We start from the raw sequence: 57671 nt of genomic DNA, 5'->3' as shown, positions 1-57671 counted from the left end.
GGCATTGGGCCATCACGTAATGGACGAAGGAAATATTTCTGTTTCTCCTATTCATGATTTATCGTGCAATGAAGTAGGGTTGAAGAATTTAACAGAAGTGACTGAAGCGGCTGAAAAGCTTGCCACGACAGTTTCGGCTATTGTAAAAGACAAGAAGTTTCCACTGGTGCTTGGTGGAGATCATAGTATCGCGATAGGGACACTTGCAGGGTTAGCAGAACACTATAAAAACCTCGGCGTTATTTGGTACGATGCGCATGCAGATATGAATACAAGCGAAACATCCCCGTCGGGAAATATCCACGGTATGCCACTCGCAGTTAGTATGGGATTAGGGCATGAGCAATTGGTGAATGTGCATAGCGAAGGAGCAAAAATCAATCCACAAAACGTGGTAATTATCGGAGCACGCTCAGTAGATCCTGGTGAAAGACAATTGATTAAAGAAAAAGGCGTGAAAATATTTACTATGCATGAAATCGACCGTTATGGAATGTCAGCGGTGATACAACAAACACTTGAATATTTTGCATCAAGACGAGTAGACGGTGTTCATTTGTCATTGGATTTGGACGGCTTGGATCCGTTATATACACCGGGAGTAGGGACGCCTGTGCCAGGAGGGATCACGTACCGCGAAAGTCATTTAGCTATGGAATTACTAGAGGATGCAAATGTCATTACATCCGCGGAATTTGTTGAGGTAAATCCTGTACTGGACGAGTATAATAAGACGGCTGATGTAGCAGTCGGATTGATGGGATCATTATTCGGTGAAAAATTACTATAATTTATTCAAGTGATTAAAGCCGGCAGGTTTTGATCACTTTTTTCTATTGTAGAAATGACTATCACTGATAGTGTAAATAATGATAAAGTAGAGATGAGCATCCTAAATGAAAAAAGTGAAACTAAATGAAGTTTCTAACGTATATAGAGGGACAGCCGCATAAGAGCGGAGAGTGAAGCCTATTGGACGAATTAATTAACAAACGAGTAAAAGAAGTGTTACACGGTAATCAGGAAGCTTTTGAGGAAATCGTCATCCATTTTCAGCACCGCTTATATCAAGTGTGCTACCGAATGTTAAACAACGCGGCAGAGGCAGAAGATATTGCGCAAGAAGCTTTTGTGCGCGCTTATGTAAACTTGGAAACCTATGACCAAAAGCGGAAGTTTTCTACTTGGCTGTACCGTATTGCGACCAATTTGTGTATTGATCGCATTCGTAAGAAGAAACCCGATTACTACTTGGATGCTACAATTCCAGGAACGGAAGGCTTGGATATGTATTCACAACTTGCAGCAGTGCAAAAATTACCGGAAGAAGAAGTAGAAAAGATGGAAATGAAAGATCGTATTCAATATGAAGTAAACAGGCTGCCCGATAAATACCGCACGATTATTATTTTACGATATATGGAAGACCTACAGTTGCAGGAGATTGCTGACATTTTGGAGATGCCACTTGGTACAGTGAAAACACGAGTACATCGAGGGCGAGAAGCACTTCGGCAACAAATGGGGAGTATGTAGGAGGTTAGATTCATGGAAAAATGTCCTAAACATGTTGTCCATTTTATACATGCGTTTCTAGATGGTGAAATCACCAATGAGGATGAACAAGTTATGAATGAACATTTGAAAATATGTGAAGAGTGCAGAGAAACGTTTGAGGAACTAAGGCAAACTGTTACTCTAATGAAGGGTGTAGGTATAGTGGAAGCGCCCCCTGGATTCGTCAATGGCGTGACTGCAAGATTGCCGAAACAGACCATTAAAAAAGGTCCAAGTAAGTGGTTTCGTCAACACCCGTTTATGGTGGCGGCCGCGATGTTTTTATTGCTGATGAGTGCATCATTCTTCTCGAGTTTTGAAAATGAGCAGCAGTTTTCATTTACGAAACAGCCTAATTTAGTGGTTGAAGGGGAAACGGTTGTGGTACCGGCAGGAGAAACGGTTGTTGGAGATCTTGTTGTAAAGAATGGAGACCTTCGAATTGAGGGAGAAGTCGATGGTAATGTCACAGTCATTAGGGGTTCTAAGTATATGGCTTCAACTGCCGTTATAACGGGATCAAGTGAAGAAATCAATGAGATCTTTGATTGGTTATGGTATAAGATGAAGTCTATGGCAAAAGAAGTTATCCCGGCATCGAAGGATCCGAAGCTTGAAAATGAATGATGAAATAGATTTTTAAAGTGATGCGGCTTGAGAGCTTACGCATCACTTTTTTGGTTTTCATTTAGAAGTACGATACCTTTTAGTTGACCATGTTAGTTGGTAATTATGTTATACTAAATATATAAGAACTTTCTTAAAAGGTAGGGGAAGCACATGCCGGGTTTGGAGCAAGCAACAACGTTAGCATCAATAGAAATACTAAAAAATATTGTGGATGTGCTTCTTGTTTGGTTCGTACTCTATAAATTAATTACCATTATTAAAGGAACAAAAGCTGTCCAATTACTAAAAGGTATATTTGTGATTTTAATTGTTCGCTATATTACAGAATGGCTTGGTTTGAAAACGCTTCAATGGATGATGGAAGAAGTACTTCGTTTTGGTTTTTTGGCCGCGATCATTATATTCCAACCTGAACTTCGCCGGGCATTAGAGCAATTGGGACGAGGCAGACTCTTTGCGCGGACTGCTATGCAGGAAGAAGAAGAACGTGACCGTTTGATTGAAGCATTCGTCAAATCCGTTAGTTATATGGCAAAGCGACGTATTGGTGCGCTCATTACGATTGAGAAGGAAACAGGTCTTAGTGAATATATCGAAACAGGCATCCCGATGAATTCACATATTACTTCCGAACTTCTTATCAATATATTCATTCCAAACACCCCACTGCATGACGGTGCAGTCATTGTGACAAAAAACCGTATTGCTGCCGCGGGTTGTTATTTACCCTTGTCGGAAAGTCCGTTTATTTCCAAAGAGCTTGGTACACGACATCGTGCTGCGCTTGGAATCAGTGAGGTCACAGATTCGGTAACCATCATTGTATCAGAAGAAACGGGTGCCATAAGTCTGTCTGTAGATGGGGAAATCAATCGGAAATTGGATATCGAGGAATTCGAAAAATTATTACGTATTTCTTGGTTTGGTAACACCACAGGACAAACGGATACTTCTCTATGGAAGTGGGGGAAGAGGAAAAATGGATAAATTCATGGATAGTCCTTGGTTTCTGCGACTGACTGCCTTGTTTTTAGCGATTATGTTGTTTTTTTCAGTAAAAGCGGAGAATCAATCCAGTCGCAATACAATAGGTGATGTGTTTGATCTTATGCAAGATGTTCCCGTGGAAGTATATTACGATACGGAAAATTTAGTAGTAACCGGAGTACCTGACGTGGTCAATATGACAATTGAAGGACCCGCTCAAATTGTACAGACTACTAAATTGTTAAAGGATTTTACATTGAAATTAGATTTACAAAACTTGACACTTGGTGAACATAGCGTACGTATACAAGCAGAAAATTTATCAGATAAACTGGATGTTCGACTTGATCCTGCAACGGTTACTATAAATATTGAGGAAAAGGTAACTCAATCATTTCGTGTCGATCCAGAGATGAATACGAGATTGCTAGCGGAAGGTTATGAAGTGAAAAGCATGGGTGTCCGTCCCTCTTCGATTAATGTTACAGGTGCGAAGAGTGTTGTGGATGCGATTAGTTTCGTAAAAGCTTCTATTACCAATGACGGCAGCCTAGATAAGTCTTTTGAGCAAAAATCACGTGTTCGCGTATTGGATCGTGACTTGAATAAGCTATCCCTTGTGTTGGATCCCGAGGAAGTCACGGTCAAAGTAGATATTCAAGAATATAGTCGTGAAATTCCGTTGAAATTGCAACGAAAAGGACAATCCCCAAGTGGAATAATTATTGAAAGTACAACACCCGATGTTCAATTCATTCGCATATACGGTCCTAAAAATATAGTGGATGCAATTAAAGAAATTCCGGTAGAACTAGATATAGATAAAATAGATAAATCCGGAAAAGTGGAAGTAGATGTGAAAAGCCCTGAAGGAATTACGAAAGTGACACCTGCTAAATTGAAAATTCAGGTGAAGGTTTCAGGCGATACTTCCGATGTATCGAAAAAGACGGATGATAATAAAGGATCATAAGACTTGTAACAAACGTGATCTACTAAGATGAGATCGAAAGGAAGAATACAACATGACACAGTATTTTGGAACAGATGGCGTCAGAGGTGTAGCGAACGAAGAACTGACACCTGAATTAGCATTTAAATTAGGCAGAATCGGTGGATATTTATTTACTAAAGATGTAGAAGGAAAAGCAGAAGTACTAGTAGGAAGAGATACACGTATTTCAGGTTTAATGCTTGAAAATGCCTTAATAGCAGGTCTATTGTCTGTTGGTGTAGAAGTTATGAAATTAGGCGTAATTAGTACCCCGGGCGTAGCCTATTTAACACGTGTTATGAGCGCACAAGCAGGCGTTATGATTTCAGCATCGCATAATCCGGTTGAAGATAATGGAATTAAATTCTTTGGAGAAACCGGCTTTAAATTAACGGATGCACAGGAAGAGGAATTCGAACAGTTACTAAATGCAGAAGAAGATACATTACCTCGTCCAGTTGGTGGAAATGTAGGAACTATAACGGAATACTTTGAAGGTGGACAAAAGTATATTCAGTATCTGAAACAAATTGTCGACGAGGATTTTGAAAATATCCACGTGGCACTTGATTGCGCACATGGTGCGACTTCGGTCTTGGCAACCCATGTATTTGCGGATTTGGACGCAGACTTGACTACAATGGGTGCTTCTCCAAATGGTTTGAATATCAATGATGGCGTTGGATCTACACACCCTGAAGCACTTGCAGCACTTGTAGTAGAAAAAAGTGCAGATATCGGACTAGCATTCGATGGTGATGGTGATCGTCTTATTGCAGTGGATGAAAAAGGAAATATTGTCGACGGTGACCAAATTATGTTTATTGTAGCCCGATATTTACATAGCAAAGGCAGATTAAAATCAGATACTATCGTCTCTACTGTGATGAGCAACCTCGGTTTCTATAAAGCACTAGAGGAATTTGGCATGAAGAGTGTCCAAACCGCTGTAGGCGATCGGTATGTCGTAGAAGAGATGCGTAAAAATCATTATAATCTTGGCGGTGAGCAATCAGGCCACATTATCTTCATGGATTACAATACAACGGGTGATGGCTTACTGACAGCATTGCAACTTGTGAACATCATGCAGCAAACAGGTAAAAAACTTTCTGAATTAGCTAGCGAAATGAAAGTGTATCCACAGAAACTTGTTAATATCCGTGTAATGGATAAATATGCGGTAATGGATAATATGCGTATTGTCGGAGTTATTAACGAGGTGGAGAAAGAGATGAACGGACAGGGGAGAGTACTTGTACGTCCTTCGGGGACAGAGCCTCTCGTTCGCGTTATGGTCGAATCTGAAACAGAAGCACTGTGTGCAGAATATGCGGATCGGATATCACAAGTAGTAAAAGAAGAAATGGGTCTAGAGTAAATATACGTTTCGGGCTGGTAATAGGAAATTCTATATTACCGGCTCTCTTTTTATAGAAGTAGAATACCGGGGAATCAGATGTACAGGACGAAATGGGAATGCTTCCGCTGAACGGAGAGGAAAACAGTGAGTCAAAAAAAATATCAGAAAATGCTTGCACAACGTACAGAGAATATCTTTGAAGAGTGGAAAGCGCGTGGTAGCTTAACGGAAAGGGAGTTATATTACTTTCTTCATAAACTGAAGGGAACATCCGGTACAATCGGATTGCAACAGTTGTCTCTCTTTTGTGCGTCACAATTGGAGATTCTGACGTCTTCCAACGATCAGAAAATACCTGTTACTTCATTAGAAAATTTGAAGAATCGTATTCGATCGCATTTTGATACTACTATCGCCGTGAAAAAAGAAGAATTTCAACTACCTGATCGCTACGTAAACCGTCTTGATCAAGAAACGTTTGTGTTAATTATTGATCAAGATTTAGAGTTCGTATCCAATTTAAAAGAGTTGCTTGAGAAGCTTGGGGCTCAAGTAATTATTTCATTAAATGGAAAGCGTGGCATTGAACAATTTTACTCTATGAGGCCTAGTATTGTAATCATAGATGCAAAGTTGCCTGACATGACAGGCTTTGAAGTATTGGATCAAATTGCAGAACCTGCAAGGCAAAAAAACACGACATTAGCCATATCGAGTGAAGAAGTAACGAAAGAAATTCTGATTGAAACGTATCGCAGAGGTGCTATGGATTTGATATCTAAACCTTTTGATATGGATATCTTTTTCCCTTATTTGTTCAATCGACAATTGCGTCAGCATGCGGTTAGTAGCAGTATGATTACAGATAGCTTGACAGGTGTTGGTAATCGACGCTACTTCGACGAGACTATCAATACGTTGGCTAAAAAAGCCGATCAATCTGAAGCGGCTTTCTCGCTGGTCATAATAGACTTGGATCACTTTAAGCAAGTAAATGATCTGTATGGGCATCCAGCGGGTGATGAAGTTCTACGGATGTTTGGCAAAATCATCAAAGAGGAAAAACGCGAGGGCGATTATGTATGCCGCTATGGCGGGGAAGAGTTCGCTTTATTATTTTGTAATAGTAAAGCAGAGGATACTGTGCACGCTGTTGAGCGGATTCGAGCCAAATTCAATAACACTATATTCACATCCGGTGATGAGACATTCCACGTAACTTTTTCAGCGGGCAGTGCGACGTATGAGGGAAATACTGCAAACATGATATCCGCTGCAGATCAAGCTCTTTATGAGGCGAAGCGTTCAGGGAGAAACCAAACGGTGATTTACGACCAGAGAAAACGGGTAGTAAAACGGAAATTGATCGTCATTATCGTTGATGATGATTCATTCATCAGGCAAATCCTTCAGCAAACCTTGCTGGAGTTAAAATCTCCGGATATCGATATTACCGTTAAGACATATGCTGATGGCCCTTCGTTTCTGGAGGATGACTGGTACAGCCCGGATGCATATTTCATCGTGTTACTGGATGGTGTCATGCCAAAAATGGACGGTCTAGAAGTGTTGAGCCGATTAAAGAGTGACCATTCCAAAACAAATGTCACGGTTTCTATGATGACAGCTAGAAAAAGTGCAAATGATATTAAAGCAGCGCTTTGGCTCGGAGCGGATGATTATATTATTAAACCATTTCAACCGTCGGAAGTGCTCGGAAGAATTGACAAATTAGCGAATCGTTTATTTGATAAAAGAGAATAGAAGAAGGTGCCCATTTTGACACATGTAGGAAAAAAAGTGTTAGTTGTAGACGATGAAGAGATATTACGTATGTTGCTAACGGACACTTTGGAATTTGAAGGATTTCAAGTAGAAGAAGCAGAAGACGGGCTAGAAGCTTTGGGGAAAATTCAAAGCACTCTATATGACGCCATTCTCTTGGATTATATGATGCCACGTATGACAGGTTTAGAATTATTAGAGCGTCTACAATCGCTAGAACTGACAACGCCTATTATAATGCTCACTGCAAAGGCGCAGCAAGCTGATCAGGACGTTGCTTTAGCAAAAGGGGCTTCTTACTTCGTACCCAAACCCTTTAGCCCAAATGAACTGGCTGATTTAGTCAAATCATTATTTTAATTCCACTCCATCCATACAAAATAGAAGAACGTCTTCTCCGTAAAGGAAAAGACGTTTTTTTAGTCGTTCTCTGGGTACAAAATTAGACCATCAGATCGCTCCATAGTCTCCATGATAATGGAGGATAAATCGCTGAGAGGATAAGGCTTCGTCAAGTATTTACCGACGTGGAACTTTTCCATCAGCACAGACTCTTTTTCTAATGAAGAAGATATCACAATTGGGATCGATTTAGTTGTAGTGTGTTCTTTCATTTGGCTAATTAAATCCCAACCACTTTCACCTTCTTCTAATTTTAAATCGACGACGACTGCGGCTGGTTGCATGATTTCTATACATACAAATGCCTTGCTAATTTTGGAATGGTGAATGACTGAGAACCCATTGCTTGCTAGTTCTTCTCCCAATAACAATGAAATATTTACATCGTCTTCTACAATGACAACTAAAGGTTTGTCATAGTCAATTTTCTCTTTAGGTAACTGCTGTTTCAAGGGAAGGGAAAAGAAAATGGTTGTCCCTATATTTTCTTCAGAATGTACCCAAATCTGTCCATTATGATCTTGTATAATCTCCCTGCAAATAGATAGACCGAGACCTGTACCGCCAATTTTTCTGCTGTAACTATTATCAAATCTGTAAAATTTCTCAAAAAGATGTTCAATAGTATCTGATGGAATGCCAATGCCTTCATCCGCTATAGAAACGATAACGGCATCCTGTTGATTTAGCAGAGAAATATCCACATTTCCGCCGTCAGGTGAAAATTTAATGGCATTGCCAATTAAATTCATGAATACTTGTAGAATACGATCATAGTCCCCTCTGACCATTGATGAATAGGTGAGATCGTGCATCTTAATCGTATGGTGAGGTGATTGGATCTGTAAATAATCTACGGCCTTTTCAGCTACTTTGCCGATGGATAAGTCCTCCATCGTATAGGATTGTCGCCCTGATTCCATTCGCTGTAAATCTAAGAAGTCATTGATGAGCGCCGTTAATCGGTTTGCTTCGCTATGAATAGTTTCAAGATACCGTTTTTTGCGTTGTTCATCCATATCTTTATTGAGTAAAAGCTCAGAGAATCCAAGGATACTAGATAAAGGTGTTCGTAATTCATGACTAACAGTCGATACCAATTCTGTTTTCATTTTATTGACTTCATGTTCGTGTGTTATATCACGGTGCACGAAGATCGTACCAACTTTTTCATCTTGAATAACAATCGGGACACTGTAAACATTCATTACTCGAGCCCCTTGTGAGGGCAATGAAAGTATATATTCGTTAGTAACGAATTCCGTGGATGTAGACCTAATTGCATTATCAAGAAATGCTTTATATTGAACAGGGTTGTCAATTTGACTGAGGAAATACTCTGTCCATTCTTCTCGTGGCCAAGCTTTATGTTCTGTTTCTGGTTCCATCCCAAGTAAATTAAATAGGGCTGTATTGTACTTATCATTCTCACTTGTATTTGAAACAAAACGAATGCCCTCGTTAATGTTATCCAATATACTCTGATTCAACTGACGTTCATGACTAATGAGTTCATATTGCTCAATACGATCCACCGCGATCGCAATACGTTTAATCAAACCGTATAAATCTTCTTGGTCGTCTTCTGTAAACGGCTTACCAATACGTGAGAGGACGGATACAACGCTTAACTCGTTCACGACATTATAGATACCTGTAACAAAATCATAGACGTATGTAATATTGTCTGCTATCCCTTTTTCATAATCCGCTTCCCTTTTAATAATGAAATAGGGATCTGTTTTAAGTCGGATTTTTATATACTCTAACCGTTCTTGTTTAATTTCACTGAAAAACTCTTCTGAAATCCCCTTTAACGTATGAATGTCACTTTTAGGAAGCCAAAGAAAACTTAAATCGGATTGATAGATGTGATTTAAATAGTGAGAAGTTTGGTCACATACTTCTTGCTTATCTAACGAGAATGATAAGATATGACTCAAACCATTGTATCGTTCCAAACGGACACGGGAAAATCGAGCTTCTGATAAAGCGAATTCCATCTTAGTTTGGCGATTGAATAATTCATCTTGCTGTGTAATCAATTCTTCATTTTGTGAAAGAAGCTCCTGTTCATTCATTTGAATGCGTCCCATCATTTTATGAATGGATTGTGAGAGTGCGCCAATCTCATTCTCTGTCTGAATGGGTTGGAATAGGACAGTGCCTTCAGTTTCATACTGATCTGCTGCGCGCGTGATATCTTCTATTGGCTTAACCACTCGGTTGATAACGCTCCAAAACATAAAGATTGGAATAAGCAAGAAGATAAAGCCGAATACTGTGATGATCAAAAAGAATGTTTTAGTTTGTTGCATGGTATTACTATATGCATTTTCCAGCTTATCCTTAGAAGAATCTTCATATTCATTAGCATAGGTAATGAAACTATTAACGGCTAAGTTCGCACCATTCTTTGCTAGGGCTTGTAAGCCAGCATAATCGTCCTTCTTTACAAATTGAATAGCATTTGGAAGGGTAACATTTTCATATTCGATTAAGAAATTATCGATTTCGTCAATGATTCGCTGTTCTTCCGCTGTTAATTGAAGGGACTTAAATTCACGGGAGTGAGAATGGATGTCCTCAACTGCTTGATAAGCAAAATTTAGTTCCTCTTCTATTTGAAATGCATAGTAACCACGAATGCGAAAGAATAGCTCTTGAATTGAATCGGATATATCTTCAATTAATATTGACTTTTCTATTGAGGCTTGCTGTTTATCTTCTAGTTGATCCCAAGAGCTACTAGCATAGAAATACATGCTACCCATCCCGATAATCGCAACAACTATTGAGGCGATGAATACTTTTATGTATTGTTGACGAATCCCTTTTTTATGCGCCATCCGATTGCCCCTTCCCACTTCCTTATATACTCCTATTCTATCATCTGCCTCAGTTATTTACAGAAAGAATTCTCAGTTAAAAAGTAATCTTTTGGATACGTGGTGGTTGAATTGCCTGCGTGGAACTACTAGTCAAAATACGTTGTGTTTCAAATAAAGATCGAGACAAATTGGCAGAAAGAAGAGGACAGACCTATAATTTGATAGGTTTGTCCTCTGGCACGTAATATAGATGTTTACTCGAAAATATATTTTAATGCTAGAACTGCTTGATCTACCGATTCCACCGTAACATGTGCTTTACGGGACAGTTCTTTTAATGGATGGTGATGGTTTTCCTGACGGATCAGAATGAGTGGCTTCCCAAAAGCGACTGCTGCGCTGGCATCCATTGCAGTATTCCATTGTTTGTACTGTTCGCCAAATAACGCAATGACGACATCTGATTTTTTCATTAAAATTTCCGTTCGTAAGTTGTTGAGGCTTGAAGCCGCGGCATCTTTAAAGATTTTATCCGGCTGTTGTCCTAGAATCTCTTCCCCGATGTTATCCGAGCGGTCATGGTCTTCCATAGGTCCGACAAAGTCTACAGGTAATTGTAGATCTTTTGCTTGTTGTTTGATTTCATCTCGCCAAGATGTATGAATTTCTCCAGCTAGGTATACTGTTAATCGCATGAATACACCTCCTAGTTTGATAGTCTTTATTGTACCATGTATCATGGCTTCCTTCATCAGATGTACGTAAGCAGAAAGAGATCGTGAATATGGTACACTAAATAAAAAAGAGGAGAGATTAATATATGAATGGACAGAATCGATCAGATGTAAAACCTGGTTTACGAGTAGCCGTTATTTTAAAGAAAGATCAACGAAGCGGTGTGAAAACAGAAGGTGTTGTTAAAGATTTATTGACCAATTCCAGTTTTCATCCACACGGTATTAAAGTACGACTTGAAGATGGACAGGTTGGACGCGTGGCAGAAATATTAGGATAATAAAAAAGGGGAGGGGTTCCCTCTCCTTTTTTGTGGATTTAATTACTCCCCGTCGCGATACGTAACAGCTGTACCGGTTGCGATACACATCATCATGCCTTCACGTACCATTTCGAAATCTAAGTCTATACCAATGACAGCGTTCGCTCCCATAGCACTCGCTTTCTGAGACATTTCATCCATTGCTGTTTGACGTGCTTCCGTTAGTTTGCTTTCATAGGCAGCACTGCGTCCACCTACAATATCGGTGACAGATGCAAAAATATCCCTGACGATATTTGCCCCCATAATGGTTTCCCCTGATACAATCCCGTGATACGTTTCAATTGTCCGGCCTTGCAGCATATTAGTTGTCGTGTGCAACATTCAATCTCCCCCTTTTTTTATATACGTTACAATAGAAAGAATGGTTTCAATATATGTATGAACTATGCAAAGTACGTTACGTTAAGTTGCTGTGTCAAATGGTGTGATTTCCCGGGGAATACTGTCTAAAGATATAGTTCTATTCTACGAATCGCCAAAAAAATGTTCAAAGTGTACTATCCATAAGGTAGTATAGGTATATTGATAGTAAGAAAGGAGAGGATTATATGACGGAGCAAATGTACCAACTCGTTTCTATTGTTATCTATATGATAGCTATGTTGCTAATCGGTTGGTATGCATTCAAACGCACATCGAATCTAACGGATTATATGTTAGGTGGACGGTCGCTCGGACCAGCAGTCACCGCATTAAGTGCGGGAGCTTCTGATATGTCGGGTTGGCTATTGATGGGATTGCCGGGTGCTATTTATCTAAGTGGACTGGGCGAAGCCTGGATTGCAATTGGTTTGACAGTGGGTGCCTATTTAAACTGGTTATATGTCGCACCACGTTTACGTGCATATACGCAAGTCTCAAATAACTCCATCACGATCCCAAGTTTCTTGGATAACAGATTAAAAGATACATCTCGTTTCTTGAGAGTGGCTTCAGGCATTATTATTTTAGTGTTCTTCACATTCTATGTATCTTCAGGCATGGTAGCCGGAGGGAAGTTCTTCCAAAGTTCATTTGGGCTTGAGTATCATACGGGTCTGATTATTGTATCGGTGGTAGTTCTGGCTTATACATTGTTCGGTGGATTCTTGGCAGTTAGTTATACGGATTTCGTACAAGGCTTGATTATGTTTTTGGCACTGATTTTAGTTCCAGCGTTCGGAATTTTTATTACAGGTGGTTTCTCTGAAACGGTAGCGAGTATACGTGAAGTGGATCCCGCTCTGCTTAGCCTTGTGTCAGGTGTCAGTGTTGTCACAATAATCTCCTCGCTTGCATGGGGTCTGGGTTATTTTGGACAGCCGCATATCATCGTCCGTTTCATGGCGATCAAGTCAGTGAAAGAGACGAAAAGTGCAAGAAGGATTGGTATTGGTTGGATGATGCTAAGTTTGTTTGGTGCAATTGCTACTGCATTAATTGGTATCGCGTATTTTCAACAAAATAGCGCAGACTTGGCGGATCCAGAAACGGTCTTTATCGTCCTCGGACAAATTATTTTTCATCCGGTGATTGCAGGCATCATGTTAGCGGCGGTATTGGCGGCTATTATGAGTACGATATCTTCACAATTGATCGTGACCTCATCTGCTTTAATTGAAGACTTGTATAAAGCGGTTTTCAAAACAAATGCTACAGATAGTCACTATGTATTTTTAGGGCGTTTAGCTGTTCTGGTCGTGACAATTATCGCAATGGTACTCGCTTGGCCGAATAAGGAATCTGTATTGAAATTGGTTTCATTCGCTTGGGCAGGTTTCGGCGGGGCATTTGGCCCTATTATTCTCTTGTCATTATACTGGAGAAAGCTAACAGCTAAAGGGGCATTATTCGGTATGGTTATTGGTGCTGTAACGGTAGGTGTTTGGGGAAGTATCGATTTCTTGCATGACACATTGTATGAAATTGTTCCTGGATTTGTGCTTTGCCTTATTGTTGCGGTATTGGTCAGCAAGGCAACGTATAAACACGACCCTGTTATTGAAAAAGAATACGAAGACACATTGGAATTACTTGAAAATGAGATGTGAAAAGGAGCTATCCATTGCGCACTATGCAATGGATAGCTCTCTTTTCTCTGTCTATATCATTTATAACGCGTCCGTCACTTCGTCGCCATCGGGCAGATACTCGTCTAATCCAATTTTCTTCAAGCCATTTTTAATCTTCGTCGTATAGCCGAGTTTTTCATTTGATAGGAAAGTGGCCTTAGAAATAATAAGTTGCTTCAGTGTAGGCAAGTAAATTGGATCGATTTGTTGCCAAAGTTGATAGGAGTCAATCAAGTCTTCCAGCGTTAAATGTTTATAATCATCACCCTCAAAATTGAATTCCGGAGAAATCTTGTACCAAATATCTCCGTTGTCGCGAATCCATTGATCTTTTTGATAGACAATGGCTCGCTGAACATTGCGGGCGGTATGAAGATATCGCCAATCTCCGAACTCCTGGTAAGACATAAGTAAAATATTCATACCACCAAGTGCATGATTCATGGATGTATGGGTAGTGACTTTCTGTTTAATTGGAAAGTAATCTGCAATGTAATAGGCATCACTAGCCACTCGAATAATATTGCCTTTTCGTTGCTGAGAAACGAGAAGGTCAGCGTAATCGCGCAGTGGTTCATTTGCAGAAGGAATTCCAAACTCATCGCCGCTATTATAATAGAATAAAGCAATTTGTTCATTAAAACGCGTATCAATAAATGGAGCGTGAATATCGTATAAGTTTTTAAGATACGTACTGGTTACTTCTGTTTCCCAGTAGTCTTTGTTTTCTTTAAAGTTTCTCAAGTTGACGAAGGCATTATAGACTAGATTCTTAAAGTAACGCCCTTTATTTTCGTGATAAAGCGTCAATGCACGATCTTCTTTTAGCATCAATAAATTACGACCGTAGTTTTGACCTGAAACGGGCATCGGTTCCGTTGAGTCAGCCAGTTTATTATAGGAGCCTTCAGCTGTGTACCATTTATTGCGCTTCTTGTGATTCTGACTTGTTTCTCTCATCCATTTGAATAGGTCATCTTTTGAATTAAACAACTGCTCATCGGAATCTACATACCAGTGATCCACTATTTCGCCCGCTTTAGCTTGTAGTGTATAGGATGATAAAAGCGTTTTACCGGCTAACGCATAGGAGAAATTCTCTTGCTCTTCAATAAGTTCACGCGAAACACTTTCTTCATCATTATCATAGCGAAGTGATAATTGTTTTGATTGGTAGGCCTGTCCAATCATCCGTTCTTCTACAGTACCGTCCGTCTTGATAAAGCGCAGCAAGCCGGTTGGATAAGTTGTCATATCCGCATCCGTCAGATCTAGATTTTCACGCATGAGTGGATAACGATCATAGCGGAAAAGATCAAACCGTTCGATATCTTGTTCCTTTTGAAGTACTTCCACCGTTATAGATTTGTCAGTTGGATTCGTTAGTTCCGAGAATACAAATACGTCTTTGTTAGGCAATTCACGAACTGTCAATTTGATTTCAGCGCCTTCTTTTCCGACAGCATATGTATACGCACTATCACGTGAAAACCCATAATTAGTTTGTGTAAAGTCTTTGTATTCAAATGTTTCCTCAGAGCGCAAATAAAGAGGGTGAGTATTGAACGGTACACTTCCTAAATAGGTCTCGGGGACGCTTTTTCTATAGTGACCGGACTCTTCTGGTGTGGAAAGTGTAAACCGCTTAGGTTGTTTAATACGATTAGTTTCCACTAGTATCCGATGCAATGCTTTTGAAAAGTAAGCTCTCGATACAATCGAGTCACCGTATTGAAGAAACTCCTCCACTTGAGGAAATGTATAAATGGGAATGTTTTGTAAGGTAGCCCGATCCGAACTAGAGGGCCAGCTGGAGGCTACTATTTTACTAAAGTCCTTTTCCATATCAAAAGCCGTCATGAATGAATTCCAGAGTTCCGTCTTCGTCAATGGTTCATCAAAGCCGAAAAAACCTCGTCTGCTTGGTTGAATCCAGCCGTTTTCAACGGCAGTCAAAGCAAACCGTCCTTTATCCGATCCCCAGGCAATATCTGAAAAGCCATAGGATTTATCGATAAATTTTGATCCGAAGATTTTAGAAAAAGAAACAGCGGCCTGCCCCTTTGTCAGTGGTGTTTCAGGATGAAACTGCATATCAAAATTGCCTGTAATGATTTTCATGTCATCCAGCTGCATGATTTCATTTTTCGCCCAGTGATGATCCGGAACATCTATATATTTTACATCTGTCGTTTGTGCGCTGACAGACTGTATGGAACAAACGAAAAGTAGTGCTAGTAAAAGTGTTGCGGTATTCCATTTTCTCACCTTCATGACCTCCAACTACATGTTGCTTCAATACTCTAGTATACCCCAAAATAATTCATAACAACAACGGAGGAAGCAAATGGAGACATATGATACAATCGGAATAGATTGACAGTTATGAAATTGATAAAAGTGGAGGTTTCTATATGAATAAAGAAGAGTTTTTGGAACGTTATGCAATTGATCGAAAGGGTACAAACTCGCTGAAGTGGGACAAGCTTGAGGAACGTTTTGGAGATGCAGATTTACTTGCGGCTTGGGTAGCGGATATGGAGTTTAAGGCTCCAGAGCAAGTGATAGAAGCGTTGAAAGAAAAAGTGGACTTTGGGGTGTTCGGCTATACATATGCACCTGAATCGTATTTTGAAGCGTTTATTAAGTGGGAGCGTGAGCATCATGGATATGAAGTGAAAGAGGAATGGATGCGTTTTTCAACGGGCGTCGTAACCGCGTTATACTGGTTTGTTAATGCCTTTACGAAACCTACAGAAGCCGTGATTATCCTGTCTCCGGTCTATTATCCTTTCGCCAACGCAGTGAAAGATACTGGCCGCACACTGATTAGCAGTGAGCTCATTAATACAGCCGGTATTTACACGATTGATATTGAAGACTTTGAGAAGCAAATAGTGGAGAATGACGTAAAATTATTCATTCATTGTACACCGCATAATCCCGTTGGTCGTGTGTGGACGGCAGAGGAAGCGGAGAAGCTTTTGTCGATCTGTGAAAAGCATGACGTATTAGTAGTGTCGGATGAGATCCATCATGATATGACGTTTGGTAATCACACACATATCCCCTCTGCAATCGTTGCTGAAGGGAAGTACGCTGAGCGTGTCATTACCGTTACATCGGCTTCCAAAACATTCAACTTAGCGGGCTTGTTGACATCACAGATTATTATTGAAAATAAAGCGTTGCTAAAGCAGTTCGATACGTTTGTGAAATCTGTTAGTCAAACAGAAGTAAATATGCTAGGTATGACGGCTGCAGAGGCGGCTTATAATCATGGTTCAGACTGGCTTGAAGGATTACGAGAAGTCGTTAAATCAAATGAACGTTATGCGGTCGAACAGTTCGCAAAGCATGCGCCCAAGTTAATCGTTACACCGTTGGAAGGGACGTATTTATTGTGGATCGACTTGCGTGCACATATCCAACCAGACGGTGTAAAAGAATTTGTGCAAGATACATGTAAACTGGCAATCGACTACGGAGAGTGGTTTGGGAAAAACTCAAAAGGCTTCATTCGTTTAAATCTTGGCACGAAACCGCACTATATTAAGCAAGCGGTGGATAGCATTATTGAGCATTTACCGCAATCTTAAGATAGATAAAAAGATCGCCACATTGTCGTAATAGGACATTGCGGCGATCTTTTTCGTTATGATAGGGTCTGATTGTCATGTGCCGGTAGAAAACTTAGCAAATGCTTCAGTTCATTTTCCAAGAAAGGCTTAGCCTGCAACATATTCCTGAAGGCCGCGTAACGATCAATTTGCCCTGGAGTTGGCTTTTTATCATTTCGGTAGGCACGTATCAAGATGTTCTTCGGTGTATGCTCCATATCGATGAACTCCACAAGTTGGGATTCATAGCCAACTAATGTAAGCAATTCCGCACGGATAGAATCGGTTGCGAGTGCAGCAAAACGTTCTTTCACTAATCCATGTTGTAACATGATATCAAGTGCAGGGGCTTGAACTTGTGAAAACAGCTCATGCTGACAACAAGGAACAGATAGGATGACTGAAGCTCCCCAGCTGACGGCTTTAGCCAATGCCATATCCGTTGCCACGTCACATGCGTGAAGCGTGACGACCATATCGACTGCAGTATCCCCATCATATTCATTAATATCGCCTACTAGAAACTCTAGCTGATCGTATTGCAAATCACGTGCAATTTCCTGGCATTCTTCAATGACTTCCTTTTTTAGATCCAATCCCGTTACTCGAATATCGAGACCTTTTTCGATCCGTAAGTAATGATACAATGCGAACGTCAAATAAGATTTACCGGATCCGAAATCCAAAATACGGATCGGACGGTCTTTCGGCAAGTGAGAAAGCGTGTCATCAATCAGTTCAACAAAGCGATTAATCTGACGAAACTTATCATGTTTTTGATTTTTAACTTTACCTTCCGGTGTTTGAACGCCTAGACGAATGAGAAATGGGTAGGGGGTACCTTCATGTAAAGCGTAATTCTTCGTCCGATTATGCGCATAGTCGACTGTCTTTTCCGTATCGAGAAAAATTCGTTTGATCGACACTTTCATCTTCTTGGATAGTTGAATCTGCATCGTTTCATCTGATAAATCAACATGGAATTGCTTGAAGTTTTCCAAAGCGTCATACAATGGTTGCGCCACGTCTTCAAGTGCTACATTAACATGCTTGAGAATACGTTCATGCTGATATTCAAATTGAATATAAAATTGGCCTTTTAATTCAAGCGGCTTTAATTTAATTCGTTTTACATCATTGGATTTCATTCGTGGCCCGCTAATAGTGGCCCGAATGAATGTTCCATCTGTCATGCGTCGCTGGAGTAGTTCCAGCACGTCATCTACTGACATCGTTTGACACTCCTGTCTTTCTTCAGTTCAATAGGAATCCTTGTTTTTGTAAGAAAGCCTCGAGATCCGTTCTTCTTGGTGTCTCAAGGAAATCTGCCATTTCTTTCGTCCACATCGCATCACGCTGATTGGTATCACGGCTCGCATAGTATTCTTTCATTATTTCGTCATATGCTGGCAATAGATCCTTATACTGATCTTCGTTATACGTGTTTTCATGCAAGACGGCTTCTACAGGTAAACGCGGTTTGACCTCATTGGATTCATTTGGAATGCCGATGGACAATCCAAATAGAGGCACAACGCCTTTTGGCAATTCCAGTACTTCTGAAATTTCTTCCATTGCATTTCGTACACCACCGATATAGCAAATGCCGTAGCCTTTTGATTCGGCAGCAATAACGACATTTTGAGAGAATAAACCAACGTCGATTGCACCAACTAGCACATTCTCCGCTACTGTATAGTCAATTTCTTGACCATGTAAACGAGCGGCGTGAGATAATCGGTTATAGTCCATACAAAATACTAATACTGCGCCAGCTGTGTAGAATTGACGGCGATTCTTGGATAGTTCGGCCAACTGCCCACGTTTTTCCGTGTCCGTTACATACATTACGGTACATGCTTGCACAAAGTGAGAACTGGCTGCGTGTTGACCCGCTTTAATTAGTTCAATCACTGTCTCTCTTGAAATCGGTTCATCTTTATAACGTCGAACCGATGAGTGAGATTTTAATAAATCGATTACCATACAATCCCTCCGCATTCGTATTCATCAGGACATTTATCTTCCTGAAACTCTTCTTTTATCCTACACTATTCTGACCTTTCGGGAAACACTGAAGCTTATTTTGACTGTAGTTGATCTCATACTAAGAGAGGTAGAGAACTCGATTGATAGGACAGGTTTGATAGAATAGAAGAACATCATTTATTTGGGAGGGGTTGCTTACTATGAAACTCGACCACCTTGTTTATTTCGCGTAGGATAATCCACACAGCATGAAAGCTTTGGAACAGCGAATGCGTTATTGTATGCTGACAATGTACATATCGAATGACGAACCGTAGAAGACGAAGACAAAGCAAGAATAGCGGCACCGGATCAGCCGCTTACCGCACAATACTTTCATGATCAGCAAACTGGAGACGGTTGGCAGCGATACATTTCACAACGAACGATTAGTAAACAGAACGCCGGGTACACTATATATAAAGATGTCAGGGGGAGTGCTAGCATGGATGTGTTAATTGAAAAGGCCATAATAGTTGGCGTGCACGAACAGAAGGATTTGCACTTTGAATATGCGATGGAAGAATTAAAGAATTTGGCGGAAGCAATCGATGTGGAAGTCCTAGGTGAAGTGACACAGAATTTGGAAAGGAAAAATCCATCTACATATATTGGAAGAGGCAAGATTGATGAAATCCGTAGTGTATATGAGGATTCTGAAGCAAATTTACTAATTTTCAATGATGAATTATCACCTTCCCAATTGCGAAATCTTGAGAGAGATCTAGAATGTAAAATCATTGACCGTACTATGCTTATATTGGATATTTTTGCGAGACGGGCACGCAATCGCGAGGCGCAGATGCAAGTTGAATTGGCGCAACTGCAATATACATTGCCGAGACTTGTTGGACTTCGGGCTTCACTCAGTAGACAAGGTGGCGGAACAGGAGGCGGCTTACAAAATAAAGGAGCCGGTGAAACGAAGCTTGAGCTTGACCGACGGAAAATCGAAGATCAGATTGCGAAACTTCGCCGAGAACTCGAGCATGTGAGTGATCAACGTGAAACACAGCGAAAACAGCGTGTCAGAAGCGGCATACCTGTTGTGTCGATTGTGGGTTATACGAACGCTGGGAAATCCACGTTGATGAACCGATTGTTGCAATATACAGATGTAGATGAATCCAAAGAAGTCAGTGAAAAAGATATGCTGTTCGCAACGCTTGAAACTGCTGTAAGAAAAATCAAACTGCAAGATAAAAAAGAATTTATTTTAACGGATACCGTAGGGTTCGTTTCCAAACTCCCTCACCATCTTGTCCAAGCATTCCGTTCGACACTAGAAGAAGCCAAGAATGCGGACTTACTGCTGCATGTTGTGGATGTTTCCGACGAAGAACATGGTCATATGATGGATGTTACCAACGAAACATTAGGAGATATTGGTGTAAAAAGTATCCCTACCATCAATATATATAATAAATCGGACTTGACCGAAATCTCCTATCCGCGTGTAAAGGATCAGAGTATTTGGATGTCAGTTGCCGAAAATAAAGGTATTCCTGAATTGTTAACTTTGATCCAACAAAACTTATTTCGACAATATGTCACGTGTAAATTGATGATTCCATACGATCGTGGAGAAATCGTTGCCCATCTCAATGAAAATGCTTCGATTAAAGATACGGCATACGAAGAAGAAGGAACAGTGATGACTGTGGAAATGCCCGAAAGTGAATGTGAACGTCTTCAAGAATTTATTTTGAAGTGACCGTAAAAAAAGGCTGCATGCGTAATGCATGCAGCCAAATCCTTTTATCTTTATAAGAAGAGAAAGGGGGTGGGATGCTTCTAGTTTGCCCGAATTACAAAAATCTAAACATCTTGAATAGAAATAATAAAATAGACTTACTATATCCTTCTTTTTCACAGTACTTTATTCTTCATGCTTACTATACAAAGGTGGATCTGAAGGTTTTTTCTTAATTAATCATAAACCTTCGCAAGGAAAATATAAGGAGTGATGGACTGTATGAAAAAATGGACAATAATTTGTGCAGCAGGAATCCTAGCATTTGTATTAAGTGCCTGCGGTCAAACTGCTGTACCTAAAGAAAATCCTCTTACAGGGAAAAAAGAAGAAGTCGTCGTAAAGAGCGAACTGACAGCCGGTGAAGTAATGAAAAAAGCGAATGCAGCAGCAGAAACACAACAAAGTATGCATTCTGATATGGAAATCTTGCAAACGTTAGAAATGGGGGATGAGAAGCAAGAAATTACTTCAACGATTGATATGGATATGATTCTTGAACCACTCGCTATGCGTCAAACGATGAATATGCAAGTTGGCGGTGAAGAAATGGCAATAGAACAATATATGACAGAAGAAGGCTTCTTCATGAAAGATCCACAATCAGGCAGATGGGTTAAACTGCCGAATGACATGTATAAAGAAGTCACCGGTCAAATGGCTGGAGTGACCGAATCACCAGTGGACTTTTCTATGTATAAAGAATATGCAAAGGATTTTATATTTGAAGAAACCCATGATGAATACGTTCTGACATTGGAAGGATCCGGTGAAAAGTTCAGTGGACTAATGAAAGAAATGCTGGGGAAGAATATGCCGGCAGGAACAGATGAAGCGATGCTGGAAGAGACGGATATGAAAGTGGAAAAGATCAATCTACAATTCAGCATTGATAAAAAGACCTTCTTCACAAAAGACTTTGACATGGATATGATCATGACTATGGACGAGCAAGGTCAAAAAATTAAAGTCACACAGAATGTTACAGGGACGATGACAAAGATTAATGAGATTGATGAAATCAAAATACCGAAAGAAATAATTGATAATGCTCAAAAAATGGATTCAGGAATAAATCAGCAGTAAAGGATGTACCGTTTTCCGTGTCATATGGAAAACGGTATTTTTAAATGTTTTTATATAGTTACATAACAGTTTTTACATCTCGTACTATCAAATTACCGAAAAGTATTGATAACGATTTTCATTTAGATATTGACATCATATGTTAAACGCGGTAATGTTGTTATTGAGCGAATGATAATCATTTTCATTTAAGTGAGAAATGCTCAAATATTCGATATCGGAGTTCTTCATGAAGAAACGTTACTTAATTACAGCAGTTGTACTTTTATCATTTCTCTCGCTGTTTGTCGGTGCAAGCCGAATCACACCAGCGGACCTATTGGACTGGCGCTCTGAAGCAACAGAAATATTCTTGATTAGTCGAGTTCCTCGATTGGTTGCGATAGTACTTGCAGGCGCGGGTATGAGTATTGCAGGTTTGATTATGCAACAACTGAGCCGCAATAAATTCGTATCTCCCACCACGGCAGGAACGTTGGATGCGACTAAACTGGGAATCCTAGTGTCTATGTTGATATTTACTAACGCAACATTATTAGAAAAAATGGCGGTATCGTTCACATTCGCCTTACTAGGCACTTTCTTGTTTATGCAAATTCTTGACCGTATTAAATTTAAAGATGCGATCTTCATTCCGCTTGTTGGATTGATGTTCGGGAATATCTTGTCTTCCATCTCCACATTTTTTGCATTTAAAGCAAACGTGATCCAGAATATGTCTGCTTGGCTTCAAGGAGACTTTTCCATGATCATGAAAGGTCGTTATGAACTTTTGTATATTAGTATACCTGTGTTGATCATTACATATTTATATGCGAATCGATTTACAGTGGCAGGTATGGGAGAAGACTTTTCCAAAAACCTAGGACTCGCTTATAAGAGTATCGTCAATATCGGATTGATCCTAGTCGCATTAATTACGACAACGGTTGTATTGACAGTGGGATTAATTCCATTCCTAGGGTTAATCATTCCGAACATTGTCTCGATCTTTAAAGGGGACCATCTACAAAAGACGTTGCCGCATACTGCATTGCTAGGCGCGATATTCCTTCTTATCTGTGACATTCTAGGCAGGATTATCATCTTCCCATATGAAATCTCGATCAGTTTAATGGTCGGTGTCATCGGAAGCGCAATCTTCCTGTTCTTGTTGTTTAGGGGGAAAGCCTATGCGTAACTCAACAAAGCTACTGATTTTATTAACATTATCATTAGTATTTTGCGGATTATATCTATTTCAAGACTTGAACGGCAGCTATGACTATGCACTTCCCAGAAGAGCGGTCAAAGTGGTGGCGATGATCTTAACAGGTGTGGCAGTGGCATACTCCACCGTGATTTTCCAGACGATCACGCATAACCGTATCTTAACGCCAAGTATCATGGGGTTGGATTCGCTCTATATCCTGCTGCAAACCGTTCTAATTTTCTTTTTCGGATCGACTTCATTTGTACTGATCAACCAGCAGTTTAACTTCATGCTGTCTGTCGGTGCGATGATAGTGTTTGCCTTGCTGCTCTATCACTTTTTATTCGGTAAAGGAAACCGGCCGATCTATTTCTTGTTACTAGTCGGTATCATCGTCGGTACATTCTTCGGAAGTATTTCGACATTCCTGCAAGTGATGATTGATCCAAATGAATTCTTGCGTGTGCAAGATAAGATGTTTGCGAGTTTCAACAATATCAACGGAGATCTCGTTTGGTGGGCATTAGCAATATTAGTTATTACACTTATTATCGGTTGGCGCTATATCAATGAACTCGATGTTTTATCATTAGGACGGGATACAGCAATTAATCTAGGTGTGCCTTACCAGTCGGTTGTCAAGATCATGTTGATTTTATCGGCAGTACTGATTGCAGTGTCCACGGCACTTGTAGGTCCAATTACATTCTTCGGGTTGATCGTAGCCAATTTGTCTTATCAATTCTTCAACACGTTCAAGCATTCGGTGTTAATTGCCGGTGCTGCACTGATGAGTGTTATTGCACTAGTGGGTGGACAGTGGATTGTTGAACGTTTATTTACTTTCTCGACCACACTCAGCGTGATCATTAACTTTGTCGGTGGCATGTACTTTATCTACTTATTATTAAAGGAGAGTCGATCTTCATGATTCAAGTTCGTGAGTTAACGAAGTTTTATGGAAAAAAAGCAGTCGTCGAGAAGGTCAGTGTAAATATTCACCGTGGAAAAATCACATCATTCATTGGACCAAACGGGGCTGGTAAATCTACTCTTCTATCGATGGTAAGTCGATTAATGGATGCTGACACGGGCGAAGTATTGCTCGACAAAGGTAAAGTGAAAGATATGAAATCCAATGACTTCGCTAAGCGCGTCGCGATTTTAAAGCAATCTAATTTCATGAATGTCAAACTTACTATCCGCGAACTTGTTTCGTTCGGTCGTTTCCCGCACAGCAAGGGACGTCTTCAGGAAGAAGATGAGCAGATGGTGGATCAGGCGTTGAAATATATGGGCCTGACAAACATGCAAGAAGCTTATTTAGATGAATTATCCGGAGGTCAGCGTCAACGAGCTTTTATTGCCATGACGATTGCACAAGACACCGATTATATTTTACTCGATGAACCACTGAATAACTTGGACATGAAACACTCTGTGCAAATCATGAAAATCTTGCGTCAGCTCGTTGATGAACTTGGCAAAACTGTGGTCATCGTCTTACATGACATCAACTTTGCTTCTGTCTATTCAGACCGCATCGTGGCATTGAAGAACGGAAAAGTCGTCAGAGACGGTGTAACGAACGATATTATCACCTCTGAATCATTACGAGAAATTTACGATATGGAAATTCCGATACAACAAATGAAGGACTGCCGTATTTGTGTATATTTTAACTCTTAAAATCCATTATAAAAAGTGAGGAATTATTCTAAAATGAAGAAACTTACCCTTTCCCTATTTGCATTAATCCTAATGCTTGCACTTGCCGCGTGTGGTAGTGCGAAAGACGAAGAAAAATCTGCAGACAATGCAAAAACTGAAGATAAGCCAGCTGAAGAAAGCACAGAAATAACAGTTACACACGAACTTGGTGAAACAACACTTGAAAAGAATCCTGAAAAAGTAGTAGTTTTTGACTTTGGAACATTAGATACATTGGATGAACTAGGAATTGAAGTAGCTGGTCTTCCACAATCAAACGTACCGGGTTACCTTTCTAAATACGAAGATGAGAAATATGAGAATCTTGGAAGTTTGAAAGAGCCTGACTTTGAAGCAATCCATGCAATGAAGCCTGACGTAATCTTCATCTCTGGACGTCAAACAGACTTGTATGATCAGTTATCTGAAATTGCTCCAACCATCTATATGGGTGTTGATACATCTAACTACATGGAATCTTTCAAAGAGAACATGGGCAAAATTGCTACAATCTTCGATAAAGAAGATGAAATGAACACGGAATTAGCAGATGTAGATGCAAGCATTGAAGAAATCAAAACTAAAACTGAAGGCATTGACAGCAATGCATTGATCATCCTAGCAACTGAAGGGAAAGTAAGTGCATACGGCCCAAGCTCACGTTTCGGACTGGTTCATGACGTATTTGGTTTTAAACCTGCTGATGAAAAGATTGAAGTTTCTACACATGGACAAAATATTACATTTGAATACATTTTAGAAACAAACCCAGATATTCTCTTCGTAATCGATCGTGACGCAGCAATCGGTAACGGTGCAACAGCGAAAGATTCTGTTGAAAACGATCTTGTGAAGAAAACAAACGCATTCAAGAACGACAAAATGGTTTATTTGAACGGTGAATACTGGTACCTATCTGGTGGCGGACTTCAATCGATCAAAGAAATGATCAAAGAAGTAGAAGCTGGCCTATAATTACGAATGAAATCCCGGGGGACTCTGTCTTCTGGGATTTTTGTATTTACATGGTTATTCTTTAGCTTTGATTTATGGATTGCGCTCAATAAACTTTGCGGAGCGCTCTATGTATTACCTCACCCGCTCAATCGGTCGATCTATCCGATCTATCCACGTCCGCTAGCGCTCTAAGTGGTGGTCGTCGCGCTCTATCACGTTTGCTATCCGCTCAAAGCCGTCCCCCGCTCAATAACTACACACAACAAACAATATCCAAAAACCACCACTAAACAAAACTAGTCAAATACCATTAAAAAGTGCTATAATGACACCTGTAAAGACATATAAAAATTGCACAATAGAAAGGTAGAAGCCCTGTGAAAAAGAAAGAAATCTCACGAAATAAATTACTAGGAATTGCAGGTACTGGCTGGATGTTCGATGCGATGGATGTTGGAATTCTGTCATTCGTCATTGCTGCGCTGGCTGTTGATTGGAATCTGACTTCATCTGAGATGGGCTGGATTGGTAGCATTAACTCCATCGGTATGGCGATAGGTGCATTCGGTTTCGGTTTATTGGCGGACCGAATTGGACGTAAGCAAGTATTTATGCTGACATTGGTTTTATTTTCAGTTGCGAGCGGCTTATCCGCTTTGACGACGACGTTATGGGCGTTTTTAGCCTTACGCTTCTTAGTAGGAGCAGGGCTGGGTGGGGAGTTGCCTGTTGCCTCTACATTGGTTTCGGAAAGTGTATCCGCAAAAGAGCGGGGACGTGTAGTGGTGTTACTTGAAAGCTTCTGGGCGGCGGGCTGGCTCTTAGCAGCTTTAATAGCGTATTTCATTATCCCGGAATTCGGTTGGAGAGTAGCACTGATCATCACGGCACTACCGGCATTTTATGCGATTTACTTACGACGTAATTTACCTGACTCTAAGAAGTTTGTAGAGCAAGGAAAAATATCACAAACAACAGGACAGAAACTAAAACAATTACTGGCGCCGGCATTTAGAAAACGGACGCTTATGCTGTGGATCGTATGGTTTGCGGTGGTCTTCTCCTATTACGGTATGTTCCTTTGGCTACCAAGTGTCATGGTGATCAAAGGCTTCAGTTTAATCAAAAGCTTTGGCTATGTATTATTGATGACCATAGCACAGTTACCAGGTTATTTCAGTGCCGCTTGGCTAATTGAACGCATGGGACGGAAATTCGTCCTCGCTACCTATTTATTCGGAACGGCGCTCAGTGCCCTAGCTTTCGGTAATGCGGAGACATTGACTACATTGATGGTCGCAGGTGCGTTTTTATCCTTCTTTAACTTGGGTGCTTGGGGAGCGCTCTATGCGTATTCGCCGGAACAATATCCTACCGCTATTCGAGCGACAGGCTCTGGAGTTGCAGCTGCAGTTGGGCGTGTAGGAGGTATTTTTGGACCGCTTCTCGTTGGTTCACTGTTAACAGCTGGATACGGTTTCGGAGTCATTTTTGGTATTTTCTGTGCAGCCATCATGGTAGGTGTACTAGCCGTCATTTTCCTTGGAACAGAAACAAAACAAACAGAGTTAACATAGTATAAAACAAGTCGTTTCCATTTTATATAAATGGGAGCGGCTTTTTCGATGGTTAACATTTTTTATTCGGTAGCAAAACCTTTATAATTACAGAAAGGAGTGAATACAATGTTTCGTGTATCAGATGAAATTGCGCGTATAGCTTTAGAACGTAGCGAAGGATTTCCAGTAGAAGGCTTTGTCCACGGAGAAGGGCCGCAATCACCAACACTTTTGCTGATTGGTGAAGCACCGGGGGAACACGAAGCGATACATGGTGTTCCGTTCATCGGTCGAGCAGGTGATGAATTAATGAAATCTCTTGCATCAATCGGCCTTACACGTGAAGATGTCTATATGACAAGTTCGTTCCGCAGTAGACCGTACAAATGGGGAACGAGGAAAGAACGGGATGGTAGTTTGACGGAACGAAAGTATAATCGTCCACCCACACAAAAAGAGCAATTGGCTCATGCACAGGTCCTCGATTTTGAAGTAGCCAACCTTCAACCGAAGCTTATCGTAACACTCGGCAATATTGGTCTGCAGCGCATGCTAGGTAAACATGCGAAGGTCACGGCTCTTCATGGACAAGTCCTAACGCAACCTGTGCAATATCTAGCGAAATTGGAAGATAAACAATATAGTCTAACAGATGAATCGTACACTATCATACCGACATTCCATCCAGCATCCGTGTTTTATCGCCCGTCCCATAGACCTGATCTAGAAGCTGATTGGCAGCGGATTGGTGAATATCTCCAAGGGGAATTGCGGTATCCGTTTGAATAAGGTAGAAATGAGGAAGCAGTATGAATGCTCAAGTAAAACCTAAAGGATCCGTTAAAAACTTTATAAATTTAGTCAAAACATTGCGTTGGCCGGTAGCTGTAACCATCATTGCCCTGGTGCTATCTTTTGTTGAAACGGTTGCCGGTCTTGCTGTACCATTAATCACTAAAGATTTGGTGGACTCATTCACAAGTGAACTATTGAACTGGAAGACGGGCATATTCCTGCTCGTTTTATTTGTGGTACAAGCAATTGCCGGTGGCTTTTCCTATTATATGCTTGCATTTATTGGTGAGACGGTAGTTGCGGACTTGCGCAATCAGTTATGGCAAAAAGTATTGCGTTTACCTGTGCCGTATTTTGATCGGAATGAAACTGGAGAAACGATGAGTCGTGTTACGCAAGATACGACCATATTAAAGTCACTTGTCTCAGAGCATCTAGTATCGTTCATCTCAGGGCTAATTTCGATTATTGGTGCAGTTATTATTTTATTGGTACTCGATTGGAAAATGACGATCATCATGTTGATTAGTGTGCCGGTTAGTATGGCGATCTTGTATCCGCTTGGTCGCTTAATGCACAAAGTAGCAAAAGCCACACAGGCTGAAATGGCAAAGTTTTCGGGACATCTTGGCCGTGTGCTTGGCGATATCCGATTAGTGAAAGCATACCGCGCAGAACCTACTGAAGGAGAGAAAGGTAAAGTTGCTATTCAATCTCTATTTCGATATGGGTTGAAAGAAGCAAAAATTCAAGCTGTTATTTCACCTATCATGATGTTGACAATGATGGGTATCCTAGTAGTGATTCTTGGGTATGGAGGAGCGCAAGTGGCAAGGGGAGCGTTATCGGCAGGAACATTGGTTGCAATTATTTTCTTGCTATTTCAGATCATTGTACCGGTCGCGCAAATGGCTCGATTTTTCACTTCGTTCCAAAAGGCAGTAGGGGCAACAGAAAGAATTCAAGAAATTCTACAAATGGATTCTGAACCTGCTGGCGGTCAACTTTCATCGAAAATGGAAGGTGCCATCGCATTTTCAAATGTTCATTTTTCATATGAAGAGGGAAGAGATGTAGTGAACGGAATTTCATTCACTGCAGAGCGAGGAACTGTAACGGCATTCGTCGGACCAAGCGGCGGAGGAAAGACGACAATCTTTTCGTTGGTGGAGAGATTTTATCAACCAACTTCGGGAGAAATACGTTTTGGAGGAGATTCTATCCAAAAGATCCCGTTATCTGATTGGCGCCAACGTATAGGCTATGTTTCACAGGAAAGCCCATTATTAAGCGGAACGATTTTAGATAACATTGCGTACGGTCTAAAAAAGAGACCGCCTCTTGAACAAGTCATTGAAGCTGCAAGAGCTGCCAATGCGTATACATTCATAAAAGATATGCCGGATCAATTTGATACCATGGTTGGGGAGCGCGGCATGAAGTTGTCCGGTGGTCAGCGCCAACGTATTGCCATCGCGCGTGCTTTATTGCACAACCCGGAGATTCTATTACTGGATGAAGCTACGTCGAATTTGGATAGCGGTTCGGAAACGCATGTACAAGAAGCATTGCGCCGTTTGATGCTAGGCAGAACAACGCTAATTATTGCACATCGATTGGCAACCGTATTGCACGCAGATCAATTACTGTTCTTAGAAAATGGTCAGATCACTGGTAGAGGAAATCACACGGAGTTATTGAAGACACATGATCTCTATCGTGTATTCGCAGAAGGACAGGGATTGGCATGAAAACTGAAGGGAGAAGGTAGTATGTATGAACCACTTAGTTCATCTTTCTATAATGTACCTGTACTAGAGCTTGCCCGTAATTTAGTCGGTCAATATATTGTCCATGAGCAACCCGAAGGACTATCAGTAGTTAGAATAGTGGAAACTGAAGCGTATCACGGGGCAGAAGATCGCGCAGCACATAGTTATGGTAATCGTAGAACGAAGCGAACAGAAATCATGTTTGGTAAGCCTGGATCTGTCTATACATATCAAATGCATACCCACACACTAATGAATGTCGTTTGTGCAAAAGAAGGTACACCGCATGCTGTGTTACTGCGGGCGGGTGAACCAATAGAAGGAGTAAGTCATATGCAACAACGCCGTGGCATACACATTAAAAAAGAAACCGATCTTACAAACGGACCCGGAAAGCTTTCTAAGGCTCTTGGGGTGACGATGTCATATTACGGTCATCATTGGACACAGAAGCCTCTCTACATAGCTGAAGGCTTTCCTCAGGCTGAAATAGAAGTGGGTCCACGGGTAGGGATTGGCAACACGGGTGAAGCTGTGCATTATCCTTGGCGTTTCTATGAAAAAGACAACCCGTTCGTCTCAAAATATAGAAAATAAATTAATGAACGTCTCGCATGTACTTGGTTATAGAGAAGAATAGGGGAAATTATGAAGAAGATACTAAATATGGGTAGTGCGTTTATTGGAATTATCGTAGGGGCAGGATTTGTATCCGGTAATGAAATCATGACGTATTTTACGAGTTTCGGCTACTTAGGCATGATTAGTGCAGTAATTTGTACGGCGCTCTTCGCTTACTTAGGCATGACATTAACGCGTCTTGGAAGTCGATTGCGAACAACTTCACATAAAGATGTGATTTACAAAATCAGTGGACGCTTTCTAGGCATAATAGTGGATGGTATTATCATCTTTACACTATTTGGTGTAGGTGTAGTTATGCTAGCGGGTGCGGGTGCCAACTTACATCAGCAATTTGGCTTGCCGACATTTGTAGGTAGTTTACTGATGATTGTGTTGGTGTTCTTGACGATATTATTAAACGTAGATAAAGTGGTTGCTGTAATCGGCAGTGTGACACCGTTTTTAATTATGACAGTAGTTGTCGTCTCTGTTTATAGTATTGTCACGATGGATACAACTTTCGCAGTTCTTGATCCTGTTGCAAAAGCGGTGCCAACAACATTGCCTAATTGGTTCATATCAGCAATTAATTATGTGTCATTTAATATTGCGGTAGGTGCTTCGATGACTATTGTCATGGGAGGGGCGGAAAAAGATGAAAAAATTGCGGCGCGAGGTGGGTTCGTAGGTGGTCTTGGATTAGGTATTTTAATTCTGTTAAGTCATTTGGCGCTTTTTTCGCAAGTGGAAAATGTGGCGGGAACAGATCTACCGATGCTTGCCATCATCAATAATATTTCTCCAATCTTTGCAATCTTCATGGCGGTTATTTTATACGGCATGATCTTTAATACAGCAGTCAGTATGTTCTACGCGTTTGGTGCTCGATTCATCCAAAGTGGTACGATAAAGTTTAAGATATTCGTAGCGTTTTCATTAGTAATTGGCTATGCATTAAGTTTTCTAGGATTCACAAATTTGGTTAATACACTGTATCCGATTGTCGGCTATTTAGGTTTGTTTTTAGTTGTGGCACTCCTTAGGGCTTCGATCCGTATGCCGAATAAAATATAAATATACCCCCGCGGGAAAATTCGCGGGGGTTGTTTGTGCTTAAACAGATTGTAATTGAAGGGCTACAGCTGGTCCGAAGAACTCGAAGTGAATTTTCTCTTCCGGAATACCCATGGCGTGAAGCTGTTGAAGAACGAACTCCATGAAGCCAGTTGGTCCACATACATAGACATCACTGCCTGCAATCACGTTTTCTTCTAAGAACTTACGTGTGAACATGCCGTCTCCCTCTTCTGAATAAAGCGCTTTGTACGTAGAGTTTGGTAGTTTAGCATTTAATTGCTCTAGTTTATTCGCAAATGCTTGTTGGCTGCGTGTACGTGCAGAGTGCAAGAATGCCACTTCACGTTCAGGAGACAAATCTGCGATAGTTGAATACATAGCTTTCATTGGTGTAATACCAACTCCACCGCTGATTAATGTGACAGGTGCTGTGCCAGTAGGATCTAGATAGAAGTCGCCTGCTGGTGCGCTCACTTCGACGATGTCGCCTACACTTGCATGTTCATGCAAGTAGCATGATACTACACCTTTTGGTGATAATGTATCTTCACGTTTAACCGAGATACGGAAAGTTTCGTCGTTTGATTTTTGAGACAAGCTGTACTGACGATTAACAATATTTTTCGCGCCTGGGATTTCCATGCGGATCGTAATGTATTGTCCTGGTAAGTAGTATGGCAATTTTTTACCGTCAACAGGTTTTAAGTAAAATGAAGTAATGACATCACTTTCTTCTACTTTGTCGACAATTTCGAAGTCTTTAAATAAGTGCCATCCACCATCAGCTTTTTCTGTATTCTCATACATATCTTTTTCTACACCGATGAAAGCGCCAGCGATTACGCCATAAGCGGCTTCCCATGCATCTATAATTTCAGGCGTTGCTGCATCGCCAAGTACTTCTTTGATTGCTTTTAACAAATACTCTCCGACAATTGGATAATGTTCTGGCAAGATTCCAAGAGATACGTGCTTGTGCGCGATTTGGACAACCACCGGTAGAATCGCTTCTAGGTTATCAATATGTTGCGCTGCCGCGTATACTGTGTTTGCAAGGGCTGTCTGTTGACGACCTTGAGATTGGTTAGCATGGTTGAATATATCTAGTAATTCGGGATGAGCCACAAACATGTTTTTATAGAAAGCCGTAGTAATAGCTGTTCCGTGTTCTTCTAGTACTGGTACTGTGGATTTGATAACATCGATAGTTTTTTGATCTAACATTGATGATACACAACCTCTCCGTATTTGATATCTCTATAATAAATCATTTAGAATTCAAAAGCTATATATAAAATACATGTTTAAAAATATATTGTGAAAGTTGTCACATTATATTCAATAATTAGTCATGCTATTACGTGTAATGACCAGTGCCAATCCATGATTTTTCAATTGAAAATGCTATAATAATGAAAGAATAGAAAGTGGTGAAATTATGCGTTTAACAATGTATACAGATTATTCGCTGCGTGTTCTGATTTTTTTAGCTTCCAAGCCATCGGATGAACTGTCTACAGTACAAGAAATCTCGGATGCATATCAAATCTCGAAAAATCACCTCACCAAGATAGTCCACGAATTAGGAAAACTGGAACTGATCGAAACCATTCGTGGCCGCGGTGGTGGAATCCGTCTCAGTGTGGATCCAGCTAGCATGAATGTAGGTAAACTAGTCCGGAAAATAGAAGACGATTTCCACTTAGTCGAATGCTTTGACCCTAGTAAGAATATGTGCGTGTTGTCTCAAGCTTGTCAGCTAAAGGGTGTATTATACGAAGCGCTTCAAGCTTACTTCGCCGTGCTAGATCGTTACACGATTGCCGATTTCCTTCATAATAAGGAAGAAATACAATCTTTACTATTTCCCACTAGTTAATCCTGAATAGTGTGTTAGAATATAGGTAGTAAACAGAGTGAATTAGGAGGAATTAAATATGTCAAAAGTGTTAGTCATTGGGCATAAAAATCCAGATACAGATTCTATCGCATCAGCGATTACGTATGCCTATCTTAAACAACAAATCGGAATGGATGCAGAAGCTGTTCGACTAGGGAATATTACGAAAGAAACAGCGTATGCACTTAAAACTTTCGGTTTTGAAGCACCCCGCTTAATTGAAAGAGCCGCACCTGAAACATCTCAAGTCATCTTAGTTGACCACAACGAGAGACAACAAAGTGTGGATGACTTGGATGATGTACAAGTATTGGAAGTAATCGACCACCACCGTATCGCGAACTTCCAGACAAACGATCCATTGTATTATCGTGCAGAGCCAGTAGGCTGTACGGCAACGATCTTGAACAAATTATTCAAAGAGCATGGTGTTGAAATTCCGAAAAACATTGCTGGTTTAATGCTTTCGGCAATCGTATCGGATTCATTATTATTCAAATCGCCAACATTCACAGATCAAGACCAAGTAGCTGCTGAAGAACTAGCTGCAATTGCGGAAGTAGATGCTGCAGCCTACGGTTTGGATATGTTGAAAGCTGGAGCAGACTTAAGCGCTGTACCTGTGAAGGATTTAGCTAGTCTAGATTCGAAAGAGTTTATATTCGGCGATGTGAAAATGGAAATTGCACAAGTAAATGCAGTGGACTTGCAAGACATTCTTGGTCGACAAGATGAACTAGAAGCGGAGTTAAATGAAGTGATCGAGCAAAAAGGGCTAGATTTATTCCTGTTTGTTGTGACGGATATCATCAATAGCGATTCCGTAATCATTGCGCTAGGAAACGAAGCCGAACGTGCAGGATCTGCATTCAATGTAGCCTTCAATAATAATTCCGCTTTGTTAAAAGGTATTGTTTCACGTAAGAAGCAAATTGTGCCTGTATTGACTGAAGCACTTTCTTAATCAATAGACTGTCATGGAAATCGGTAACCCGATCTTCTATGACAGTTTTTTTATCCTAAATCTACTGGTTGTGTAGCGGGACCTTCCAACACGGTCCCGTCCGCACGAAAACGAGATCCATGACACGGACAGTCCCACGTTTGATCTCCTTTATTCCAACGGGTACGACAGCCCATATGCGTACAAATTGGGGAGTCGGTCCGGGCGATATGTCCACCAGCAAATTCCTTTACGGTACGTCCGGCCAATAGTAAAGCCCGGTTTGACAAGGAGCCGAAATCTGTTCTACTAGGAGAAAATAATTCGCTTGCGGCATTCGGTCTTCCGATAATCGCATCCGAAATAATTTCTGCGCAGGCTAAGGAATTAGATAGTCCCCATTTTCGATAGCCTGTACTAATGTAGACGTCTGGCGAAGAGTCTGAAATTGCGCCTGCATAAGGCACTAAGTCCGGTGTGGACGGGTCCTGAGCTGACCATTTGTAGACAACTTCAGGATGTCCCAATGTCGTTTTTATATCCTCCGTTAAGCTGTCGTAATGTAGCTGTGTTTCTTTTTCCGAACCAGCAGGATGAGATTGGGCAGCTAGTAACAAGTAAGATTGGTCGTCGATCGTCGCTGTCCGTATCGAACGTTTCGGCTCATCTACCGAGATATATTGATGGTCAAATAAAGTATCTGTTTTTGCCGCGGCGATATAGGAGCGCTCGACATCTAGTTTAAGAATTTGCATGCCTTCTAGTGCTTCAATGGGGTAATGTGAACAGATAACTAGTTGTCGATAACTGACTACCTTAGATGAAGAGAGTTTGACAAAATAACGATCAGTATCCAGGGCAGCAACTTGTGCATGTTCAAATATACGTGCGCCTTCTTTTACAGCGAGCTGTGCTAATCGCTGTCCAAAACGCACTGGATGTATTTGTGCTTCGTCTTCAATCAGTAAAGTATGAGCGGTTTCAAAAGGTAAGTAGGATGCATTCCCCGCAAGTATAAATGGTATCCCAATCGCCTCATATGCTTTTTTCTCCGCAAGTAATCGTTCCGTACCTTCAGTTGTTTGAGAATATAGCGCGGAGTGTGCGGTTTTCAGTTGATCTGCTTCCGCGATGGATCGTGCGAAATTAATGGCTTGTTCATTTGTATTGAAATATTGTTTTGCGCTTTCGACACCAAACTGTTCAATCATATCCGCATAGACTAGATCATGTTGTGCGGTTAATTTACCTGTAGAATTTCCTGTTGCTCCATGCAGTAAACTGTTTTTCTCGAGCAACACGACGTCCTTTCCTTGTTTAGACAAAAAATATGCATTTGCTATGCCGCTCAGACCGCCTCCGATGATTAGCACATCACAAGTTAAATCATCATCTACAGTTGGATAGGTAGACTGCGGATAAGCGGTGGCAAGCCATAAAGATTGATTCATTCCGACACCTCATTCTGTGAATTTATATAATCCAAGCATTAACATTGTTGCCAACTTTACTTGAATCTAAAATAGAGAATAGAAAGGTGGGGCAAAAAAATGTTAATTGAAGTATGGTCGGATTATGTTTGTCCGTTTTGCTATATTGGAAAGAGACGTTTGGAGCATGCGTTGAAACAATTAGGGCTTGAAGAGAAATCGGAAGTTGTATTCAAGGCATTTCAACTGGATCCAAATACGCCAGTAGCTTCAGACCAATCATTAGTAGACGGGTTAGCTAGTAAATTCAAAGTCACCAAACAAGAAGCAGAAAACATGTTGAATAATGTTAAAGAGCAAGCAAAAACCGTTGATCTTCACTATCAAGTGGATCGAATGAAAACGTCGAATACGCTCGATGCACACCGTCTAGCGAAATTCGCAGAGACGCGCAATGTAGAGAAAGGAGTGATAGAGCGTCTCATGCATGCTTACTTTGTGGAAGGGGAACGTATCGATACGGAGGAAGTACTCGTAAGGATTGCAACAGAAGCTGGATTAGATGCAAGGAAAACTAAAGATCTGCTTCATAGTGATGATTTCAAGGATGAAGTAAAAGAAGATATTGAAGAAGCGCGGGAAATTGGTGTCCAAGGTGTGCCATTCTTTGTCATTAATCGAAAATATGCTATAAGTGGAGCGCAGCCTACGGAAGCATTTGTTGATGCGCTTGAGAAGATTGCAGAAGAAGAGAAGGGGACAAAACCTAAGTTGCAAGTAGTTGGCACAGATGATGGCGGGCAGTGTGATGATGGAGCTTGTGATATCTGAAAAAAGTTAAATAGTTAAATTGTTTTTTGGGACTGAAGAAAACTCTGAAAAATTAAGCGGAGTTTTGTCTTCAGTCTTTTTTGTGGGTTACTAGTCTGTTTGAAGCAGTGTATTAGTTAATTGTAAGTGGATTCGTCCCATCGGAATAGTAATCAACAGTGCTTTCACATTATCTTTCATCTTTGCAAATTGCTACTAACATCTTGATATCAATAATATCTCCAACCATTACACCACCAGCTTCGATTGCACGGTTCCACATTAATCCGAAATCTTTTCGTTTGATTTCACCCTCGACGAGATATGTAGCACCGAATACGGTAACTTCTTGAGGAGTGATGCAGAATATGGCTCTTTTACTCGTGTTTTTAACAGTCAAGTCACCGGACATTTGATATCTACCTTCTGTATCGTTGTAAATTGTGCGGGAAGAGAATGTCATTTTGGGGAAAGTTTCGGCATCAAAAAAGTCCGCGGAGCATAGATGTAGATCACGGTCTCTATTCTTTGTATCAATTGAAGAAACGAGTACTTGAAAACTAATATTAGTTTTCGTCAAATTCGCTATGTTACCTTGTAATTCTCCTGAAAACTCTTCAAACGTTCCCGTGACAGTTGATACCATCATATGTGGAACGGAAAAGCCGACAGTGGACGCCGTGGGATCTACTTTCCATGTATTCACTTTCACTCCTCCTTATGGATAGTTAGTTAGCTAAACTGTAATTGAAAAAACAAAAAAAGTCAAAATGAAAAACCTTGTCAAAAGGACTGATTGCAAGCATACTAATAGGGGGATAAGATTGTTTCCGTAAAACTGGAGACACGTATACTGAAAGGACTTGATGTAGATGTCAAAACATCGATGGTTTGAAGATCTTCAAAAGAACATACAAAACGGTTGGTTATTACTTGATGAGCCATTAAACAAATATACGAAAACACGTCTGGGTGGTAAAGCGGATGTCTTCGCAGCGCCTGGCACAATAGAAGAAGTGCAAGCGATTGTTAGCTATGCTTATCAGCATAAAATTCCTATTTTGTTGCTCGGGAACGGTTCCAATATGGTCGTTCGTGACGGTGGCGTTCGTGGAATTGTAATGTATATGGCGAACCTAAATCATATCGAGATTGATGGTAATAGAATGATTGCGGAAGCTGGAGCAAATATTATCGATGCGTCTAAGGAAGCAGCGATAGCTTGTTTAACGGGTCTAGAGTTTGCTTGCGGGATACCAGGTTCAATTGGTGGTGCAATGGCAATGAACGCAGGAGCGTACGGTGGAGAAATTAAAGATATTATTCATCAAGCGACTGTAATGGATGACACAGGGAAAATTTTCAAGCTTTCAAAAGAGGAGTTGGAACTAGGATATCGTAAGAGCATCATTACTACAGAAGGCTATTATGTTCTATCCGCAGAATTTTGGCTCACAAAAGGTGAACAGTGTGAAATCGATGCGGCAGTTGCCGACTTAACATTCCAACGTGAGTCAAAACAACCGCTTGAATATCCGTCAGCTGGAAGTGTGTTCAAGCGTCCACCAGGTTACTTTGCTGGGAAGTTGATTCAAGATAGCGGCTTGCAAGGCAAAGGCTTTGGTGGAGCTGAAGTGTCTACTAAACACGCGGGATTCATCGTCAATAAAAGTGATGCCACAGCAGCAGATTACATCCAAACAATTGAGATGGTCAGAGCGGAAGTGAAAAAGAACTTCGGGATTGATCTGGAGATGGAAGTGAAGATCGTAGGGGAAGAACTTTCTGAATAATAGAAGCGACAGGAGCTGTCCGCGATGTCATAACGACCTCTCGGGACAGTTCTTTTCTGATATGAAAAGTTGGAAAAATAGCTGGCTAAGTGATAAGAGGGAATTGATGTTTCAGATGGGATTTTTCCTAGAGGGCTTGTTAGCCGGGAAACGTTCCATCGTACTACCTACTTAACTCGCATTAAATAAATTCTTAGATCTGTGCCTTAAATCCATGCAAAAAAGAGGGGGCCCGTTTCTAGCCACCTCTCATGATATTAATTTTGTATCTTGCATTGGATCTTGCTTGGGTCGAGTACTTGGTCATCTTCTATCTGCACCTGGCATATCTTACTGTTTTGCATGAACTTAAAAATTCCGTTGTTAAAATCGGTCCCAATCTCCTTAAAGAAGATTCCCTCATACTGCGCATGCTTCGAAAGCGTGAAGTTGATACGAAAGCCGTCGCCATCGGAAATCAAATATGCACGTACGCCTTTTTCAAACGATCCTTCGATCTCACTCTTTATCGCACGATCAACCGACACGACATGGAAATCAACAAATGGAATTTCTCTTAATAAGACGTTCATGAAAGAGCCTTTTGTGATTTCTTCCCAGCGACTTTGCGCGGTCTGTCCGATAATAATTTGTGTAATGCCGTATTGGTGAGCCACTTCTTTGATAACTTTTGCAGCTGGACGCTTCTCATCGTCGCGGATAATGAATGCTTCGACATCCAATTCTTCCGCAAGTTCTTGCCAACGGTCTATATACTCTGATTTCTCTACATCAAAGTCATCGAGTGGTGCAGGGTCGACTGTCAGGATATAGAGCGGACAGTCCATGATTGTTGCAATTTTATATCCTCTATTAATGAGACGTTCACCATTTGGACCGTAATACACACAAACGAGAATTCCCTCGTCCATACGGCTTTTCATTTTGCCCATAATGACTCATCACCTCTTCAAATTCAATAAACTAATTATTACTGGTTCACACTTTAGGAGGGTGCTTTCCGCTGCAATTCCGCCAGAGAACCTCATCCTATATAGGATTACGAACGTAGCCTTACTGTATACTAACCGCGCTTTTTATGCGGTTTTTACTAAAGTAGTGTATACTTTCGAGTAGGGAATGTACATTTTGCTTAGAGTCCCATTATGCATAACGTACAGTGTTCAGTCAAGAGTCTCTGAGTATTCTATTGACATTAATAATCGATTAATTCTAGGAGGTGTTGGATTGATAACCGTCTTACTGGCAATATTCATTCCATTTATCGCAGCTTGTTTGGTTCCGTTTATACATAAATTTTTGACCGGTAGTCGGATTGGTTGGTTTGTCATCACCATTCCAATTTTCTTGTTTGTCTTACTGATTCGTCTTGTTCCTTCGCTTTCTGAAGGAGCTTCCTATTTATACACGTTGCCTTGGATACCTTCTGCAGACGTCTATTTTTCCACACATTTGGATGGACTAAGTATAATTTTTGCTTTATTGATTACAGGAATTGGTAGTCTGGTTGTATTGTATTCCATTTACTATCTTTCAGAACGGGAAGCGATCGGTCGCTTTTATACATATTTACTGTTGTTCATGGGAGCTATGCTAGGCGTCGTGTTATCCGATAATCTAATCGTCCTGTATGTGTTTTGGGAATTGACGAGTATTTCTTCCTTCTTACTCATTGCTTTTTGGTATCACCGAAAGCAGTCAAGATACGGAGCAAAGAAATCGATGCTGATTACCGTCACTGGCGGCATTTTCATGTTAGTCGGATTTTTAATGCTATACACCATTACAGGAACGTTCAATTTACAAGAGTTAATCGCTATGCGAGAAGTGATTGCGGCAGATTCATTGTTTGTACCTGCTATGTTGCTTGTGTTAATTGGCGCATTCACGAAGTCCGCACAGTTCCCTTTCCATATCTGGCTACCTGACGCAATGGAAGCCCCTACGCCTGTTAGTGCCTACCTACACTCCGCTACGATGGTTAAAGCGGGTATTTATTTAGTAGCGAGATTTACCCCGGTCTTCGCAGGTGATACGACGTGGTTTTATGTCGTATCTTGTGTAGGGTTATTGACGATGTTGTGGGGATCTGTCAACGCGGTAAAGCAAACAGATTTGAAAGCCTTGCTCGCGTTCTCAACAGTGAGTCAACTGGGTATGATTATGAGTTTGCTTGGTATCGGCTCATTGGCATTTGCTTCTTCTGAAAGCACGCACATCGCGTTATTCACCGCTGCTACATTCGCTGCATTATTTCATTTGATTAATCATTCCACCTTTAAAGGTTCTTTATTTATGGTCGTCGGAATTTTAGATCACGAGCTAGGTACACGTAATATTCAACGACTTGGTGGCTTGGCAACGATTATGCCGATTACATTTACCATTGCACTGATTGGCAGTTTTTCCATGGCAGGACTACCACCATTTAACGGCTTTTTAAGTAAGGAATTATTTTTTGAAGCGATGCTGTCATTAAAAGAAGCGAATCTATTATCAGTGGATTCATTGGTGTTGTTGTTCCCAATCATTGCATGGATCGGCAGTATATTCACGTTCATTTATTGTATGATCATAGTATTTCAGACGTTTTTCGGCAAAGTACATGCACCGCTTCCTGGACATAGACCTGCTCATGAAGCACCGATTCAGATGTTGATTTCACCTATGGTACTTGGCAGTCTGGTCGTACTTATTTTCATCTTCCCGAATCTGCTCGGTACGTATATTTTAGGACCAGCAATGAATGCGGTATATCCGCAATTTGTGGGGTTGCCTGGTCTAGTTCCAGAAATACGAGTGTGGCATGGCTTTGGGATGCCAATCTTCATGACAATCGGTGTAATTATCGCAGGGATTTTATTGTATGGTTTCTTGCGTTACTGGAAAGGGATTTACAGTTTGGGCTTTTTACAATGGACGCTTGATCGCTCCTATAATGCATTATTACAACGAATTGAACGACTGGCTTCTGTAGTGACGAAAACGTATATGACTGGTTCAGTGCGAGATTACGTTGCGTATATCATGCTGTTTTTCATTACTCTGGTCAGTATAGGTTTGCTTGATTTTCAGCAATTCGTTTTCGACTTTTCGAATGATGCGGAAATTGAGATAAATGAAAGTATCATTATTTTCGTTATGATGTGTTCAAGTGTAGCGATTTTATTTGCTAAATCCAGGATTACTGCCATTGTTCTTAACGGTGTGCTTGGCTATTCTATCGCCATTCTATTTGTTGTATTCCGGGCACCAGATCTGGCGTTGACGCAAATAATTGTCGAGACGGTTACAACCGTACTATTCTTATTGTGCTTCTATTATTTACCGGAATGGAAAAATGAACATAAGTCGATTTCCATGCGAGTACGTAATGGGTTGATCGCGGTGGCTTCCGGTGTGGCTGTTACTGTTATCGCTTTGCTCGTGCAAGGCCATTCGTTGTATCCGTCTATTTCCGTCTATTATGAAACAGCATCACGGCTTGCAGGTGGTTTAAATGTAGTGAATACGATACTTGGTGACTTCCGTGCATTCGATACGATGCTTGAAGTATTGGTATTATTTATTGCAGGTCTCGGTGTCTTTTCATTAGTCAAGTTGCGTCGCAAGAAGGGAGTGGATCACCCTGAAGAAAAATGATGTGATCTTACAGACGGTGACGAAGATCGTATTCTTCATTATCTTAACGTTTGGCGTGGAGCTTTTTTTATCAGGACATAATAATCCAGGCGGTGGCTTTATTGGCGGACTGGTGCTCTCTTCTGCGTTTGTATTATTGTATTTAGTGTATGACATAGAAACAGTTCACCGAGGAACGCCTTTTGATTTTAAGCGAGTGGCGGCATTTGGTGTGTTTCTTGCGGTAGGTACAGGAATGCTGTCGTTGTTGTTCGGTGAGTCTTTCCTGTCACAAACCACATGGCTTGTGGACTTACCGGTTTTTGGTGAGACAGAACTTGGAACGATGACAATTTTTGAAGCAGGAGTCGCCCTGACTGTCCTCGGTGTTGTCGTGACGATTATTTTGGGAATCAGTGAGGATGTGGAGTAATGGAGACATTAATTACCCTTCTGGTAGGTGTGCTAGTGGCAGTAGGCGTTTATTTACTTTTATCAAAAGAAATGTTGCGAATTATTTTGGGAACAGCAATTCTGTCGCATGCCATTCATTTATTATTATTGACGATGGGCGGTTTAAAAAAAGGTGAGGTCCCGTTGCTAACAGAGACTGCAGCGGAATATACCGATGCATTGCCGCAAGCGTTGATTCTGACAGCGATTGTTATCAGTTTCGCGGTGACAGCATTTTTACTCGTATTATCGTACCGTGTATATCAAGAGTCTGGACTTGGATTGCGAGGGCAAGAAGATGAATAATATATTGGTATTGCCTATGATCTTGCCTGTTTTAGTAGGTGTGATGTTAGTATTCCTACGCCCTTATATTCGTGTTCAACGTATACTTAGTGTGCTGACGACGATAGCTTCTGCTGCTGTGGCAGCCTATTGTCTCCAACATATTCACCTGAACGGCATCATGCGTTTGGATTTTGGAGATTGGTTACCACCACATGGAATTTTGTTTGTGGGCGATTCCTTCGCGATGTTATTAGTATTAGTTGCGTGCGTCGTTTCCAGTATAATTTTGCTGTATGCATTCGCTACGACAGGGATTGAAACAGAAGTGATGTTTTTCTATCCCTTCTTCCTATTTTTAGTGGCAGGAGTCAATGGCTCATTTCTGACTGGCGATTTATTTAATCTATTTGTTTGTTTTGAAGTCATGTTACTAGCTTCCTATGTGCTGCTGACTCTTGGAGGACGTAAAACACAGTTAAAAGAAGGTATGACGTATGTATTGATCAATGTGCTGGCTTCTTGGTTCTTCTTGTTGGGTATCGCATATGTATACGGTGTACTAGGCACGTTGAACATGGCACATATTGCTGTACGCGTAGCAGAAACGGGACAAGGACCTCTGTTGACGCTGATCGCGATTATTTTCTTGATCGTCTTTAGCTTAAAAGCGGGCTTGCTACTTTATTTCTGGCTGCCTGGTTCTTATTCCGCACCTCCTATTGCGGTAGCGGCACTGTTTGGCGCATTACTGACGAAGGTCGGTATTTATGCGTTGTACCGCATGTTCACATTAATATTTATACATGATCCAGTTATCTATAAAATCATTGGCGTGCTAGCCGGTGTCACAATGATCGCGGGTTGTCTCGGAGCGATTGCATATTCTGATATACGTCAGATCGTCTCCTATAACGTCATCATTTCCGTTGGTTTTGTGTTGACAGGTCTGGCGGTTGCTACGAATACTGCATTTCAAGGTGCGAGCTATTATTTGATTCATGACATGGTGAGTAAAGCGTTGCTATTTTTATTGGCGGGGACTGTCGTATATTTGACAGGACGTTCGAAGTTCAATGAAATCAGCGGCTTAATTCGAAATTATCCGTTAGTCGGTTGGTTATTTTTCTTAACGATGCTTGCGATTTCTGGAATCCCGCCATTCAGCGGATTTATTGGAAAAGTATACATAGGGTTAGGTGTAATTGAAACGGGCTCTTACGTGTTGCTTGCAGTGTCGTTTTTATCGAGTATCGGAGTATTGTATTCACTTCTTCGTATTTTCCTCAATAGTTTTTGGGGCGAAACCATAATTAGTGAGGATGATCATAAGCCTTTTCAAAAGACGATTGGTTTGCCGCTTGTATTACTTGCAATACTCGTAGTTGGATTAGGTATAGGTGCAGAACTGCTGTCGCCTTATATAGAAGATGCGGCCAATGCCTTAACAAATCCGGAACAGTATATACGTGCTGTGATGGGGGACAATTTAGAGTAGGGAGGGGGAGACGACATGCCGTTACAGCTTCTGCTAAATTTATTCATTGCATTTTTATGGATGACGCTGATGGATGAGGATGAACTGAGATTCACGACATTTTTCATGGGGTTTCTAGTCGGACTTGGCATTATCTTTGTCATGAGTCGGTTTTTCGATACGCATTTCTATTTACGCAGAGTATATGCTGCGTGCAAGCTCTTGTTAATCTTTATAAGTGAACTAACGCAGTCCAGTATAGTAGTCATCTCCCAAATCATGAGACCTACACTACGTATTAAGCCAGGTATTTTTAAATACAAGACGATTTTGACGAGTGATGTGGAAGTGACCATGCTGTCTATGCTTCTCACTTTAACACCAGGCTCGGTCGTGATGGAGGTATCTTCTGAGGGAAATGAGTTATATATTCACGCAATGGACGTGGAAGAATCGCGGGATGGATTAATTAAGCAACTGAAGAACTTCGAGAAAGCGATTATGGAGGTGACACGATGATAGAAAGTATGCTGACAATATCGGTCATACTATTCGCGCTGACTATTTTGGTGGCAGTCATTCGAATTATCTTAGGTCCTTCCCTACCGGATCGTGTGGTAGCACTCGATGTAATCGGTGTGAATTTAATTGCTACAATTGCCGTCGTGTCGGTGATTTTAAATACAAAAGCATTTTTGGAGGCGATCTTGATCCTTGGAATTCTTTCCTTTATCGGAACGATCGCATTTTCAAAATTTATTGAGAGGGGGAAAATAGTTGAACGGGAGCGAGATCGGTGAATTTATAGGGGCTTTGTTGATTTTGACAGGAGCTGTTGCCAGTATGTTGAGTGTCTTTGGGTTGATCCGCTTACCGGATGTCTATACTCGGTCACACGCGGCAACGAAAAGTTCGACGTTGGCAGTGTTATTGACATTGTCTGGCTCATTCGTTTATTTTCTCTTCGCCGAAAACTTTATTAGCGTACGATTGCTTCTTGGAATCGGCTTTGTATTTTTAACAGCACCGGTAGCGGGGCATGTAATTATCCGTGCTGCTTATCGATCGAAAGTTATGTTGGCGGATATTTCCACAGAAGATGAATTATATGAAAAAATTCATGGACAAAACACAGAAGATATAAAGCAATAGTTGATTCAACTGAACAGGAGAGTCAATTGATTTTTTACTTTCCTATCTATATAATTACCGTAATCTGTAGTCGACTGAACGGGGTGATAAAGTGTTAAATCAAAATGCTTGTGAAGTAACCGTTGTGCACGAAGATATAGTTCGTAAAATTCGAAAAGAGCTTCCTGATGTAACGGAAATGGTACAAATCTTTAAAGCACTAGCTGATGAAACACGTTTGCGGATTGCTTATTCACTGACATTGGTATCGGAAATGTGCGTATGTGATGTAGCGGCAGTGATTCAATCTTCATCCGCTACCGCTTCTCATCATTTACGTTATTTACGGGATCATTCAATGGCTAAATCGGAAAGACGTGGAAAAATGGTATACTACTCTTTGGCAGACGAGCATGTCGCGGACTTAGTGAAAATTGCATACGAACATGCAATTGAAGCCAAGTAAACGATATAATATTATGTGAGGCGCCTGTAGTCATGATGGAGGAATTTTAATGCGCTTACAAGAATGGACGATAGAAGAACAAGATTTACTTATTCAGTTTATGACGACAAATTCGTGGCCCTACCATGATAGTAGTCAGCCAGGTCGCGAATTGCTTGAAAAGTCGATTGAAGAAGGCGGCTATGCATCTGATGACGTAAAGACATTCTGGATTGAGAATAATGAAAACGAAAAAGTGGGAATCGTAACAGTCTATGACTTACAAGAAGATGTACCATTATTCGATTTGCGGATTGCTGATCATTTTAGAGGTTATGGGTATGGGTCGCGGGCGCTAAAAAAACTCACGCAATACGTATTCGAACTACCGGAGCATAAAATTCGTATAGAAGGACATACGCGCCATGATAATGCAGCTATGCGTAAAGCGTTTGAGCGGGCCGGTTTTGTAAAGGAAGCACATTTGCGCCAAGCATGGTTCCTTCCGAAAGAGAATACGTATTATGATGCGGTAACATATGGAATGACGAGAGAAGATTATGAAGCTGGAACAACAACGCCTGTGCGTTGGGAAGACCGAGAACGTGACGTTAAGAGCATACCGGGTTTCAAAGAACAGCTACAATCTGAGCGGCTACATATTCGAGCGCCTGAATTAAACGACGTGATGGATGTTTGGGGTGCGGTATCACATTCAATTCCTACGTTGCGTAAGTGGACTGGATGGGCACAGAAGGATATGACGATTGAAACGACGGAGGAATATGTGCGCCAATCAGTTTCTGAATTCATCAGTAGAAAATCTTTGAACTTTCATCTGTTTTTGAAAGAAACAGGTGAATTCATTGGTTGCGCGGGTTTCCATCGTATCGATTGGAGCATTCGTAAATTTGAAGTAGAGTATTGGCTAGATACAAAGTTTGAAGGCGAAGGCTATATGACAGAAGCGATCAAAGAGCTTGTGGAGTTTGCATTTACAGATTTATCGGCTGTGCGGATCGAATTGGTTTGTGATGAGAACCATAGTAAAGGTCGTGCAGTAGCAAAACGAACGAATTTTGAACTAGAAGGGATTTTACGCAAAAATGCCCCTTCTGCGAATGGGCAAGGCTTACGCAACACATGTGTGTACGCGATAGTTACCTGATCACAGAAGGAGCATTTTACGCTAGTTTTCCCTATATCGAACGTCTTCCAGTTATTAATTGAATGACAAAGATAATACCGGCAATTACTAAAAGTGTGTGGATTAAGCCACCACCAATATTTGCTACTAAACCAATTACCCATAATGCTATAAGAACTACGATAATAAGCCATAATAAACGACCCATGGTGAATCAACTCCTTTTCATTGTTATTTGCTATGTAAGTATATTACCCACCCTTTCAAATCTTAAACTTTTAAGATTTGAAAGGGTGATGTTGACGGTCAAATGAGGAGGCGATAGTTTGGCTACACCGAGTATGGAAGACTATATAGAACAAATTTATTTACAATTAGAAGCAAGAGGTGAAGCGCGTGTGTCCGACGTGGCAGAGGCGCTTTCAGTACTCCCTTCGTCTGTAACTAAAATGGCCCAGCGGCTGGATCGTGAAGGCTATGTACACTATGAGCGCTATCGAGGCTTGGCATTGACAGAACGCGGTTTGCGCTTTGGTAAAAAACTTGTGCATCGCCATGAATTACTGGAACAATTCCTGCGCATCATAGGGGTGGAAGAAGAAAATATCTACGGAGACGTAGAAGGGATTGAACATCACTTAAGTTGGAATGCGATGGATCGTATTACTGACCTAGTAGAGACACTCGAGTCTGATCCTGAATTCATAAAAAAGTTAAAGAGTAAAGCACTCTAGAGAGGATTGTCTTATATGACATTATTACAGCCAGGAACACTTGCAACGCTCGAAATACTTCGCAAAGAAGGGTCACGCTTTGTATTGGACGCTGCCGGAGAAGAAATCTATATGAATGAATCCGAAGCGCCCGATGCACAAGAACAATCGACGATAGAAGTATTTCTTTACATCAACAGAAGGGGTGAACTGACAGGTACTGCGCAAATTCCGTCCGTTACAGTTCATTCATTCGGATGGGCAAAAGTTATTCGTTTGGACAGAAGTGAAGGGGTCTATGTGGATATCGGTGCATCTTTTGAAGTGCTGATCAATCGGGCGGACTTTCCACAAATTAAAGAACTATGGCCACAACCGGGCGATGAATTATATATGACACTTCGTTCAGATCCAGGCGGCAACTTGTTCGGACGTCTAGTGACTGAAGAAAGAATCCAAGAGCACTATACAATGGCGGAAGAAGATATGTACAATCAGAATGTCAAAGCAAGAGCATACCGCTTGTTGCCAATCGGTACGTTCCTATTGACAGAAGACATCCAACGTATTTTCGTTCATGAAACAGAGCGTAAAGCTGAGCCGAGATTAGGTGAAGAAGTAGATGTTCGGATTATTGCAGTCCATGATGATGGCACGATGAATGGCTCATTATTACCAAGGAAGCAAGACCGTTTACAAACAGATGGCGAACAAATTTTAGCGTATTTGCAACAGTCGGGCGGTAAAATGCCATTTACCGATAAATCTACTCCTGAAGAAATCGATGAGATGTTCCAGATGAGTAAGGGTGCTTTCAAACGTGCACTTGGTACGTTGATGAGAGAACGAAGAATTACACAACAAGATGGTTGGACAACACTGATATAATTACAAACGCAACTTTCTTGTAAGCCTCAACGTATCTATACATATAGAACAAGGAGGAATGACTGTATGAAAAAAAGATTAGCCTCTCTAGTGACTATCATGATGATGGTCGCAATCATAGCACCGGCTGTGGTATCGGCAGATAAAGTCGTCAATGAAAAACTGGGAGTTCCGATCGTAGTATATGGTTCAAATTTATCGGATAGTGAAAAAGCGAGTGTTAAAGAAAGTTTAACAGTTGCTAATGAAGCTGAAGTGGAAGAATTGTCAGTGGACGGCAATGATTTAATCAAGTATATTCCTGGCGGTGACCGTAATGCCAGAATGTATTCTTCTGCCAAGATCACTAGACAAGAAGAAGGCGAAGGCCTCGTCATCAATATTGTGACGCCAGATAATATTACGCAAGTAACGGCAGACATGTATGCAACGGCTATGACGACTGCAGGTATTGAAGACGCCATCGTTGAAGTCGCGGCTCCCAAAAAGGTAACGGGTCATTCAGCTCTCGTTGGAATCTACAAGGCATATGAAGTGTCAGGAGAGGTACTTGATACTGAACGCACAGATGTAGCAAATGATGAATTGAGTCTAGCAACGAAGCTTTCAGAAAAAGCAGGCGTCAATCAAGACGAAGTAGCTAATTTGCTGACAGAGATAAAAAAACAGATTTCGGAACAAAAGCCGGCGACAAAGGAAGATGTAGAACAAATCGTCCATGATCAATTGCAGAAATTTAATATAGAGTTGAACGAAGCGGATCGTCAATTGTTAATTGACTTAATGGATCGGATTTCCAAACTTGATATCGATTTCTCGAAGCTTAACGAACAACTCTCTGACATGACATCGAAAATTAAAGATAAATTAGGCAATATCGATCCAAGTTTCTGGGAAAAAGTAAAAGAATTTTTTAGAAATATGGCTGAATCTCTTAAATCTTTGTTTAGTTAAGATGTCATTGTGGTACGTTATAAGGTAGAAGCATACCTACAAAGGAGAGATACGAATGAGTGAAAATAAAGACATGGAACAGCGTGAAGGAATGGATTTTGAGCTTGCGGAATTAGGCGGAACGAAGTACGCGTATCAGTATAAAGTAGCCGGTGATGTAAAAGCGGAAATTGAGTGGACTGAAGAAAATGGGATCATGACGATGACGCATACGTATACAGACGATTCACTACGCGGCCAAGGTGTCGCCAAAAAATTGCTGGACCAAGCAGCCGATAATGCACGTGAAAAAGGATTGAAGATGAAAGCGGTTTGTTCGTATGTCGTGAATGCGTTCGACCGAAGTGATGAATACAACGACGTAAAAGCCTAAGTGGTTTTAAAGGAATGGCTACGCGCTAAAAGTTCCCCATCACTTTTTGAAACTTTTCTCATTTTTTTACGTATAGTTAGTAGAGAAAAAACTAGCAGAAGAGGATGAAGTGGAATGATTAATCGTACAGCAGAGCGCGTACTCGGTATCATATCAGCTGTTTTATTGACACTGAGCGTTTTAGGTGCTGCCTTAGTAGCGTTTATTTGGAATATGGCAAGCACGGATCCAACATTCATGGAAGAATTCCGTGAAGACATTGTGAGTGAAGGTGTATTAAACACTGAAGAAGTGGATATGTTCATGTCGTTTATGGGCTCTTTTTCTACTATTATATGGGTTTTGGTAGTAGTAGCATTTATAGGTTTAGTATTGAATATTATCGGTCTAGTAAAAGTTTGGAACAATAAGAATCCAAAAACGGCTGGTATATTATTCATTATTGCAGGCCTGTTAGGTGGATTCCTATCCTTGCCATCCATCCTACTTTACATTGCGGCCATTCTTTGTTTCACAAAGAAACCCCCAATGGCTCCAGAACCTTCATCTGATGAATACGTCTCAACACAATCTAACTGGATGAACTAAATACTAACTGACACCAAAAGACCCTTTTCTTAAAGAAAAGGGTCTTTTATATACGTTCTAGTAGTCACTCTGTACGTAAAGAAAACATGCTAATTTATTTATAAGTGAAAGACAACCCTACTCACTAGAAAGTGTCCGAGTGAAGTAGTAGCAAAAGGTGTCTTTCTAGTAACTCATCTACACTTTGGTCAAGTATGTGCAGGTTGTGTGATGGGCAATGAATAATGAAGGATGTTTACGGAAACACCTTCAAATAGTTCAGGGAACGACTCAACGAAATTAAATCCTTGTTTTGCATAAAAGTCTTGAAGTGCTATGTCATTTTGATCGACATACACATCGACATTTATAGCTTCTTGTAACGTTCCAAGTGCTTCTTTTAACAGTGCTTCCTCATATCCGCTATTCCAATACCCGGGAAGCATATGAAGCGCTGTTAATTCACTCTCACCATCTACATCAATTGGTGTATAGCTTAAATATCCGATAGAATTCCCTAGTTCGTCTATCGCGAGCAATACCATGGTCTTTTCCAATTGCTTCTTCAGCATTAAATCAGAATACGTACGCTCAATATATGCTTTGATCACTTCTGTAGGTATATGTTGTTGAAATGTATGTTGCCATGCCGTGTGGGCAATCTGTTGAACATCTGGAATGTCTTCTACTGTCATTTTACGAATCATAGTGATCTCACCTCTAGTTCTCTTTCTACATAGTATAACAAATTAGGCTTTGCAAAACTACTATGCCGTAAAAATGCTAACGACTCCTGAAGTAACTAATAAACTATAACTTATACGTAATAATAGAAATGATCACCAAAAGACATTCGCATCCTAAGTTTATAATTACTAAGCAACTAACCAAGCAATAGACGTTTGAAAGTAAGACTGCGGGGTATATTAAGCAGTAGGTAGAAATTCGCTACAATTACATTACGATGGAGGATGGTAAATATGGCTAAAAAATCAAATGGGTTATTATTCGCAACACTTGCAGCAGGAGCGTACGCTTTCTTTAGTAAAAAGGAAAATCGTGATAAGGCAATGGAAACAGTAGGTGTGTTAAAGGAAAAAGTAGACACATTTGTTAATAACAATAAATTGGTTGATCAAGCGACTGAAAAAGTTGGACATTCAGATCCGGCAGATTTGAGAGATAACAACATGGTATCTGAGGGAGCACAGACAAGTGTTCATTATTACAACCAAGAAGTACAAGATCCAGATAAAAATGCGGCAAAAAAAGATGGCCTTTACAAGAAAAATGAAGATACGAATGATAATAAGCCGCTATATAATAAAGATGAATCAACAAAGGAAGCGGAAAAAAACAATAAATCCAACTAAATCCCATCATAGTAAAATACTAAAAGCGCCCCTTAAAAAAGGGCGCTTTAATACATATATAGCGTTAACGACATAAAGGGTAGATAATCCTGGAGGATGAGGTAAAATAATGTATATATAGTAACAGATCTTGCGTAGTCATATATATAGAATGAGTGGGGTGATACTCATGACGGGCAAGAAAATAGAAACGTCTAATTTGGATTTGATCCGTGTTATGGAGAAAGAGGGAAATACGGAGCAAGCAAAGTTGTTTTTTTATCTAGAAAAAGAATTTCTTGCACAGGTGTTCAATCTGGAAAAAGACGGTGCACGTTCTAAGCTGAAGGAAATAAGGGGAATTTTATATGAATATAAACCTAGACATTCATATGAAATCATAAAACATTATTTTATTATCCTTTCTTCTATTATCGCAAGACGCTTACAAAAAGAATCTATTTTTACTGAAGAAAATGCCTTTATCTTTAATGTGGCGTGTATAGAAATGATCGAAACCAATCTGCATAAAGAAAACTTGGTGGAAATTGGAGACGAATTAGTCGAGTTTTACTGTTACATCTTGAAAGGAAAAATAAAACCTTCCCTATCGCATGAAACAGTTAATGAAGTAATTCAGTACATAAATGAAAATGTTGAAAGCCCATTAATCGTTGAAGAAATTGCAAAACATTTCAATGTTAGTACAAGTCACCTTTCTCGTATATTCCGAGAACATACATCTGTTACATTAGTAGAATATATTACAATCCGTAAAATAGAAGAGATACAGTTTTATTTACGTTTCTCTAATATAAAGATTGCAGAAATTGCAGAGAGATTTCATTTTTGTAATCAAAGTTATTTCACACGTGTCTTTAAAAAGTATACGGGATTAACGCCTCGACGCTTTCGGAAGGACTTAGATAGAAATTACTTTCAATTTACTTTTTAAAAAGGTGATTCGCTGTAAATTTACCGCTGTTTGCTGTATACTTTTCTTTAGTTTGAGATAGCGTAGGTGAAATCATTGAAGAAAAGAATAGGACTCGTAAGTTTACTAGCAATTACTGCTGTATTTTTGAGCGGTTGTTCAGGCGTGGAAAACAAAACAGGTATTTTTTACAGTACATTTGTTAGACCGATGGATTGGCTACTTCATTATCTAGGGGAAGCGTTCAATGGGAATTATGGCTTTGCGATCGTACTGATTACCGTAGCGATTCGTGTAGTTTTGATGCCGTTGATGTTAAAGAACTATAAATCTCAACAAGAGATGAAGGTAAAGATGGATGGATTAAGACCAGAAATGGAAGATATCCAAAAGCGTATGAAAGCATCTAAGGAAGCTCAGGATAAAGAAGAGCAAATGAAGCTTCAACAGGAAATGATGGGATTGTATTCTAAGCATGGAGTCAATCCGTTAAACATGGGTTGTTTACCGCTTGTGATTCAAATGCCAATCATCATGGGCCTATACTTTGCTATACTTTATGCACCACCTGAAGTGAAAAATCATGAATTCTTATGGTTTAAACTAGGTGAACCAGATATTATTATGATGTTAGTAGCCGGAGCTGTGTACTTTGTCCAAGCTCGGGTGTCATTGTGGACGATGCCTGAACAGCAACAGAAACAAATGAAGTTATTTATTTACATGTCACCTATTATGATTATGTTCATTTCGTATACTGTAATGGCTGCATTACCACTCTATTGGGCAGTCGGAGGATTACTGTTAATCTTCCAAACGTATCTTGGACGTAAATTTTACTTTAAACATGTTGAACCGCCAGTAGCGGAAGAAAAGTAAGGTACTCAGAAAGCTGGTGCATACCGGCTTTTTTTGTTGCCGACAATGGAGAGGAAGAGTCGCATGAAATTGAAATGGATCATGGGCTTGGCAATTACAGCTTCTGCCGCCGCAGCGCTGTACTTTATCATCAAGTTAAATTTGGAATTCGCCATTTTGTTCATGCTAATCATGTTTACCTTTACCAATGCCGCACGAACCATTATGTATAGAAACGAAGGTTTGATGCGTGAAGCGAAATGGATGCTTTGGATGGCGCTAGGTTTCGGAGTAGGTTCAATAGGAACATTAGCGTACATCTTACTATTTTAAACAAAGGAAAGGCCGCAATTAAAACAGCGGCCTTTCCTTTTATTCAATTTTATGAGAAATATGATGCCTTGTTCCAAAAGTTACCGTCAATGCTCCTATGGAACAAAAAGCCATAGTGAGGAATGCAAGGCGGGGTGACTGGTCATATAAGTATCCAGCAGGGAATGTCAAAATCGCGATACTGAGACTCAGAGCCACTGCTGCATAGACACCTTGCGCAGGAGCGATGAGACGATGCGGCACGTTCTTTGATATGTATTGAATGAATGCAAAATGCGCCATGCCGAATGATACCGAGTGGAGAACTTGTGTTGCGATAAATACACTAGTCATAGGAAAGAGAAAGATGGAAATCCAACGAATGGAAGAACCAATTGCGGCTATTAGGAAAATAGTTGATGTCCTAACATCGGTAAGCAAACGATCCGCCTGCGTGAAAAATAAGATTTCAAACAGCACTGCGATGTTGAGGATCAATCCGATATAAAAACCGTTGATTCCCATGTCATCCAAGAAGATAAACCCATAGTTATAATACGAAGCATGTGAGCCTTGCAGTAAAATTGCAATAAATAAGACGATTACAAACGATTTATTGGCGAATAAAGCCCGCAGTTGACCCTTTTGTGCTATAGAATCTGCAACTGGATGGTTTTGCAATACGATAGGAACGGATTGAAAGGAAAATATCAAGCCCATACCGAGTCCGATGATCATCATATACAAAATGGCTTGCTCACTCCAGATTGCCGTTACCGTACCGATTAAAAGCAAGGCGACAGTGTAGCCGATTGAACCGAATGAGCGGCTCTTGCCATAATGGATTTGTCCATGTTGCATCAATAAAGATGCACCACTTTCCACGCTCGGAAGGATGATAGGATAAATGGAGTTGAATAAAACCGTCAATCCAAATAGAATCGCAAAAGGACTTTCGGGAAGATAAGCAAGCGCGAGAACGAAGGATAAAAAGATAGTCCAACGTATAACACGCAGGAGTGACATATTTCGTGTAGCGTATGGAAACAGGAAGAATGTAGAAAAAGACCTAACGATCATCCCGACCCCCATCATGAGACTGGCCTGTGTTACCGAAAGACCTTTTGCCGAAGTCAGCCAACCTGTCCAATAAGGTAAAAAAATTCCCCATGTAAAGAAAAATATAAAAAAGCTCATCGAGAGCCAGCGTTGATTATTCACATGCACTACCTCACAATACTGACTGAATCTTAAGTTACGTAAATATTAGCATAGACAGACGAAAAAGAAAAATGGTGATACACTAGAATACGTAGTTTGAAACAGAGCATAATTTGGATCTACAATAGACTGATAGTGTAATAAGCGATTTAGAAAGAAAGCAGGGTATAGCATGAGAAATAAAAACGATGAATATTCCGCCAAGAAGCGTAGGCGGAAAAACAAATGGATAAATGGTGGGATTGTTCTTCTCTTAATTATCCTTTCGGGTAGTGTGTTATGGATAGGAACGAACGGCTGGAGTGTAGAAAAAGCGGTTGATAATATTCAAAATGGATCAGAATCAGCAGCGGACTTTCTAGAAATAGAAGGGCCTTCGGATTCAGAGAGTACGGGTCCGACAAAGCGTAGCCAGGAAAATACATCCCCTTCAGACATGCCGAGTGAAGAGCCACTTCGAAAGCCAGAAGATCCATTAATCAGAGAAGAAATACCAGAAGAAAAGTCTATAGGGCAAGCAGTGCCACAAAAACCAATAAAACCTTCCAATCCTACTGGTTATATAAAAGGGCAGAAGTTACCTAAAGAACCGAAGCTCATTAAAGGTGTATTGCTTGTCAATAAACACTATCCTTTACCGAAAGACTATGCCCCTGGAGAAAGCGCAGAAGCAAGAGAAGCGTTCAATGAGTTAGCAGCAGAAGCCGTTATATCGGGCATTAATCTGCAGGCGTTCAGTACGTATCGTTCGTATGAATATCAAGCCATCTTATACAACCGTTATGTGGAGAGAGACGGGCAAGAAGCGGCCGATCGTTATAGTGCACGTCCTGGCTATTCGGAGCATCAGACAGGGCTCGCATTTGATATCGGTGAAGTCAATCATGAAAAACATTGGGCGTCGAATTCGTTCGGTGATACGGAAGCGGCTAAGTGGCTTGCTGCCAATGCCCATCGATTCGGATTTATCCTTCGCTATCCTAAAGGGAAAGAAGAAATGACTGGTTACATGCATGAATCTTGGCACTATCGGTATATCGGAAAAGATCAAGCTGAACAACTATTTAAACGTGGCATTACTCTAGAAGAATATTTGGGTATACAGTAAAAACAGCCGATAGAAGATCAGGATCTTCTGTCGGCTGTTTGGCTTATAAGATGGGGGAAAGTAAGCGTGAGATGGATTCCTTCACTTTAATCAATCGTTCACGCTCCAAATAAGCATCTAGTGTCAGTTCGGTTGAGTTTTGAATATCTTCTTCAAAAATCTCTGCCAACTCATGTGATTTTTCCCGATCATATATGAAAGCATTTACTTCGAAATTCAAGCGGAAACTACGAACGTCTATATTTGCGGTCCCAACAGACGATACTTTATCATCCACTACGATTTGCTTAGCATGGATAAAACCATTTTCATAAATATATATTCTCGCTCCAGCTTTTAATAAAATACCGACATTCGAATAAGTCGCCCAGTAAACAAACATATGATCCGGCTTATTAGGAATCATAATTCGCACGTCTACACCTGATAGACACGCGATCCGAAGTGCATCAAGCATACTCGTATCCGGAATAAAATAAGGCGTCTGAATATAGATGTAGTCTTTTGCCAAAAATATCATTTTCAAATAGCCATCTTTAATATCTTCCCACTCCGAATCAGGTCCGCTAGACACAATCTGCAAGCCGACATCCCCTTTGCGAGGAATCGCTGGGAAAAATCGTTCATTGTATTGAATATTCGTTTTAGGAGAAGCTTGATTCCAATCGAGTATAAAGCGCGTTTGTAATGGATGAACTGCACTTCCCTCTATTCGGAGATGGGTATCGCGCCAGTAACCAAATTTCTTGCTAAGACCCAAATATTCATCCCCTACGTTAAATCCACCGATGTAACCAATTCGCCCATCGACAATTACAATTTTCCTATGGTTCCGGTAATTTAAACGTGGATTGATCAATGGTAGTAAGGCGGGGAAGAACGCTGCTACTTCACCCCCGCTATCGAGTAATTCATGAAAATTCTTCACATGCAAACCACGTGAACCAATATCGTCGAACAGCATCCGGACTTTTACACCCGATTTCGCTTTACTGATTAGAATCTTTTCAATCTGCTTTCCTATTCCATCCTGTCGGAAAATATAATACTGAATATGGATATGATCACGAGCGTTTTCTAAGTCTTCCAGTAATGCATCGAATTTATCATGACCATCCGTATA

59 protein-coding genes (2 of these 59 running past the window's edge) are annotated in these 57671 nt (G+C 40.6%); 45 read left to right on the top strand and 14 right to left on the bottom strand.

The window, feature by feature from the left end:
* From rocF to CSV63_RS04645, 8 genes are all read left to right on the top strand, one after another.
* A protein-coding gene (rocF, locus tag CSV63_RS04680; RefSeq protein ID WP_099694786.1) for an arginase crosses the window boundary here: on the top strand, nucleotides 1–790 show its 3' portion. It extends 116 nt beyond the left edge of the window; the window shows 790 of its 906 coding nt (coding positions 117–906); its start codon lies off the left edge, out of view; it ends in the stop codon at nucleotides 788–790.
* 182 nt (nucleotides 791–972) lie between these two features.
* On the top strand, nucleotides 973–1536 hold the full coding sequence (gene sigW / locus CSV63_RS04675; RefSeq protein WP_099694785.1) for an RNA polymerase sigma factor SigW: 564 nt from the start codon (nucleotides 973–975) through the stop codon (nucleotides 1534–1536).
* A gap of 12 nt (nucleotides 1537–1548) precedes the next feature.
* Complete coding sequence (locus CSV63_RS04670; protein ID WP_099694784.1) at nucleotides 1549–2184, top strand: anti-sigma factor family protein; 636 nt, start codon at nucleotides 1549–1551, stop codon at nucleotides 2182–2184.
* 153 nt (nucleotides 2185–2337) lie between these two features.
* Nucleotides 2338–3174 carry a diadenylate cyclase CdaA gene (gene cdaA / locus CSV63_RS04665; RefSeq protein ID WP_099694783.1) on the top strand — a complete coding sequence of 279 codons (837 nt, stop codon included), beginning with the start codon at nucleotides 2338–2340 and terminating at the stop codon, nucleotides 3172–3174.
* Nucleotides 3167–4147 (top strand): CdaR family protein, encoded by a 981-nt coding sequence (locus tag CSV63_RS04660; protein WP_099635768.1) that lies wholly within the window; start codon nucleotides 3167–3169, stop codon nucleotides 4145–4147. The genes cdaA and CSV63_RS04660 overlap by 8 nt, the downstream gene beginning before the upstream one ends.
* Nucleotides 4148–4199: 52 nt before the next feature.
* A complete protein-coding gene (gene glmM / locus CSV63_RS04655; protein WP_099694782.1) occupies nucleotides 4200–5549 on the top strand; it encodes a phosphoglucosamine mutase in 1350 nt (449 codons plus the stop codon).
* A gap of 126 nt (nucleotides 5550–5675) precedes the next feature.
* The gene (locus tag CSV63_RS04650; RefSeq protein WP_099635766.1) at nucleotides 5676–7295 is read left to right on the top strand and encodes a diguanylate cyclase; all 1620 of its coding nucleotides are present in this window, start codon (nucleotides 5676–5678) and stop codon (nucleotides 7293–7295) included.
* A gap of 15 nt (nucleotides 7296–7310) precedes the next feature.
* Nucleotides 7311–7676 carry a response regulator transcription factor gene (locus CSV63_RS04645; RefSeq protein ID WP_099694781.1) on the top strand — a complete coding sequence of 122 codons (366 nt, stop codon included), beginning with the start codon at nucleotides 7311–7313 and terminating at the stop codon, nucleotides 7674–7676.
* A gap of 59 nt (nucleotides 7677–7735) precedes the next feature.
* Here the strand turns inward: CSV63_RS04645 and CSV63_RS04640 are convergent, their stop codons facing one another.
* Nucleotides 7736–10567 carry an ATP-binding protein gene (locus tag CSV63_RS04640; RefSeq protein WP_099694780.1) on the bottom strand — a complete coding sequence of 944 codons (2832 nt, stop codon included), beginning with the start codon at nucleotides 10565–10567 and terminating at the stop codon, nucleotides 7736–7738.
* 236 nt (nucleotides 10568–10803) lie between these two features.
* Nucleotides 10804–11244 (bottom strand): YtoQ family protein, encoded by a 441-nt coding sequence (locus CSV63_RS04635; RefSeq protein ID WP_099635763.1) that lies wholly within the window; start codon nucleotides 11242–11244, stop codon nucleotides 10804–10806.
* A 125-nt stretch (nucleotides 11245–11369) separates the two neighbouring features.
* Here CSV63_RS04635 and CSV63_RS04630 point away from each other — a divergent pair, with 125 nt between their 5' ends.
* Nucleotides 11370–11564: a YwbE family protein gene (locus CSV63_RS04630; protein WP_099633838.1), complete on the top strand. Its 195-nt coding sequence runs from the start codon at nucleotides 11370–11372 to the stop codon at nucleotides 11562–11564.
* 42 nt (nucleotides 11565–11606) lie between these two features.
* On the opposite strand, the gene CSV63_RS04625 is transcribed toward CSV63_RS04630, so the two are convergent.
* Nucleotides 11607–11930, bottom strand: a complete 324-nt coding sequence (locus CSV63_RS04625) for a YbjQ family protein (protein ID WP_099635762.1) — start codon at nucleotides 11928–11930, stop codon at nucleotides 11607–11609.
* Nucleotides 11931–12157: 227 nt separating this feature from the next.
* On the opposite strand from CSV63_RS04625, the gene putP reads away from it, so the two are divergent.
* Nucleotides 12158–13639, top strand: coding sequence for a sodium/proline symporter PutP (gene putP, locus CSV63_RS04620; protein WP_099635761.1), 1482 nt, complete (start codon nucleotides 12158–12160; stop codon nucleotides 13637–13639).
* 60 nt (nucleotides 13640–13699) lie between these two features.
* Here putP and CSV63_RS04615 read toward each other — a convergent pair whose 3' ends face one another.
* Entirely contained in the window at nucleotides 13700–15928 is a 2229-nt protein-coding gene (locus tag CSV63_RS04615) for an S-layer homology domain-containing protein (RefSeq protein WP_158233913.1), read from the bottom strand.
* Nucleotides 15929–16074: 146 nt separating this feature from the next.
* On the opposite strand from CSV63_RS04615, the gene CSV63_RS04610 reads away from it, so the two are divergent.
* Nucleotides 16075–17259, top strand: a complete 1185-nt coding sequence (locus tag CSV63_RS04610) for a MalY/PatB family protein (protein ID WP_099694778.1) — start codon at nucleotides 16075–16077, stop codon at nucleotides 17257–17259.
* A gap of 56 nt (nucleotides 17260–17315) precedes the next feature.
* Here the strand turns inward: CSV63_RS04610 and CSV63_RS04605 are convergent, their stop codons facing one another.
* Together CSV63_RS04605 and nfsA are read right to left on the bottom strand one after the other, a co-directional pair.
* Entirely contained in the window at nucleotides 17316–18512 is a 1197-nt protein-coding gene (locus CSV63_RS04605) for a class I SAM-dependent methyltransferase (RefSeq protein ID WP_099694777.1), read from the bottom strand.
* A gap of 22 nt (nucleotides 18513–18534) precedes the next feature.
* A complete protein-coding gene (nfsA, locus tag CSV63_RS04600; protein ID WP_099635757.1) occupies nucleotides 18535–19266 on the bottom strand; it encodes an oxygen-insensitive NADPH nitroreductase in 732 nt (243 codons plus the stop codon).
* A 487-nt stretch (nucleotides 19267–19753) separates the two neighbouring features.
* Between nfsA and hflX the strand changes: the two genes are divergently transcribed.
* The 11 genes from hflX (at nucleotide 19754) to CSV63_RS04545 (ending at nucleotide 31830) form a co-directional block, all read left to right on the top strand.
* The gene (hflX, locus tag CSV63_RS04595) at nucleotides 19754–21022 is read left to right on the top strand and encodes a GTPase HflX (protein WP_099635756.1); all 1269 of its coding nucleotides are present in this window, start codon (nucleotides 19754–19756) and stop codon (nucleotides 21020–21022) included.
* Nucleotides 21023–21283: 261 nt separating this feature from the next.
* Nucleotides 21284–22147, top strand: a complete 864-nt coding sequence (locus CSV63_RS04590) for a DUF6612 family protein (RefSeq protein ID WP_099694776.1) — start codon at nucleotides 21284–21286, stop codon at nucleotides 22145–22147.
* A gap of 229 nt (nucleotides 22148–22376) precedes the next feature.
* The gene (locus tag CSV63_RS04585) at nucleotides 22377–23327 is read left to right on the top strand and encodes an ABC transporter permease (RefSeq protein ID WP_099694775.1); all 951 of its coding nucleotides are present in this window, start codon (nucleotides 22377–22379) and stop codon (nucleotides 23325–23327) included.
* Nucleotides 23320–24270 carry an iron chelate uptake ABC transporter family permease subunit gene (locus CSV63_RS04580; protein ID WP_099694774.1) on the top strand — a complete coding sequence of 317 codons (951 nt, stop codon included), beginning with the start codon at nucleotides 23320–23322 and terminating at the stop codon, nucleotides 24268–24270. The genes CSV63_RS04585 and CSV63_RS04580 overlap by 8 nt, the downstream gene beginning before the upstream one ends.
* Complete coding sequence (locus CSV63_RS04575) at nucleotides 24267–25028, top strand: iron ABC transporter ATP-binding protein (protein WP_099694773.1); 762 nt, start codon at nucleotides 24267–24269, stop codon at nucleotides 25026–25028. The genes CSV63_RS04580 and CSV63_RS04575 overlap by 4 nt, the downstream gene beginning before the upstream one ends.
* Before the next feature lie 33 nt (nucleotides 25029–25061).
* Nucleotides 25062–26024, top strand: coding sequence for a siderophore ABC transporter substrate-binding protein (locus CSV63_RS04570; protein ID WP_099694772.1), 963 nt, complete (start codon nucleotides 25062–25064; stop codon nucleotides 26022–26024).
* 416 nt (nucleotides 26025–26440) lie between these two features.
* The gene (locus CSV63_RS04565; RefSeq protein ID WP_199203614.1) at nucleotides 26441–27583 is read left to right on the top strand and encodes an MFS transporter; all 1143 of its coding nucleotides are present in this window, start codon (nucleotides 26441–26443) and stop codon (nucleotides 27581–27583) included.
* Nucleotides 27584–27691: 108 nt separating this feature from the next.
* Nucleotides 27692–28354 carry a uracil-DNA glycosylase gene (locus tag CSV63_RS04560; RefSeq protein WP_099694770.1) on the top strand — a complete coding sequence of 221 codons (663 nt, stop codon included), beginning with the start codon at nucleotides 27692–27694 and terminating at the stop codon, nucleotides 28352–28354.
* A 20-nt stretch (nucleotides 28355–28374) separates the two neighbouring features.
* Nucleotides 28375–30111 (top strand): ABC transporter ATP-binding protein, encoded by a 1737-nt coding sequence (locus CSV63_RS04555; protein WP_099694769.1) that lies wholly within the window; start codon nucleotides 28375–28377, stop codon nucleotides 30109–30111.
* Nucleotides 30112–30132: 21 nt separating this feature from the next.
* Nucleotides 30133–30729 (top strand): DNA-3-methyladenine glycosylase, encoded by a 597-nt coding sequence (locus tag CSV63_RS04550; protein ID WP_099694768.1) that lies wholly within the window; start codon nucleotides 30133–30135, stop codon nucleotides 30727–30729.
* A 51-nt stretch (nucleotides 30730–30780) separates the two neighbouring features.
* A complete protein-coding gene (locus CSV63_RS04545) occupies nucleotides 30781–31830 on the top strand; it encodes a YkvI family membrane protein (protein WP_099694767.1) in 1050 nt (349 codons plus the stop codon).
* A 39-nt stretch (nucleotides 31831–31869) separates the two neighbouring features.
* Here the strand turns inward: CSV63_RS04545 and hmpA are convergent, their stop codons facing one another.
* Complete coding sequence (gene hmpA / locus CSV63_RS04540) at nucleotides 31870–33057, bottom strand: NO-inducible flavohemoprotein (RefSeq protein WP_099694766.1); 1188 nt, start codon at nucleotides 33055–33057, stop codon at nucleotides 31870–31872.
* 214 nt (nucleotides 33058–33271) lie between these two features.
* On the opposite strand from hmpA, the gene CSV63_RS04535 reads away from it, so the two are divergent.
* Together CSV63_RS04535 and CSV63_RS04530 are read left to right on the top strand one after the other, a co-directional pair.
* Nucleotides 33272–33712, top strand: coding sequence for an RrF2 family transcriptional regulator (locus CSV63_RS04535; RefSeq protein WP_099694765.1), 441 nt, complete (start codon nucleotides 33272–33274; stop codon nucleotides 33710–33712).
* A 58-nt stretch (nucleotides 33713–33770) separates the two neighbouring features.
* Nucleotides 33771–34697: a manganese-dependent inorganic pyrophosphatase gene (locus CSV63_RS04530; RefSeq protein ID WP_099635743.1), complete on the top strand. Its 927-nt coding sequence runs from the start codon at nucleotides 33771–33773 to the stop codon at nucleotides 34695–34697.
* A 50-nt stretch (nucleotides 34698–34747) separates the two neighbouring features.
* Here the strand turns inward: CSV63_RS04530 and CSV63_RS04525 are convergent, their stop codons facing one another.
* Nucleotides 34748–36127, bottom strand: a complete 1380-nt coding sequence (locus tag CSV63_RS04525; RefSeq protein WP_099694764.1) for an FAD-dependent oxidoreductase — start codon at nucleotides 36125–36127, stop codon at nucleotides 34748–34750.
* A 99-nt stretch (nucleotides 36128–36226) separates the two neighbouring features.
* Here CSV63_RS04525 and CSV63_RS04520 point away from each other — a divergent pair, with 99 nt between their 5' ends.
* Entirely contained in the window at nucleotides 36227–36937 is a 711-nt protein-coding gene (locus CSV63_RS04520) for a DsbA family oxidoreductase (protein ID WP_099635741.1), read from the top strand.
* A gap of 169 nt (nucleotides 36938–37106) precedes the next feature.
* Here the strand turns inward: CSV63_RS04520 and CSV63_RS04515 are convergent, their stop codons facing one another.
* Nucleotides 37107–37622, bottom strand: coding sequence for a YceI family protein (locus tag CSV63_RS04515; RefSeq protein ID WP_233191947.1), 516 nt, complete (start codon nucleotides 37620–37622; stop codon nucleotides 37107–37109).
* 166 nt (nucleotides 37623–37788) lie between these two features.
* Between CSV63_RS04515 and murB the strand changes: the two genes are divergently transcribed.
* Entirely contained in the window at nucleotides 37789–38709 is a 921-nt protein-coding gene (gene murB, locus CSV63_RS04510; RefSeq protein WP_099635739.1) for a UDP-N-acetylmuramate dehydrogenase, read from the top strand.
* Between the two features lie 257 nt (nucleotides 38710–38966).
* On the opposite strand, the gene CSV63_RS04505 is transcribed toward murB, so the two are convergent.
* On the bottom strand, nucleotides 38967–39641 hold the full coding sequence (locus CSV63_RS04505; RefSeq protein ID WP_099635738.1) for an adenine nucleotide alpha hydrolase family protein: 675 nt from the start codon (nucleotides 39639–39641) through the stop codon (nucleotides 38967–38969).
* A 295-nt stretch (nucleotides 39642–39936) separates the two neighbouring features.
* Between CSV63_RS04505 and CSV63_RS04500 the strand changes: the two genes are divergently transcribed.
* The 9 genes from CSV63_RS04500 to CSV63_RS04460 all read left to right on the top strand — a co-directional run bounded on the left by CSV63_RS04500 (nucleotide 39937) and on the right by CSV63_RS04460 (nucleotide 47289).
* Nucleotides 39937–42351, top strand: coding sequence for a Na+/H+ antiporter subunit A (locus CSV63_RS04500; RefSeq protein WP_199203602.1), 2415 nt, complete (start codon nucleotides 39937–39939; stop codon nucleotides 42349–42351).
* Entirely contained in the window at nucleotides 42338–42763 is a 426-nt protein-coding gene (locus tag CSV63_RS04495; RefSeq protein WP_099635737.1) for a Na(+)/H(+) antiporter subunit B, read from the top strand. The genes CSV63_RS04500 and CSV63_RS04495 overlap by 14 nt, the downstream gene beginning before the upstream one ends.
* On the top strand, nucleotides 42763–43089 hold the full coding sequence (locus tag CSV63_RS04490; RefSeq protein WP_099632448.1) for a Na(+)/H(+) antiporter subunit C: 327 nt from the start codon (nucleotides 42763–42765) through the stop codon (nucleotides 43087–43089). The genes CSV63_RS04495 and CSV63_RS04490 overlap by 1 nt, the downstream gene beginning before the upstream one ends.
* Nucleotides 43082–44566: a Na+/H+ antiporter subunit D gene (locus CSV63_RS04485; protein ID WP_099635736.1), complete on the top strand. Its 1485-nt coding sequence runs from the start codon at nucleotides 43082–43084 to the stop codon at nucleotides 44564–44566. Before CSV63_RS04490 ends, CSV63_RS04485 begins: the two co-directional genes overlap by 8 nt.
* 15 nt (nucleotides 44567–44581) lie before the next feature.
* A complete protein-coding gene (locus tag CSV63_RS04480; RefSeq protein WP_099635735.1) occupies nucleotides 44582–45064 on the top strand; it encodes a Na+/H+ antiporter subunit E in 483 nt (160 codons plus the stop codon).
* On the top strand, nucleotides 45061–45345 hold the full coding sequence (locus tag CSV63_RS04475; RefSeq protein ID WP_099694762.1) for a Na(+)/H(+) antiporter subunit F1: 285 nt from the start codon (nucleotides 45061–45063) through the stop codon (nucleotides 45343–45345). The genes CSV63_RS04480 and CSV63_RS04475 overlap by 4 nt, the downstream gene beginning before the upstream one ends.
* On the top strand, nucleotides 45323–45697 hold the full coding sequence (gene mnhG / locus CSV63_RS04470) for a monovalent cation/H(+) antiporter subunit G (RefSeq protein WP_099694761.1): 375 nt from the start codon (nucleotides 45323–45325) through the stop codon (nucleotides 45695–45697). Before CSV63_RS04475 ends, mnhG begins: the two co-directional genes overlap by 23 nt.
* Nucleotides 45698–45788: 91 nt before the next feature.
* Entirely contained in the window at nucleotides 45789–46142 is a 354-nt protein-coding gene (locus CSV63_RS04465; RefSeq protein ID WP_099694760.1) for an ArsR/SmtB family transcription factor, read from the top strand.
* 49 nt (nucleotides 46143–46191) lie between these two features.
* A complete protein-coding gene (locus tag CSV63_RS04460) occupies nucleotides 46192–47289 on the top strand; it encodes a GNAT family N-acetyltransferase (RefSeq protein WP_099694759.1) in 1098 nt (365 codons plus the stop codon).
* Nucleotides 47290–47320: 31 nt separating this feature from the next.
* Here CSV63_RS04460 and CSV63_RS16340 read toward each other — a convergent pair whose 3' ends face one another.
* Nucleotides 47321–47476: a lmo0937 family membrane protein gene (locus CSV63_RS16340; protein ID WP_143560718.1), complete on the bottom strand. Its 156-nt coding sequence runs from the start codon at nucleotides 47474–47476 to the stop codon at nucleotides 47321–47323.
* Between the two features lie 118 nt (nucleotides 47477–47594).
* On the opposite strand from CSV63_RS16340, the gene mntR reads away from it, so the two are divergent.
* The 5 genes from mntR (at nucleotide 47595) to CSV63_RS04435 (ending at nucleotide 50784) form a co-directional block, all read left to right on the top strand.
* Nucleotides 47595–48002 carry a transcriptional regulator MntR gene (gene mntR, locus CSV63_RS04455; RefSeq protein ID WP_099694758.1) on the top strand — a complete coding sequence of 136 codons (408 nt, stop codon included), beginning with the start codon at nucleotides 47595–47597 and terminating at the stop codon, nucleotides 48000–48002.
* A 15-nt stretch (nucleotides 48003–48017) separates the two neighbouring features.
* Nucleotides 48018–48869 (top strand): CvfB family protein, encoded by an 852-nt coding sequence (locus tag CSV63_RS04450; protein ID WP_099694757.1) that lies wholly within the window; start codon nucleotides 48018–48020, stop codon nucleotides 48867–48869.
* A 66-nt stretch (nucleotides 48870–48935) separates the two neighbouring features.
* Complete coding sequence (locus CSV63_RS04445; protein ID WP_099694756.1) at nucleotides 48936–49823, top strand: DUF1002 domain-containing protein; 888 nt, start codon at nucleotides 48936–48938, stop codon at nucleotides 49821–49823.
* A 91-nt stretch (nucleotides 49824–49914) separates the two neighbouring features.
* Nucleotides 49915–50196 carry a GNAT family N-acetyltransferase gene (locus tag CSV63_RS04440; RefSeq protein ID WP_099695000.1) on the top strand — a complete coding sequence of 94 codons (282 nt, stop codon included), beginning with the start codon at nucleotides 49915–49917 and terminating at the stop codon, nucleotides 50194–50196.
* A gap of 114 nt (nucleotides 50197–50310) precedes the next feature.
* Entirely contained in the window at nucleotides 50311–50784 is a 474-nt protein-coding gene (locus CSV63_RS04435; protein WP_099694755.1) for a DUF4064 domain-containing protein, read from the top strand.
* 188 nt (nucleotides 50785–50972) lie between these two features.
* Here CSV63_RS04435 and CSV63_RS04430 read toward each other — a convergent pair whose 3' ends face one another.
* A complete protein-coding gene (locus tag CSV63_RS04430; RefSeq protein WP_099694754.1) occupies nucleotides 50973–51470 on the bottom strand; it encodes a GNAT family N-acetyltransferase in 498 nt (165 codons plus the stop codon).
* A gap of 273 nt (nucleotides 51471–51743) precedes the next feature.
* Here CSV63_RS04430 and CSV63_RS04425 point away from each other — a divergent pair, with 273 nt between their 5' ends.
* From CSV63_RS04425 to CSV63_RS04410, 4 genes are all read left to right on the top strand, one after another.
* On the top strand, nucleotides 51744–52136 hold the full coding sequence (locus CSV63_RS04425; RefSeq protein WP_233191946.1) for a hypothetical protein: 393 nt from the start codon (nucleotides 51744–51746) through the stop codon (nucleotides 52134–52136).
* Between the two features lie 169 nt (nucleotides 52137–52305).
* Entirely contained in the window at nucleotides 52306–53070 is a 765-nt protein-coding gene (locus CSV63_RS04420; protein WP_158233912.1) for a helix-turn-helix transcriptional regulator, read from the top strand.
* A 75-nt stretch (nucleotides 53071–53145) separates the two neighbouring features.
* Entirely contained in the window at nucleotides 53146–53928 is a 783-nt protein-coding gene (gene yidC / locus CSV63_RS04415) for a membrane protein insertase YidC (RefSeq protein ID WP_099635730.1), read from the top strand.
* 63 nt (nucleotides 53929–53991) lie between these two features.
* Nucleotides 53992–54240, top strand: coding sequence for a hypothetical protein (locus tag CSV63_RS04410; protein WP_099694751.1), 249 nt, complete (start codon nucleotides 53992–53994; stop codon nucleotides 54238–54240).
* Between the two features lie 39 nt (nucleotides 54241–54279).
* On the opposite strand, the gene CSV63_RS04405 is transcribed toward CSV63_RS04410, so the two are convergent.
* Nucleotides 54280–55440: an MFS transporter gene (locus CSV63_RS04405; protein ID WP_099694750.1), complete on the bottom strand. Its 1161-nt coding sequence runs from the start codon at nucleotides 55438–55440 to the stop codon at nucleotides 54280–54282.
* A gap of 172 nt (nucleotides 55441–55612) precedes the next feature.
* Between CSV63_RS04405 and CSV63_RS04400 the strand changes: the two genes are divergently transcribed.
* Entirely contained in the window at nucleotides 55613–56548 is a 936-nt protein-coding gene (locus CSV63_RS04400; protein WP_099694749.1) for a M15 family metallopeptidase, read from the top strand.
* 43 nt (nucleotides 56549–56591) lie between these two features.
* Here CSV63_RS04400 and cls read toward each other — a convergent pair whose 3' ends face one another.
* On the bottom strand, nucleotides 56592–57671 hold the 3' portion of the coding sequence (gene cls, locus CSV63_RS04395; RefSeq protein ID WP_099694748.1) for a cardiolipin synthase. Its footprint extends 372 nt past the window's final position; 1080 of the gene's 1452 nt are visible here — the last part of the coding sequence; the start codon falls outside the window, past its right edge; its stop codon occupies nucleotides 56592–56594.

Origin of the sequence: Sporosarcina sp. P34, from assembly GCF_002743375.1 — a bacterium.
Taxonomy (GTDB): Bacteria; Bacillota; Bacilli; order Bacillales_A; family Planococcaceae; genus Sporosarcina.
This window is presented reverse-complemented; position numbering and strand designations above follow the sequence as displayed.

Coding starts and splice junctions, on each gene's coding strand:
- CSV63_RS04670 (WP_099694784.1), top strand. CDS start 1,549: ATGGAAAAATGTCCTAAACATGTTGTCCATTTTATACATGCGTTTCTA.
- cdaA (WP_099694783.1), top strand. CDS start 2,338: ATGCCGGGTTTGGAGCAAGCAACAACGTTAGCATCAATAGAAATACTA.
- CSV63_RS04660 (WP_099635768.1), top strand. CDS start 3,167: ATGGATAAATTCATGGATAGTCCTTGGTTTCTGCGACTGACTGCCTTG.
- glmM (WP_099694782.1), top strand. CDS start 4,200: ATGACACAGTATTTTGGAACAGATGGCGTCAGAGGTGTAGCGAACGAA.
- CSV63_RS04640 (WP_099694780.1), bottom strand. CDS start 10,567: ATGGCGCATAAAAAAGGGATTCGTCAACAATACATAAAAGTATTCATC.
- CSV63_RS04635 (WP_099635763.1), bottom strand. CDS start 11,244: ATGCGATTAACAGTATACCTAGCTGGAGAAATTCATACATCTTGGCGA.
- CSV63_RS04630 (WP_099633838.1), top strand. CDS start 11,370: ATGAATGGACAGAATCGATCAGATGTAAAACCTGGTTTACGAGTAGCC.
- CSV63_RS04625 (WP_099635762.1), bottom strand. CDS start 11,930: ATGTTGCACACGACAACTAATATGCTGCAAGGCCGGACAATTGAAACG.
- putP (WP_099635761.1), top strand. CDS start 12,158: ATGACGGAGCAAATGTACCAACTCGTTTCTATTGTTATCTATATGATA.
- CSV63_RS04610 (WP_099694778.1), top strand. CDS start 16,075: ATGAATAAAGAAGAGTTTTTGGAACGTTATGCAATTGATCGAAAGGGT.
- CSV63_RS04605 (WP_099694777.1), bottom strand. CDS start 18,512: ATGTCAGTAGATGACGTGCTGGAACTACTCCAGCGACGCATGACAGAT.
- nfsA (WP_099635757.1), bottom strand. CDS start 19,266: ATGGTAATCGATTTATTAAAATCTCACTCATCGGTTCGACGTTATAAA.
- hflX (WP_099635756.1), top strand. CDS start 19,754: ATGGATGTGTTAATTGAAAAGGCCATAATAGTTGGCGTGCACGAACAG.
- CSV63_RS04590 (WP_099694776.1), top strand. CDS start 21,284: ATGAAAAAATGGACAATAATTTGTGCAGCAGGAATCCTAGCATTTGTA.
- CSV63_RS04585 (WP_099694775.1), top strand. CDS start 22,377: ATGAAGAAACGTTACTTAATTACAGCAGTTGTACTTTTATCATTTCTC.
- CSV63_RS04580 (WP_099694774.1), top strand. CDS start 23,320: ATGCGTAACTCAACAAAGCTACTGATTTTATTAACATTATCATTAGTA.
- CSV63_RS04575 (WP_099694773.1), top strand. CDS start 24,267: ATGATTCAAGTTCGTGAGTTAACGAAGTTTTATGGAAAAAAAGCAGTC.
- CSV63_RS04570 (WP_099694772.1), top strand. CDS start 25,062: ATGAAGAAACTTACCCTTTCCCTATTTGCATTAATCCTAATGCTTGCA.
- CSV63_RS04565 (WP_199203614.1), top strand. CDS start 26,441: ATGTTCGATGCGATGGATGTTGGAATTCTGTCATTCGTCATTGCTGCG.
- CSV63_RS04560 (WP_099694770.1), top strand. CDS start 27,692: ATGTTTCGTGTATCAGATGAAATTGCGCGTATAGCTTTAGAACGTAGC.
- CSV63_RS04555 (WP_099694769.1), top strand. CDS start 28,375: ATGAATGCTCAAGTAAAACCTAAAGGATCCGTTAAAAACTTTATAAAT.
- CSV63_RS04550 (WP_099694768.1), top strand. CDS start 30,133: ATGTATGAACCACTTAGTTCATCTTTCTATAATGTACCTGTACTAGAG.
- CSV63_RS04545 (WP_099694767.1), top strand. CDS start 30,781: ATGAAGAAGATACTAAATATGGGTAGTGCGTTTATTGGAATTATCGTA.
- hmpA (WP_099694766.1), bottom strand. CDS start 33,057: ATGTTAGATCAAAAAACTATCGATGTTATCAAATCCACAGTACCAGTA.
- CSV63_RS04535 (WP_099694765.1), top strand. CDS start 33,272: ATGCGTTTAACAATGTATACAGATTATTCGCTGCGTGTTCTGATTTTT.
- CSV63_RS04530 (WP_099635743.1), top strand. CDS start 33,771: ATGTCAAAAGTGTTAGTCATTGGGCATAAAAATCCAGATACAGATTCT.
- CSV63_RS04525 (WP_099694764.1), bottom strand. CDS start 36,127: ATGAATCAATCTTTATGGCTTGCCACCGCTTATCCGCAGTCTACCTAT.
- CSV63_RS04520 (WP_099635741.1), top strand. CDS start 36,227: ATGTTAATTGAAGTATGGTCGGATTATGTTTGTCCGTTTTGCTATATT.
- murB (WP_099635739.1), top strand. CDS start 37,789: ATGTCAAAACATCGATGGTTTGAAGATCTTCAAAAGAACATACAAAAC.
- CSV63_RS04505 (WP_099635738.1), bottom strand. CDS start 39,641: ATGGGCAAAATGAAAAGCCGTATGGACGAGGGAATTCTCGTTTGTGTG.
- CSV63_RS04490 (WP_099632448.1), top strand. CDS start 42,763: ATGGAGACATTAATTACCCTTCTGGTAGGTGTGCTAGTGGCAGTAGGC.
- CSV63_RS04485 (WP_099635736.1), top strand. CDS start 43,082: ATGAATAATATATTGGTATTGCCTATGATCTTGCCTGTTTTAGTAGGT.
- CSV63_RS04480 (WP_099635735.1), top strand. CDS start 44,582: ATGCCGTTACAGCTTCTGCTAAATTTATTCATTGCATTTTTATGGATG.
- CSV63_RS04475 (WP_099694762.1), top strand. CDS start 45,061: ATGATAGAAAGTATGCTGACAATATCGGTCATACTATTCGCGCTGACT.
- CSV63_RS04460 (WP_099694759.1), top strand. CDS start 46,192: ATGCGCTTACAAGAATGGACGATAGAAGAACAAGATTTACTTATTCAG.
- CSV63_RS16340 (WP_143560718.1), bottom strand. CDS start 47,476: ATGGGTCGTTTATTATGGCTTATTATCGTAGTTCTTATAGCATTATGG.
- CSV63_RS04450 (WP_099694757.1), top strand. CDS start 48,018: ATGACATTATTACAGCCAGGAACACTTGCAACGCTCGAAATACTTCGC.
- CSV63_RS04445 (WP_099694756.1), top strand. CDS start 48,936: ATGAAAAAAAGATTAGCCTCTCTAGTGACTATCATGATGATGGTCGCA.
- CSV63_RS04440 (WP_099695000.1), top strand. CDS start 49,915: ATGGATTTTGAGCTTGCGGAATTAGGCGGAACGAAGTACGCGTATCAG.
- CSV63_RS04435 (WP_099694755.1), top strand. CDS start 50,311: ATGATTAATCGTACAGCAGAGCGCGTACTCGGTATCATATCAGCTGTT.
- CSV63_RS04430 (WP_099694754.1), bottom strand. CDS start 51,470: ATGATTCGTAAAATGACAGTAGAAGACATTCCAGATGTTCAACAGATT.
- CSV63_RS04425 (WP_233191946.1), top strand. CDS start 51,744: ATGGCTAAAAAATCAAATGGGTTATTATTCGCAACACTTGCAGCAGGA.
- CSV63_RS04420 (WP_158233912.1), top strand. CDS start 52,306: ATGACGGGCAAGAAAATAGAAACGTCTAATTTGGATTTGATCCGTGTT.
- CSV63_RS04410 (WP_099694751.1), top strand. CDS start 53,992: ATGAAATTGAAATGGATCATGGGCTTGGCAATTACAGCTTCTGCCGCC.
- CSV63_RS04400 (WP_099694749.1), top strand. CDS start 55,613: ATGAGAAATAAAAACGATGAATATTCCGCCAAGAAGCGTAGGCGGAAA.